Source organism: Tsuneonella sp. HG249, from assembly GCF_053819205.1.
On the sequence record NZ_JBSOQY010000001.1, the window covers coordinates 782,489 to 836,501 of the forward strand.

Annotated in this window: 66 protein-coding genes (2 of these 66 cut by a window edge); 51 read left to right on the top strand and 15 right to left on the bottom strand. The window is 65.2% G+C overall.

The features are described from left to right. On the bottom strand, positions 1–1,562 hold the 5' portion of the coding sequence (locus ACWPM1_RS03805) for an ABC transporter permease (RefSeq protein WP_455693510.1). It extends 949 nt beyond the left edge of the window; the window shows 1,562 of its 2,511 coding nt (coding positions 1–1,562); its start codon is at positions 1,560–1,562; its stop codon lies beyond the left edge, outside the window. Beyond that, positions 1,559–2,254 carry an ABC transporter ATP-binding protein gene (locus tag ACWPM1_RS03810; protein ID WP_455693511.1) on the bottom strand — a complete coding sequence of 232 codons (696 nt, stop codon included), beginning with the start codon at positions 2,252–2,254 and terminating at the stop codon, positions 1,559–1,561. The genes ACWPM1_RS03805 and ACWPM1_RS03810 overlap by 4 nt, the downstream gene beginning before the upstream one ends. Positions 2,255–2,285: 31 nt before the next feature. On the opposite strand from ACWPM1_RS03810, the gene ACWPM1_RS03815 reads away from it, so the two are divergent. The 5 genes from ACWPM1_RS03815 to ACWPM1_RS03835 all read left to right on the top strand — a co-directional run bounded on the left by ACWPM1_RS03815 (position 2,286) and on the right by ACWPM1_RS03835 (position 6,898). After that, a complete protein-coding gene (locus ACWPM1_RS03815; RefSeq protein ID WP_455693512.1) occupies positions 2,286–2,999 on the top strand; it encodes an arylesterase in 714 nt (237 codons plus the stop codon). Further along, positions 3,000–3,602, top strand: coding sequence for a DNA repair protein RecO (recO, locus tag ACWPM1_RS03820; RefSeq protein ID WP_455693513.1), 603 nt, complete (start codon positions 3,000–3,002; stop codon positions 3,600–3,602). Next, on the top strand, positions 3,599–4,657 hold the full coding sequence (gene leuB, locus ACWPM1_RS03825; RefSeq protein ID WP_455693514.1) for a 3-isopropylmalate dehydrogenase: 1,059 nt from the start codon (positions 3,599–3,601) through the stop codon (positions 4,655–4,657). Before recO ends, leuB begins: the two co-directional genes overlap by 4 nt. Before the next feature lie 101 nt (positions 4,658–4,758). Beyond that, positions 4,759–5,793: a hypothetical protein gene (locus ACWPM1_RS03830; RefSeq protein WP_455693515.1), complete on the top strand. Its 1,035-nt coding sequence runs from the start codon at positions 4,759–4,761 to the stop codon at positions 5,791–5,793. Further along, entirely contained in the window at positions 5,771–6,898 is a 1,128-nt protein-coding gene (locus tag ACWPM1_RS03835; RefSeq protein WP_455693516.1) for a glycosyltransferase family 2 protein, read from the top strand. Before ACWPM1_RS03830 ends, ACWPM1_RS03835 begins: the two co-directional genes overlap by 23 nt. Here ACWPM1_RS03835 and ACWPM1_RS03840 read toward each other — a convergent pair whose 3' ends face one another. After that, positions 6,899–8,173: a phospholipid carrier-dependent glycosyltransferase gene (locus tag ACWPM1_RS03840; protein WP_455693517.1), complete on the bottom strand. Its 1,275-nt coding sequence runs from the start codon at positions 8,171–8,173 to the stop codon at positions 6,899–6,901. A gap of 156 nt (positions 8,174–8,329) precedes the next feature. On the opposite strand from ACWPM1_RS03840, the gene ACWPM1_RS03845 reads away from it, so the two are divergent. The 6 genes from ACWPM1_RS03845 to ACWPM1_RS03870 all read left to right on the top strand — a co-directional run bounded on the left by ACWPM1_RS03845 (position 8,330) and on the right by ACWPM1_RS03870 (position 12,483). Then, positions 8,330–8,536, top strand: a complete 207-nt coding sequence (locus tag ACWPM1_RS03845; RefSeq protein WP_455693518.1) for a hypothetical protein — start codon at positions 8,330–8,332, stop codon at positions 8,534–8,536. Between the two features lie 128 nt (positions 8,537–8,664). Continuing rightward, entirely contained in the window at positions 8,665–9,876 is a 1,212-nt protein-coding gene (locus ACWPM1_RS03850) for a trans-sulfuration enzyme family protein (protein ID WP_455693519.1), read from the top strand. Then, entirely contained in the window at positions 9,873–10,601 is a 729-nt protein-coding gene (locus tag ACWPM1_RS03855; protein WP_455693520.1) for an SDR family NAD(P)-dependent oxidoreductase, read from the top strand. The genes ACWPM1_RS03850 and ACWPM1_RS03855 overlap by 4 nt, the downstream gene beginning before the upstream one ends. Continuing rightward, the gene (locus tag ACWPM1_RS03860) at positions 10,601–11,200 is read left to right on the top strand and encodes a DsbA family protein (RefSeq protein ID WP_455693521.1); all 600 of its coding nucleotides are present in this window, start codon (positions 10,601–10,603) and stop codon (positions 11,198–11,200) included. Before ACWPM1_RS03855 ends, ACWPM1_RS03860 begins: the two co-directional genes overlap by 1 nt. Before the next feature lie 42 nt (positions 11,201–11,242). Continuing rightward, complete coding sequence (apaG, locus tag ACWPM1_RS03865) at positions 11,243–11,641, top strand: Co2+/Mg2+ efflux protein ApaG (protein WP_455693522.1); 399 nt, start codon at positions 11,243–11,245, stop codon at positions 11,639–11,641. Between the two features lie 50 nt (positions 11,642–11,691). Then, positions 11,692–12,483, top strand: a complete 792-nt coding sequence (locus ACWPM1_RS03870; protein ID WP_455693523.1) for a LysR family transcriptional regulator — start codon at positions 11,692–11,694, stop codon at positions 12,481–12,483. Here ACWPM1_RS03870 and ACWPM1_RS03875 read toward each other — a convergent pair. Then, entirely contained in the window at positions 12,470–13,078 is a 609-nt protein-coding gene (locus tag ACWPM1_RS03875; RefSeq protein WP_455693524.1) for an N-acetyltransferase family protein, read from the bottom strand. The two genes, ACWPM1_RS03870 and ACWPM1_RS03875, sit on opposite strands and share 14 nt — an antisense overlap. Before the next feature lie 183 nt (positions 13,079–13,261). Here ACWPM1_RS03875 and ACWPM1_RS03880 point away from each other — a divergent pair, with 183 nt between their 5' ends. Both ACWPM1_RS03880 and ACWPM1_RS03885 read left to right on the top strand, forming a co-directional pair. After that, on the top strand, positions 13,262–13,702 hold the full coding sequence (locus ACWPM1_RS03880; protein ID WP_455693525.1) for a DUF6766 family protein: 441 nt from the start codon (positions 13,262–13,264) through the stop codon (positions 13,700–13,702). Further along, the gene (locus ACWPM1_RS03885; RefSeq protein ID WP_455693526.1) at positions 13,699–15,879 is read left to right on the top strand and encodes a hypothetical protein; all 2,181 of its coding nucleotides are present in this window, start codon (positions 13,699–13,701) and stop codon (positions 15,877–15,879) included. The genes ACWPM1_RS03880 and ACWPM1_RS03885 overlap by 4 nt, the downstream gene beginning before the upstream one ends. Positions 15,880–16,178: 299 nt before the next feature. On the opposite strand, the gene ACWPM1_RS03890 is transcribed toward ACWPM1_RS03885, so the two are convergent. Beyond that, entirely contained in the window at positions 16,179–16,715 is a 537-nt protein-coding gene (locus ACWPM1_RS03890) for a hypothetical protein (RefSeq protein ID WP_455693527.1), read from the bottom strand. 191 nt (positions 16,716–16,906) lie between these two features. On the opposite strand from ACWPM1_RS03890, the gene ACWPM1_RS03895 reads away from it, so the two are divergent. Beyond that, the gene (locus tag ACWPM1_RS03895; RefSeq protein ID WP_455693528.1) at positions 16,907–18,517 is read left to right on the top strand and encodes a putative bifunctional diguanylate cyclase/phosphodiesterase; all 1,611 of its coding nucleotides are present in this window, start codon (positions 16,907–16,909) and stop codon (positions 18,515–18,517) included. Positions 18,518–18,524: 7 nt separating this feature from the next. On the opposite strand, the gene ACWPM1_RS03900 is transcribed toward ACWPM1_RS03895, so the two are convergent. Further along, on the bottom strand, positions 18,525–19,025 hold the full coding sequence (locus tag ACWPM1_RS03900) for a hypothetical protein (protein ID WP_455693529.1): 501 nt from the start codon (positions 19,023–19,025) through the stop codon (positions 18,525–18,527). A 232-nt stretch (positions 19,026–19,257) separates the two neighbouring features. Between ACWPM1_RS03900 and ACWPM1_RS03905 the strand changes: the two genes are divergently transcribed. Further along, positions 19,258–19,497 (top strand): DUF6894 family protein, encoded by a 240-nt coding sequence (locus ACWPM1_RS03905; protein WP_455693530.1) that lies wholly within the window; start codon positions 19,258–19,260, stop codon positions 19,495–19,497. Here ACWPM1_RS03905 and lov read toward each other — a convergent pair. Beyond that, positions 19,494–20,534 carry a blue-light-activated histidine kinase gene (lov, locus tag ACWPM1_RS03910; RefSeq protein ID WP_455693531.1) on the bottom strand — a complete coding sequence of 347 codons (1,041 nt, stop codon included), beginning with the start codon at positions 20,532–20,534 and terminating at the stop codon, positions 19,494–19,496. The genes ACWPM1_RS03905 and lov overlap by 4 nt on opposite strands. A 304-nt stretch (positions 20,535–20,838) precedes the next feature. On the opposite strand from lov, the gene ACWPM1_RS03915 reads away from it, so the two are divergent. The 36 genes from ACWPM1_RS03915 to ACWPM1_RS04090 all read left to right on the top strand — a co-directional run bounded on the left by ACWPM1_RS03915 (position 20,839) and on the right by ACWPM1_RS04090 (position 44,603). Continuing rightward, positions 20,839–21,468: a Crp/Fnr family transcriptional regulator gene (locus ACWPM1_RS03915; RefSeq protein ID WP_455693532.1), complete on the top strand. Its 630-nt coding sequence runs from the start codon at positions 20,839–20,841 to the stop codon at positions 21,466–21,468. A gap of 94 nt (positions 21,469–21,562) precedes the next feature. Next, on the top strand, positions 21,563–22,285 hold the full coding sequence (locus tag ACWPM1_RS03920; protein WP_455693533.1) for a Crp/Fnr family transcriptional regulator: 723 nt from the start codon (positions 21,563–21,565) through the stop codon (positions 22,283–22,285). Between the two features lie 341 nt (positions 22,286–22,626). Continuing rightward, positions 22,627–22,998, top strand: a complete 372-nt coding sequence (gene rpsL / locus ACWPM1_RS03925) for a 30S ribosomal protein S12 (protein WP_126175288.1) — start codon at positions 22,627–22,629, stop codon at positions 22,996–22,998. Positions 22,999–23,068: 70 nt separating this feature from the next. Further along, entirely contained in the window at positions 23,069–23,539 is a 471-nt protein-coding gene (gene rpsG / locus ACWPM1_RS03930) for a 30S ribosomal protein S7 (protein ID WP_455693534.1), read from the top strand. A 61-nt stretch (positions 23,540–23,600) separates the two neighbouring features. Continuing rightward, positions 23,601–25,733 (top strand): elongation factor G, encoded by a 2,133-nt coding sequence (fusA, locus tag ACWPM1_RS03935; protein ID WP_455693535.1) that lies wholly within the window; start codon positions 23,601–23,603, stop codon positions 25,731–25,733. A gap of 91 nt (positions 25,734–25,824) precedes the next feature. Then, positions 25,825–27,015: an elongation factor Tu gene (gene tuf, locus ACWPM1_RS03940; RefSeq protein WP_455693536.1), complete on the top strand. Its 1,191-nt coding sequence runs from the start codon at positions 25,825–25,827 to the stop codon at positions 27,013–27,015. 270 nt (positions 27,016–27,285) lie between these two features. Continuing rightward, complete coding sequence (gene rpsJ, locus ACWPM1_RS03945) at positions 27,286–27,597, top strand: 30S ribosomal protein S10 (RefSeq protein ID WP_160610002.1); 312 nt, start codon at positions 27,286–27,288, stop codon at positions 27,595–27,597. Between the two features lie 177 nt (positions 27,598–27,774). Continuing rightward, positions 27,775–28,659: a 50S ribosomal protein L3 gene (gene rplC, locus ACWPM1_RS03950; protein ID WP_455693537.1), complete on the top strand. Its 885-nt coding sequence runs from the start codon at positions 27,775–27,777 to the stop codon at positions 28,657–28,659. Between the two features lie 4 nt (positions 28,660–28,663). Beyond that, positions 28,664–29,299 carry a 50S ribosomal protein L4 gene (rplD, locus tag ACWPM1_RS03955; RefSeq protein ID WP_455695120.1) on the top strand — a complete coding sequence of 212 codons (636 nt, stop codon included), beginning with the start codon at positions 28,664–28,666 and terminating at the stop codon, positions 29,297–29,299. Continuing rightward, the gene (locus ACWPM1_RS03960; RefSeq protein ID WP_455693538.1) at positions 29,292–29,609 is read left to right on the top strand and encodes a 50S ribosomal protein L23; all 318 of its coding nucleotides are present in this window, start codon (positions 29,292–29,294) and stop codon (positions 29,607–29,609) included. The genes rplD and ACWPM1_RS03960 overlap by 8 nt, the downstream gene beginning before the upstream one ends. A 4-nt stretch (positions 29,610–29,613) precedes the next feature. Then, on the top strand, positions 29,614–30,450 hold the full coding sequence (gene rplB, locus ACWPM1_RS03965; protein WP_455693539.1) for a 50S ribosomal protein L2: 837 nt from the start codon (positions 29,614–29,616) through the stop codon (positions 30,448–30,450). 5 nt (positions 30,451–30,455) lie between these two features. Further along, a complete protein-coding gene (gene rpsS / locus ACWPM1_RS03970; protein ID WP_131623534.1) occupies positions 30,456–30,731 on the top strand; it encodes a 30S ribosomal protein S19 in 276 nt (91 codons plus the stop codon). Continuing rightward, positions 30,731–31,108, top strand: a complete 378-nt coding sequence (gene rplV, locus ACWPM1_RS03975; RefSeq protein ID WP_455693540.1) for a 50S ribosomal protein L22 — start codon at positions 30,731–30,733, stop codon at positions 31,106–31,108. The genes rpsS and rplV overlap by 1 nt, the downstream gene beginning before the upstream one ends. A 3-nt stretch (positions 31,109–31,111) precedes the next feature. Beyond that, on the top strand, positions 31,112–31,816 hold the full coding sequence (gene rpsC / locus ACWPM1_RS03980) for a 30S ribosomal protein S3 (protein WP_455693541.1): 705 nt from the start codon (positions 31,112–31,114) through the stop codon (positions 31,814–31,816). Between the two features lie 15 nt (positions 31,817–31,831). Continuing rightward, on the top strand, positions 31,832–32,266 hold the full coding sequence (gene rplP / locus ACWPM1_RS03985; protein ID WP_455693542.1) for a 50S ribosomal protein L16: 435 nt from the start codon (positions 31,832–31,834) through the stop codon (positions 32,264–32,266). After that, on the top strand, positions 32,266–32,514 hold the full coding sequence (gene rpmC, locus ACWPM1_RS03990; RefSeq protein ID WP_455693543.1) for a 50S ribosomal protein L29: 249 nt from the start codon (positions 32,266–32,268) through the stop codon (positions 32,512–32,514). The genes rplP and rpmC overlap by 1 nt, the downstream gene beginning before the upstream one ends. Before the next feature lie 11 nt (positions 32,515–32,525). Continuing rightward, positions 32,526–32,816: a 30S ribosomal protein S17 gene (gene rpsQ / locus ACWPM1_RS03995; RefSeq protein WP_455693544.1), complete on the top strand. Its 291-nt coding sequence runs from the start codon at positions 32,526–32,528 to the stop codon at positions 32,814–32,816. 62 nt (positions 32,817–32,878) lie between these two features. Next, positions 32,879–33,247, top strand: coding sequence for a 50S ribosomal protein L14 (rplN, locus tag ACWPM1_RS04000; protein WP_126175303.1), 369 nt, complete (start codon positions 32,879–32,881; stop codon positions 33,245–33,247). Beyond that, a complete protein-coding gene (gene rplX, locus ACWPM1_RS04005) occupies positions 33,247–33,570 on the top strand; it encodes a 50S ribosomal protein L24 (protein ID WP_455693545.1) in 324 nt (107 codons plus the stop codon). The genes rplN and rplX overlap by 1 nt, the downstream gene beginning before the upstream one ends. Further along, on the top strand, positions 33,563–34,153 hold the full coding sequence (rplE, locus tag ACWPM1_RS04010) for a 50S ribosomal protein L5 (protein WP_455693546.1): 591 nt from the start codon (positions 33,563–33,565) through the stop codon (positions 34,151–34,153). Before rplX ends, rplE begins: the two co-directional genes overlap by 8 nt. Positions 34,154–34,182: 29 nt before the next feature. Further along, positions 34,183–34,488 (top strand): 30S ribosomal protein S14, encoded by a 306-nt coding sequence (gene rpsN, locus ACWPM1_RS04015; protein WP_455693547.1) that lies wholly within the window; start codon positions 34,183–34,185, stop codon positions 34,486–34,488. Between the two features lie 11 nt (positions 34,489–34,499). Continuing rightward, positions 34,500–34,895, top strand: coding sequence for a 30S ribosomal protein S8 (gene rpsH / locus ACWPM1_RS04020; protein ID WP_455693548.1), 396 nt, complete (start codon positions 34,500–34,502; stop codon positions 34,893–34,895). Beyond that, entirely contained in the window at positions 34,895–35,428 is a 534-nt protein-coding gene (rplF, locus tag ACWPM1_RS04025; RefSeq protein WP_455693549.1) for a 50S ribosomal protein L6, read from the top strand. The genes rpsH and rplF overlap by 1 nt, the downstream gene beginning before the upstream one ends. Before the next feature lies 1 nt (position 35,429). Further along, on the top strand, positions 35,430–35,774 hold the full coding sequence (rplR, locus tag ACWPM1_RS04030; protein WP_455693550.1) for a 50S ribosomal protein L18: 345 nt from the start codon (positions 35,430–35,432) through the stop codon (positions 35,772–35,774). A gap of 2 nt (positions 35,775–35,776) precedes the next feature. After that, positions 35,777–36,565, top strand: coding sequence for a 30S ribosomal protein S5 (rpsE, locus tag ACWPM1_RS04035; protein WP_455693551.1), 789 nt, complete (start codon positions 35,777–35,779; stop codon positions 36,563–36,565). A gap of 5 nt (positions 36,566–36,570) precedes the next feature. Continuing rightward, positions 36,571–36,750 (top strand): 50S ribosomal protein L30, encoded by a 180-nt coding sequence (gene rpmD, locus ACWPM1_RS04040; RefSeq protein ID WP_455693552.1) that lies wholly within the window; start codon positions 36,571–36,573, stop codon positions 36,748–36,750. Positions 36,751–36,819: 69 nt separating this feature from the next. Next, positions 36,820–37,344, top strand: coding sequence for a 50S ribosomal protein L15 (gene rplO, locus ACWPM1_RS04045; protein WP_455693553.1), 525 nt, complete (start codon positions 36,820–36,822; stop codon positions 37,342–37,344). 104 nt (positions 37,345–37,448) lie between these two features. Beyond that, on the top strand, positions 37,449–38,813 hold the full coding sequence (secY, locus tag ACWPM1_RS04050; RefSeq protein WP_455693554.1) for a preprotein translocase subunit SecY: 1,365 nt from the start codon (positions 37,449–37,451) through the stop codon (positions 38,811–38,813). A gap of 13 nt (positions 38,814–38,826) precedes the next feature. Further along, positions 38,827–39,474, top strand: coding sequence for an adenylate kinase (locus ACWPM1_RS04055; protein WP_455693555.1), 648 nt, complete (start codon positions 38,827–38,829; stop codon positions 39,472–39,474). A 104-nt stretch (positions 39,475–39,578) separates the two neighbouring features. After that, a complete protein-coding gene (locus ACWPM1_RS04060; RefSeq protein ID WP_455693556.1) occupies positions 39,579–40,232 on the top strand; it encodes an SRPBCC family protein in 654 nt (217 codons plus the stop codon). A gap of 291 nt (positions 40,233–40,523) precedes the next feature. Next, positions 40,524–40,892, top strand: coding sequence for a 30S ribosomal protein S13 (gene rpsM, locus ACWPM1_RS04065; RefSeq protein WP_455693557.1), 369 nt, complete (start codon positions 40,524–40,526; stop codon positions 40,890–40,892). A gap of 53 nt (positions 40,893–40,945) precedes the next feature. After that, positions 40,946–41,335, top strand: coding sequence for a 30S ribosomal protein S11 (rpsK, locus tag ACWPM1_RS04070; protein WP_057884041.1), 390 nt, complete (start codon positions 40,946–40,948; stop codon positions 41,333–41,335). A gap of 101 nt (positions 41,336–41,436) precedes the next feature. After that, on the top strand, positions 41,437–42,489 hold the full coding sequence (locus ACWPM1_RS04075; protein WP_455693558.1) for a DNA-directed RNA polymerase subunit alpha: 1,053 nt from the start codon (positions 41,437–41,439) through the stop codon (positions 42,487–42,489). 87 nt (positions 42,490–42,576) lie between these two features. Then, complete coding sequence (gene rplQ, locus ACWPM1_RS04080; protein WP_455693559.1) at positions 42,577–43,002, top strand: 50S ribosomal protein L17; 426 nt, start codon at positions 42,577–42,579, stop codon at positions 43,000–43,002. 205 nt (positions 43,003–43,207) lie between these two features. Then, positions 43,208–43,759 carry a hypothetical protein gene (locus ACWPM1_RS04085; protein ID WP_455693560.1) on the top strand — a complete coding sequence of 184 codons (552 nt, stop codon included), beginning with the start codon at positions 43,208–43,210 and terminating at the stop codon, positions 43,757–43,759. A gap of 226 nt (positions 43,760–43,985) precedes the next feature. Then, positions 43,986–44,603, top strand: a complete 618-nt coding sequence (locus tag ACWPM1_RS04090) for a hypothetical protein (protein WP_455693561.1) — start codon at positions 43,986–43,988, stop codon at positions 44,601–44,603. 2 nt (positions 44,604–44,605) lie between these two features. Here the strand turns inward: ACWPM1_RS04090 and ACWPM1_RS04095 are convergent, their stop codons facing one another. From ACWPM1_RS04095 to sucD, 8 genes are all read right to left on the bottom strand, one after another. Beyond that, positions 44,606–45,217, bottom strand: coding sequence for a trimeric intracellular cation channel family protein (locus ACWPM1_RS04095; protein WP_455693562.1), 612 nt, complete (start codon positions 45,215–45,217; stop codon positions 44,606–44,608). A 9-nt stretch (positions 45,218–45,226) separates the two neighbouring features. Beyond that, complete coding sequence (locus tag ACWPM1_RS04100) at positions 45,227–45,694, bottom strand: hypothetical protein (RefSeq protein ID WP_455693563.1); 468 nt, start codon at positions 45,692–45,694, stop codon at positions 45,227–45,229. Between the two features lie 3 nt (positions 45,695–45,697). Beyond that, positions 45,698–47,026, bottom strand: a complete 1,329-nt coding sequence (locus tag ACWPM1_RS04105) for an amidase family protein (protein ID WP_455693564.1) — start codon at positions 47,024–47,026, stop codon at positions 45,698–45,700. 45 nt (positions 47,027–47,071) lie between these two features. Further along, positions 47,072–48,475, bottom strand: a complete 1,404-nt coding sequence (lpdA, locus tag ACWPM1_RS04110; protein ID WP_455693565.1) for a dihydrolipoyl dehydrogenase — start codon at positions 48,473–48,475, stop codon at positions 47,072–47,074. A gap of 13 nt (positions 48,476–48,488) precedes the next feature. Next, positions 48,489–49,397 carry a methyltransferase domain-containing protein gene (locus tag ACWPM1_RS04115; RefSeq protein WP_455693566.1) on the bottom strand — a complete coding sequence of 303 codons (909 nt, stop codon included), beginning with the start codon at positions 49,395–49,397 and terminating at the stop codon, positions 48,489–48,491. A 17-nt stretch (positions 49,398–49,414) separates the two neighbouring features. Continuing rightward, the gene (odhB, locus tag ACWPM1_RS04120; protein WP_455693567.1) at positions 49,415–50,677 is read right to left on the bottom strand and encodes a 2-oxoglutarate dehydrogenase complex dihydrolipoyllysine-residue succinyltransferase; all 1,263 of its coding nucleotides are present in this window, start codon (positions 50,675–50,677) and stop codon (positions 49,415–49,417) included. Then, entirely contained in the window at positions 50,677–53,490 is a 2,814-nt protein-coding gene (locus tag ACWPM1_RS04125) for a 2-oxoglutarate dehydrogenase E1 component (RefSeq protein WP_455693568.1), read from the bottom strand. Before ACWPM1_RS04125 ends, odhB begins: the two co-directional genes overlap by 1 nt. Positions 53,491–53,566: 76 nt before the next feature. Continuing rightward, positions 53,567–54,013, bottom strand: the 3' portion of a protein-coding gene (gene sucD, locus ACWPM1_RS04130) for a succinate--CoA ligase subunit alpha (protein ID WP_455693569.1). It continues 444 nt past the right edge of the window; 447 of the gene's 891 nt are visible here — the last part of the coding sequence; its start codon lies off the right edge, out of view — the gene reads right to left on this strand; it ends in the stop codon at positions 53,567–53,569.

The window sequence follows — 54,013 nt, forward strand, 5'->3', positions numbered from 1 at the left end:
TCGCCGAATGCGGCGGCCTGCGTCTTGGGCAGATCAAGCACGAAGTAATCCGGCGCGCGTTCCGGAACGCGGCGCGAGATGGTGCCGTCTATGCTCGTCTGGACCGCGGCGAGCAGCACGAACGCGCCCAATCCGAAGCCGAGCGCTGTCACCAGGGTACCGGTCGCCGATCCGGGTCGGTGAAGATTGGCCAGTGCCGCGCGCCAGAGGGGATCGCGCGGGCGCGGTAGCCGTGCGGCGCCCTTGCGGATGCCCCAGCCCACGAGCGCCAGCAGCGCGAGGGCCCCCGCGGCGCCCGCGAGAAACCCGGCGGTCAGCAGCGGATCGCGGGCCGTTCCGAGAGATAGGGCGGCGATGGCTCCGAGGCCGGCGAGGACCGGGATCAGCGCGGCCGGGTCCCGGGCTAGCGGAGAAACCCGTTCGCGCATCAGTGCCATCGCCGGGAACTTGCGCGCTCGCATCAGCGGTGGGGCGGCAAACACCAGTGCGACGAGCAGCCCGTATGCCAGCGCGGTGAGCAGCGCTCCCGGGGCGAAAGCAATGCCGCGCCCCACCGGCAGCAACCCTTCGAGCGCGCTGGCCAGCAGCGGCGTCAGCGCCACACCCGCGGCGATGCCCGCCACGCTTCCTGCGAGGGCGGCGGCACCGATTTCCAGCGTGTAGATCTTGGCGATGTCCTTGCTGGTCGCCCCCAGCACCTTCAAAGTGGCGATACTTTGGCGCCGGGCATCGAGATAGGACGACACGCCACCGCCGATCCCGATCCCGGCAATGACGAGGGCCGCGAGCCCGACGAGGGTGAGGAATTCGCCCATCCGCCCGACGAAACGGTCGGCACCCGGCGCCCCGCGGTCGCGGGTCCGGATTTCGAAACCCGCGTTGGGGAACCGAACCTTGAGCGTATCCTCGGCCGCTTCGGCATCGCGCTCGGAGGTGAAAGCGACATTGGTCTTGCTGCGATACATCGCGCCGGGCGCGGCGAGCCCGGCGGCAGCGGGCACGTCGGCGCGCACCAGCACGGTCGGACCTAGCTGGAAGCCTTCGCCGAGCCTGTCCGGCTCCTGATCGAGGATCCCTCCGACGCGCAGTTCTTCGGTACCGACCGAGAACCGATCACCCGGCCGCACACCGAGCCGATCTGCGGCGCCCTGCGCCAGCCAGGCCTGTCCAGCTGGCGGGGCGCCGACGGTCTTGCCCCCGACCAGTGTTGCGCGCCCGTAAAGCGGCCACTTGTCATCGACGGCCTTGAGCTCCACCGGTGCGGCGGCGACTTCGGTGGTCGCCATGGCCTGCATCCGCAGACCCTGCGAGACGGTGCCAAGTTCGGCCAATGCCTTGAGTTCGTCAGGGTTAGGCTCGCGCTGCCAGAGAGAGACCTGGACGTCCGCGCCCAAAAACTCGCGGCCGCGTTCTGCCAGTTCGCGCTCGATCGTGCCGGTGAGCGTGCCGATGGCCGCCAGCGCCCCCGTGCCCAGGAACAGACAAACGAGCAGCAGCCGCAGCCCCTTAAAGCGCGCATTGAGATCGCGGCGCGCGATGTCCCAGGCTGCTCGCCAAGTCATGCGCGGACGTCGCTCGCGATGCGTCCGTCGGCCAGAGTGATGACCCGGCCGCAGCGTTGAGCGAGTTCCGGATCGTGAGTAATTACCAGCAGCGTCGCGCCCGTGTCGGCTGCTTGTTCGAACAGCAGGTCGACGATCGAGTGCCCGGTGGCGCCGTCGAGATTGCCGGTCGGCTCGTCGGCGAAGATTAGCGCCGGCCGCGCCGCGGTGGCGCGGGCGATCGCGACGCGCTGCTGCTCTCCGCCCGAGAGTTGCGCCGGATAATGGTCGAGCCGGTGGCCGAGCCCTACGGCTTCGAGCTCGGCTTTCGCCCGCTCACGCGCGCCGGCCATCCCTGCCAGTTCCATCGGAGTGGCGACGTTTTCGATCGCGGTCATCGTCGGCAGCAGATGGAAGGCCTGAAGGACGATACCGATCCGCCCGCGCCGCGCGTGCGCCAGCGCATCCTCGTCCATTCCGGCAAAGTCGGCGCCGGCCACGGCCAAGGACCCGCCGCTGGCCCGCTCCAGCCCGGTCAGAACCGCCATCAGGCTCGACTTGCCGGAACCCGAGGGGCCAAGCAGCGCGACGACTTCCCCCGGCCACACCTCCAGGTCGATCCCCTTGAGGATTTCGACGGGTGCCGCAGCGGTGCCGAGGGTCAGGGTGAGGTTGCGGGCGGAAATCGCCGAGATAGAGGTTGTCACGTCCATGCGATGGCATAGCTGGGGTGAGGCAGCAACAATGCGAAGGAACTGGTCGATGCGGGTAGGTGGCTTGTCGATAGCGTGGGTCTCGATGGCGCTGGCGGCGTGCCAGTCCGAGGTGCCCGTCCAGAAGGCTCCGGACGAGAGCGCGCCTACCAATGCGACGGCAGATGTTTCCGGCCCCGAAGTGCGCGTGCTCGCCTTCGGCGATTCCCTGTTTGCCGGATACGGCCTCGCCGACCCCGAGCTCTCCTATCCGTCGCGCTTGGAAGCCGCGCTGCGCGAAGACGGTCGCAACGTCCGCATCGCCAACGCAGGCGTATCGGGCGACACGACGGCCGCCGGGCGCCAGCGGCTGGCATTCACGCTCGACAGCCAGCCCGCCAAGCCCGATCTCGTCATCCTAGAACTCGGCGGAAACGACCTCCTTCGCGGGCTCCCGCCCGAGCAGACGCGCGCCAATCTCACCGCCATGCTCGATGAACTGAAGAAACGCGGAATTCCGGCCGTGCTGATGGGGCTGCGGGCGCCTCCCAACTATGGCGCGAAGTGGCAGGCCCAGTTCGACGCCATCTTCCCGGAACTGGGGGACCGGTACGGAGCCAAGCTGGTGCCGTTCGTCACAGAGGCGGTGTTTACCGACCCGAGCCTGCTGCAGGCGGATCGGGTCCACCCCACCGCGCAAGGCGTCGAGGTGCTGGTCGATGCGACCGCCGACAAAATCGCCCAGGCCCTGCCGGCGGCCGGTTGAGTGCATCTGACTTTCCCCGCGATCGTGGTTGCCGCTCGCCAGCACGGCGAGACGGCGGTCATCGCGCGGGTGCTGAGCGAGCAATTCGGGATGGTCGCGGGCTATGTCGCTGGCGGTCGCGGACGCCGGCTGCGGCCTGTGGTGATACCGGGCAACCGCGTCGCCGGCGAACTGTCGGCGAGGAACGACAGTCAGTTGCCGTTCCTCAAGCTCGAGCTGACCGAGAGCCGCGGCCCCTGGCTCGGCGAGCCGCTCGCGGCCTCTGCAATCGGCTGGGTGACCGCGCTGACCGCCCTCGCGCTGCCGGAGCGCAATCCTTACCCGGCTTTGTACCAAGCGCTCGGCGCCACGCTCGATGCGATCTGCCACGCCCCGTCGGCGCGGGGGTGGCTGCGCGCCCTCGTTGGCTACGAGGCCTTGTTGTTGCGCGAGCTCGGGTACGGCGGAGACCAACCCGCGACAGAAGCGGACCTTGAGGCGCTCCTGCAAATGTTTGCCCGGGGAGCAGCTCCGCTCGAGCGCTACCTGCTTGCTGACCGGAGGAGCGATGGTATGGCCGCCCGCGCCATCCTGGGCGAGCGACTGGAGAAATTGAGGGCATGAAGGTCGCAGTGTTCCCGGGTGATGGGATCGGCCCAGAAGTCACGCGGCAAGCCGTCCGGGTGCTCGAAACGCTGGACTTGCCCGCACTGACATTTTTCGAAGGCGATGTGGGCGGGATAGCCTACCATCGCCAAGGACACCCGCTGCCGGTCGAGACTCTTCAAATGGCACAAGCGGCCGATGCGATCTTGTTCGGGGCGGTTGGCGATCCGGCGTGTGACGGCCTAGAGCGGCCGCTCCGGCCGGAACAGGCAATCCTCGGCCTGCGAGCCGAACTCGGCCTGTTCGCCAATTTGCGTCCTGCGACCACTTTCGCGGGCCTCGAAGGCATGAGCGCACTGCGGCCCGAGATCGCCCGCAGCATTGACCTGCTGATCGTCCGCGAGCTCAACGGCGACGTTTACTTCGGCGATAAGGGCACCGATACGCTGCCGGATGGCCGGCGCCGCGGATGGGACCTCATGTCCTATGCCGAGGACGAAGTGCAACGCATCGCGCACGTTGCGTTCCGCGCGGCACAGGGCCGCAAGGGCAACTTGTGCTCGGTCGACAAGGCGAACGTACTCGAAACCAGCCAGCTCTGGCGGGACGTTGTAATCGAGGTCGCGCGTGAATATCCCGACGTCTCGCTCGCACACATGTACGTCGACAACGCGGCCATGCAACTCGTTCGCGAACCGGGCCGCTTCGACGTCATCGTGACCGGGAACCTGTTCGGCGACATCCTGTCCGACCAGGCCAGCATGTGCGTGGGCTCGATCGGCCTTCTGCCAAGCGCCGCGCTCGGAGAACGGCAGACCGAATTCGGCACGTTCGGCCTCTACGAGCCGATCCACGGCAGCGCCCCCGACATTGCCGGGCAAGGCAAGGCGAATCCGATGGCGACTATCCTCTCCGCGGCGATGATGCTGCGCCATTCTTTCGGGCGCAAGGCGGAGGCGGCACGGATCGAGGCCGCCGTGGCCCGGGCCTTGGCGGAAGGGGTGCGCGGGCCGGATCTCGGCGGGGATGCGAGCACGGAAGAGATTGGGGGCGCCGTGCTGGCGCGACTTTAGTCGCGCTGCTTTAGGCGGCTTTAACCAAGCCGGGCCCAAACGAGGCCATGCTCACGGCGCACAGGTTTTCCGATTGGAGCGCGGCATCGGCGCGGCTCGTCATGCTCGCGTTGCTGGCGTTGATCCTGTTGACCGCTATCCGTCCGACCGTGGATCCGGCCTCACCGACCGCCCCTTCGGCGAGATCGCCAGCCGAGGCGACCAATGCTCGCGATGCCGACCTGCGGTTGTATGATGCCATTGTCCGGCGCGTGGCCAGCGGCGAAAACTACTACGTCGCAGCGGTGGATGAACAGCGTGCGCGCTCGTTTCCGGTTCGGCCGGGATTCGCCCTTCGTTTGCCGACGCTGGCGGTCGTTCAGGCACGCCTTGGAATTCTCGGATCGATCGTGGCATCCTCGTTGTTATTTGCCGCGATCGGCATCGCCTGGTGGCGCCGTTGCACTGCCGAAGGCCTGGTCGGCACACAGCGCCGAGTCGCGGTTGCGCTGATCCTTGCCGGATCGTCGCTGCTGCTCAACCCCTACTACCACGTCCTCCACGAATTGTGGGCGGGCGGCTTGATCGCATTGTCGCTTGCGCTTCACCGGCCGGGACGGTGGCAGGCGGCGCTAGGGGTCGCGGCATTGGCCCTGGCGATCCGGGAACTCGCTCTTCCCTTTGTCCTCTTGATGGGCGCAATGGCATCGTGGCGCCGGGACTGGAAGGAAGCATCGGCATGGGCTGTGTTGGCCGCCATGTTCGTAGCGATGCTTGCGTATCATCATGCGCTCGCTGCCAGCCATACCACGACCGCTGACCTGGCGGGTCCGAGTTGGCTGACGCTTCGCGGCCTGGCGGGCTGGACCGCCAATGTCGTCATGTCGAGCCAATTGCATGCACTGCCGATAGCGATCGCGGGACCGATACCTATCCTCGCTTTGCTCGGCTGGACAGGGTGGCGCACAACGACCGGCGCCACTGTTACATTGCTATTGCTGGGTTATGCCGCCGCGTTCATGATCGCCGGGCGGGACGGCAATTTCTATTGGGGTTTGATTGTCACGCCCATTGTGTTCGCGGGGCTCGTCTTCCTTCCAATGTCGCTTCGAAGTCTCTGCCAGGCCGCCGTAGATGCCACCCACGCCAAGCGCTGAGTCCTCGCCCGGTACCGACCTCGGGTTATGCGTCGTGCTGCCGACGTTCAACGAACGCGACAACGTCGAGTTGATGATGACGCGGATCGAGCAGGCGCTCGGGCCTTGCGGTTGGGAGGTTGTCATCGTCGACGACGACAGCCCCGATGGTACTGCCGAGGCCGCGCGAGAGCTCGCTCGCGGCGACCCGCGCGTGCGGGTCATCCAGCGCTTCGGCCGGCGTGGGCTCGCCAGCGCCGCGATCGAGGGGATGTGCGCCACTGCCGCGCCGCTCGTGGCCGTGATGGATGCCGATCATCAGCACGATCCGGTGCTGCTGCCGGCCATGCGCTCTGCCGTCGAGAGCGGCGCGTGTGACATTGCCGTCGCCAGCCGCTTCGTGTCGGGCGGAAGCGCGGCAGGGCTCTCCAGCGAGACACGCGAGAAGGGAAGCCGTCTCGCCAATCGCCTCGCGCGCAAGGTGACAGGGATCGAACTGACCGATCCGATGAGCGGCTATTTTCTACTGCGGGCGGAGGCCCTGCGGGCCGTAGCGCCGCGGTTGTCCGGCATCGGCTTCAAGATCCTGCTCGATCTACTGGCGACTGCCGATCCGCCGCTCAAGGTAAAGGAGTTTCCTCTCGCTTTCGCGGAGAGGCAGGCCGGAGAGAGCAAGCTTGATGGCGCGGTGGCGTTCGAATTCCTCGTCGGTCTCTACGACCGCGCCTTCGGCCGCGTGATTCCCAGCCGCTTCGCACTGTTCGGTACGGTCGGGGCGATGGGTGTGGCGGTGCACATGGCTGTGCTGACGCTTTTCTATCGCCTCGCCGGAGAAGGGTTTGCGCTCGCGACCGTATGCGCGACGCTTGCGGCGATGACGTTCAACTTTTGGCTCAATAACCGGCTGACTTATCGCGACCAGCGGCTTCTTGCCCTCAATGCGTGGTTAAAGGGATGGTTGGGCTTCTGCGCCACTTGCGCAGTTGGTGCGCTGGCGAACGTGGCCACCGCCAGCCTGTTGCAGGGTCGCGGCATCCACTGGGTGCTCGCTGCACTGGCCGGGATAGTCATCGGCTCAGTGTGGAATTATGCCCTTTCCAGCCGTTTCGTCTGGGGCCGGTTCTAGTCAGCGCCAGCTGTCCACCCACATCCATTTTTCGAATGCCCGTCCGCCGTCCAGCGGGGCGCTTGAAAGGATGGGGTAGAACCAGGCGAACACCGCGAGCGAACCGGCAAGGATGCCCCATGCCGCGACGTGCCAACCATTGCGCCGCAACTGGTCGAGCGCGAGCGCGAGCGCCGCGAGCAACGCCATGCTCGGCACGTAATAGTGGTAATAGAACTGGATCGGCTTCCCGGCGATCATCCACAGCCCGAGACTGGCCACGTAGATCAGCGTGACGCCAAGCGCATCCCACCGGCGGCGCATGATCCCGGCCCAGGCGCACCAGAGAAGTGCGGGCAATCCGGCCAGCATTGTCAACGGATTGCCGATCAGAAGTACTCCCCGCTGCGCTCCGTCGACGGATTCGTAAAGGTACCAGATCGCCCGGCGGTCAATCACCCAATCCGGCCAGGTGCTTTGGTACGGGTGCGTCTTCACCACGCTTTCCTGCATCCGGAGCATCATCTCGTGAATGCCCATCAGCCCGCCCGTCGGCACTTGATCGGGCGCGACGAGATAGGCCGGCAGAAACGTGAGGGCATAGACCGCCAGCGGCACCACGCCGAGCCAGAGTGCGGCCTCGGCCAGCCGCATGCCTGGGATCGGTGGGGCGCGGCGGGTAGTCAGGCCGCGCCAGCCGACACTTCCCATGCGAGCCGCAAGGAACGCCAGGCCCGGGAGAGGAGCGAGGGGAATCACGTTCCACTTGGCACCCAGCGCGAGTCCGAGGGCTATCCCCGCGATCGCCAAGCTTCTCCGGCCGTGTTCGGGCTCGCGGACCGCCGCGGCGCTCTGCCAGAACGCGACCGCGAGGAAAGCGACCATGAACGCATCGAGCATGGCGATCCGGGCATGCACGAACAGGAAGAAGCCGCTCGCCAGCAGCACGCCGAAAGCGATCGTCGCAAAGGGTCTTTGCGAGGCATGCCACAAGGCGCGCATCGATGCGTAGAGCGCGACCACGCTGGCTAGCGCGCTCGGGAGACGCCAGCCCCAAGGATTGTCGCCCAGCAGTGCGATGCCGGCTGCGATCAACTCCTTGCCGACCATCGGGTGCTCCCGATTGAGCCAGGCACTGCCATCGAGCAGGCTGCGGGCAGCTGGAAGGTAGTGGACTTCGTCGAAGTACGGCTTGGTCGGAATTCCGAGCCGAAGGACCACTATTGCGAGGAAAGCGAGGGCGATGCCGGCGCCCCAGTGTACCGGATCGCGCGGGTGGTGCGGTGCCTCAGTCATCGGTGGGGCTGGTAGCTTTCGGGCACGAGCAGGAAAAGGTGCGCAGTGCCCAAGTTCATGGTTTTTTTGCGATTGTAAAATAACGGGAACGAACCTAGGATACTCACTCAGTCGGTTCAAAGCCAAAGTTGGCGTATTTTAATGAGGGATTTAGTTATGAGGAATGTTCTCGCGCCCGCAATGGCAGCGCTTGCGCTGGTTGCCGCACCGGTCGCCGCGCAGGCGGCTCCTGCTGAACGTAGCGCCGCTCCTGTGGCTCAGGAAAGCGAACTCGCCGGCAGCCTGCTGTGGATCGCCATCGCGATCGCGGTTGTGGTCGGCGCCATCCTGTTGCTCGACGACGACGATGCCGTCAGCCCGTAAGGCGAGCCTGCCTTTCTTGATACGAAGCGGGGCCCTGGCGGCCCCGCTTTTCGTTTGCGGGCCTTTCAGCATCGACAGGCCTTTTTGTTTGCGCTGGCTCTGACGTCGCCCCTAGAGCTGCGCCCGCGATGAAGAAGACCACCGGCATGGACCGCGCCGCCACGGCAAACTGGCGCCCCGCCACCCGCGCGATACGCGGCGGGACGTGGCGGTCGGCGCATGGCGAGACCAGCGAAGCCCTGTTTCTCACCTCCGGCTATACGTACGACGACGCGCAAACGGTAGCGGATCGCTTCGCCGGCGATGCGGAAGGAATGACGTATTCCCGCCTCCAGAACCCGACGGTGGCGATGCTGGAAGAACGCATCGCGCTCATGGAAGGCGCCGAGGCGTGCCGCACCCAGGCGAGCGGCATGGCGGCAATGACCACTGCGCTGCTCTGCCAGCTCTCGGCAGGCGACCACGTGGTCGCCGCCCGGGCCGCGTTCGGCTCGTGCCGATGGCTGATCGACCACCTTTGCCCGCGCTTCGGGATCGAAACGACCGTGATCGACAGTGGGGTCGACGCGGAGTGGGAGCAAGCGATCCGGCCGAACACCAAGGTGTTCTTCTACGAGACTCCTGCCAACCCCACACTCGACGTGGTCGACATCCGCTTCGTCAGCGACTTGGCTCGCGCGCACGGCATCGTGACCGTGGTCGACAACGCGTTCGCGTCTCCTGCCTTGCAGCGGCCGCTCGAGTTCGGGGCGGACGTGGTGGCCTATAGCGCGACCAAGCTGATGGATGGCCAGGGACGCGTCCTCGCCGGAGCGGTCTGCGGCAGCCGCGAGTTCATCGACGAGAAGCTCCTGCCGTTCCAGCGCAACACCGGGCCCAACCTCAGCCCGTTCAACGCCTGGGTGGTGCTCAAGGGTCTGGAGACCCTCGACTTGCGCGCTAGGGCACAGAGTGCCGCGGCGATCGAGGTCGGCAAGTTCATCGAGCCGCGCGTGCAGCGGATCCTTCACCCCGGGCTTCCCAGCCATCCGCGCCACGAGCTCGCGGTGCGCCAGATGCCCGCCGGTGTCGGCCCGATCTTCGCGTTCGAGGTCCCCGGTGGCCGCGCCCAGGCCTTCGCGCTGCTCGACGCGCTCGAGCTGATCGACATCTCCAACAACATCGGCGACCTGCGCAGCCTGGCCTGCCATCCCGCCAGCAGCACCCACGCCAACATGGGCGCGGAGGCGCGGGCCGAGATGGGCGTCACCGAAGGCCTGCTGCGGATCAACATCGGGCTGGAAGACCTCGACGACCTCAAGGAAGATCTCGATCGGGCGCTCGAGGCCGCCGGCCTGTGACGGGCGCCGCGCTGATCGTCGGCGCGGGAGATGGAAACGGGCGCAGCCTTGCCCATGCCTTTGCCGCCGAGGGGTTGACGGCTTGCGTCACCCGCCGCGCGCGGCACGCTGATCAGCTGGATGGCTTGGTCGCCGAGATCGAAGCCATCGGGGGAAAGGCGCGCGCCTTCCCTTGCGACGCGCGAGACGAGGCCGAGACCGTATCGCTGGTCGACACAATCGAGGCCGAGGTCGGGCCGCTCGAAGTCATGGTATTCAACATCGGTGCGAACGTGCGTTTCGGCATCCGTGAGACGACCGCGCAGGTCTACCGCAAGGTGTGGGAGATGGCGGCTTTCTCGGGATTTCTCGCGGGGCGCGAGGCGGCGCGCGTGATGGTTCCGCGCGGGAGGGGCACGATCCTGTTCACCGGCGCGACCGCATCGGTCCGCGGGAGCGCAGGCTATTCCGCCTTCGCCGGAGCCAAGGCGGCGCTGCGCGCACTGGCTCAGTCAATGGCGCGCGAGTTGGGGCCGCAGGGCATCCACGTCGCGCACGTGGTGCTCGATGGCCCAGTTGACGGCGCCTTTATCCGCGGTCTCTACCCCGACTGGGAGGCGCGGCTGGCCGAGGACGCGCTGCTCCAGCCCGAGCATATCGCCGCCGAGTACGTCCGCCTGTGGAAGCAGCCGCGTGACGTGTGGACCCACGAGCTCGATCTGCGGCCATGGAAAGAGACGTTCTGATGGCCGGAAAGACGCTGGAGTTCATCTTCGATGTGATCAGTCCGAACGCTTACCTCGCGTGGTGGCCGCTCAAGGAGGTTGTCGCGCGCACCGGCGCCACGCTCGAAATAACGCCTGTCCTGCTTGGCGGGATGCACAAGCTCACCGGCAACGCCCCGCCGATGGTCCGCGACGCCGACGTGAAGGGCAAGGTCGAGTATTCGATGCTCGAGATGCGGCGGTTCATCGAGAAGCACCGCCTATCGCGGTTCGCGATGAACCCCCGGTTCCCCTTCAGCACGGTGACGCCGCAGCGGATGTTGCTCGCTGTCGACGGGAAGGAGCGCGCGCGTCTTGCCGAGCACTTGCTGACGGCAATCTGGGAACGCGGGCTCGATGTGTCGGATGAAGCGGCGTTCGCGGCCGAGCTGGCAACCGGGGGTTTCGATGTCCCGGTACTCACCGCCGCGGCGCAGGACCCTCTGGTCAAGCAGCGGCTGATCGACAACTCGGCCGACGCTGTCGAGCGCGGCGCGTTCGGCATACCCACCTGGTTCATCGGCGGCGAAATGTTCTTCGGCAAGGAACGGCTCGCCCAAGTTGAGGAAGAACTGGCCTGAGGGCCTTGCACCGCGCCAGCGCCACGCTACTTTTGATCTACGATGAAACAGCTGTTCCAGCACGCCGCGATCACCGACGGGATCACCGTCCGGGTAGCGGTGAACTTCCTTCCCGAACAATCGCGTCCGCAGGACGGCAAGTGGTTTTGGGTTTACCACATCCGCATCGAGAACGGCTCGAACGAGCGCGTGCAGCTGGTCAGCCGGCATTGGCGCATCACCGATGGACGCGGCGGGGTCAGCATCATCGATGGCGAGGGGGTCGTCGGCGAACAGCCGGTGCTGGAGCCAGGGCATAGCCACGACTACGTTTCGGGGTGTCCGCTGACCACGCCGCACGGCACGATGGAGGGGTTTTACACTTTCCAGCGCGCGGGCAGGCAGCCGCTCGAAGTCCGCATCCCCTTCTTCCCGCTCGCGGCGCCGGCCGAGGCGGGGTGAAAGTAAACATACTACCGTTTCGTCAGCTTGGGCGCTAAAGGCGCGCGGCCATGAAGCGCACGCACTTGCCCCTTAACGCCCTGCGCGTCTTCGATGCCGCGGCGCGGCACCTGTCGTTCACGCGCGCGGCTGACGAGCTGGCGGTAACGCCGGCTGCGGTCGGCCAGCAGATCCGCGCGCTCGAAGATCATCTGGGCACTGTGCTCTTCCGCCGTACCAGCAAGGGCCTCGAACTCACCGACGAGGCGATCGCCGGGCTCGATGCGCTGCGCGAAGGGTTCCTCAAGTTCGAGGAATCGGTCCAGGCGATGCAGGCCTCGCAGGCAAGCGACCGCTACACCATTGCCGCCCCGCGCGAGTTCTACGCCCAGTGGCTCAGCCACCGGCTGGCGAAGTTCCTCGCGGCCAACCCGGGTGTTCGATACCAGCTGATCGCCGACGAGAACGCCGACTTCACCGAGACCAATCTCGACGTCGCCATTCGCCTGGTGGACGGGCCGGGCGACCTCGAAGGGGTCGAGCTCGCGCCGGCGCAACGGGTGATCGTCGCCGCGCCCGGGGCGCCCGACCAGTGGATCGCCTGGCCGGGCGCGCCGCTTCCCGATGGCGCCGAAGGCATGGTCCTCGTCGCCAACCCCGGCCAGGCGCTGTCGAGCGCTGTGGCGGGCCTCGGCAAGGCGATGCTGCCGGCCTTGCTGTGCGAGGAAGCGGTCGGCCGTGGCCTCCTCGAGATCCTCGAAGGACCCGACGAGGGCCGCCGCGCCTATTGGCTGGTCGCCCCGCTGCCGCAATGGCGGCAGAAGAAGGTCAAGGCGCTGGTCGCCTTTCTCACCCAGGCCTGAAGGCCGCGAACACTTCAGCCAGCCCCGGGGGATCGCAGTTCTCGCGCAGCGCGGCGATTGCCCCTTCGATCGGCAAGTTAAACTCGAGGACTTGGCTTTCGCGTCCGGTAAGCTGCGCACCGAGCGATTTGACGAAGGCGATTGCGCCGGCATTCTCGGCCAGGGTCCAGGCCTGGAACTCCTCATAGCCCGTCGCGGCTGCGTCGAGAAGGATCGTGGCCGTCAGCAACCGCCCCAATCCGCGCCCTTGGAACTTGTCGACGATTGCGACGGAGAACTCGGCGCAGTCCTGGTCCCGGCCCTCGTCCGCGGCGTAGGCATGCACCGCGCCGATAGCCGGTTCGCCGGGCAGGTCGCTGGCGATGGCGCCCCATGCGATATGGCGCTGCCCATCGGCGTCGAGCAGCCGGTCGATCACCCGGTCGGGCGGCACCTTCAGTGCGGTGAAAAACCGCAAGTAGCGCGAGCGCATCGACATCTGCGCGATGCCGGCGCGCATTCTTTCCTCGTCCCCGGGTCGGATGGTGCGGATGCACACCCGCGTCCCGTCGGTGAGATGGGTGTGAATTACTCGGCCGGAAGCTGGCGGCGGCATGACCGTCTCCTGCGCGGTGCGATCCCTCCGTGTTGCTGTCGCATCGCCGGCCGCGCCGGGCAATCTCGGCAAAGGCGGTCATGCAGCCACAGATAGCGCCCACAATCTAGCATAAGTTGGTCGCCGGAACCTGACGCCACTCCGCGTCTTGATGCACCATGCGGTCAATAAGGGGCAACAACCATGGCCAACACAGAGGACAAAGCCGCCAGCCTGGGGGTACTAGGCAAGTACGCCTATGCCTGGATCACCCTGGCGTTCTTCCTGATCTCGCTTCTGCTTCACTGGTACTTCGGCTGGAAAGCCTATGTCGACGAAGCGGTCGAGCACGGGTCCGATCCGCAAGTCGCCGAATATCTGACCGAAATGGGCCGCGACACGTTTGAAAACTGGCAGTCCGAATTCCTCCAGTTGCTGTGGCAGGTCGTCGGGCTGGCCTACTTCCTCTACCTCGGCTCGCCTTCGTCGAAAGAGAACGACGACCGGCTAGAGGCGAAGATCGACGCCCTCCTGCGGCTACGCGGTGACGAGGGCGAGGCGATCATCCGCGATCTCGACGAAAGGTTTCTTCGCCACGGCGGGCACGCCAAGCCGCACGGGCACGAGCAGGACTTCAACACATGAATGCCGAGACTTCCCTCGCAGTGCGCGAAGGCGAGCGCGCCCTCGATGCCGGGCGGCGCTTCGCAACGGTGCATCACAACGACCTGAAGCTGGAGGCGCGGGTGAGCGAGGGCGACTTCTGGGTCGTCTTCTACCGTGGCCGTGAAGGGGGAGGGGTCGCCTGGCGGACGCCGTTGTTCACTGAAGACGCCCGGATCGAGCGGGTCGACGGTTCGGGGCTGGCCCATTTCGTCGCCATCAGCCACCTCGGCCGTCACCGCATCGACATCGAAGCGTGCGAGGGCGAGGCGGCTTTCTTCACCCTGACCGTCCGCTTCCGGCCCGACCGAGCGCTTCACGTCCCGTTTATCCCTCGCGATCTTGTGGCGGTGGGGCCCGACGGGCGCGCCCACAAGCCCAAGGGCCGGATCGAGGCGCGTCAGCGGCGCCTCAACACCGGCTTGTGCTATTTCGAACTGCGCGAGCCCGATCTCGGCAAGGTCCTCTACGTGCAGGATCTCACCGCGTTGAACCCCTACTTCGAGGCCACCGGGACGAAGCCAGAGAACGCGGTCGGCGGCGAGTGGCCGGAAGTCGGCTACCTCGCGCCCACCCAGCCGCAGGATACCGGCAAGGCGTTGCCGGGAGGCCGCGAGATCGTGCTCAACCGCGCGTTCCTGATGGTCCGCCGGTTCCCGCAGGACGAGGAAGCCGCTTCGGCGTGGCAATTCCTCGATATGCTGGGGGCGATCTACCGCCGGATCAAGCGGCCAAACGCGGCCCACCGCGACTGGATCGAGCGCACTGGCCGCACGCTCGACGACTTGCGCTCGAGCCCCAAGGCGCGGACGAAGCATCTCGGCCACACGTACTTCCACCCCTATACGGTGAGCGAGAATCCGGACTCGATGGTGCAGCTCTCGCTGCTGTCGGCGATCCACGATTGGGGCCGGTGGAGCGGCAAGCGGGATCCACTCGAACGCGAGATCCGCAATGGGCTCGCCGGTTTCCACGACCGCGAACTGCAGACGCTGCGCCGCTACCTGCCCGATGTGAGTAAGGACAAGGATGCCGACGCCGTCGATAGCTGGTATCTCTACCACCCGATGGCGATGCTCGCGCACCTCGCGCTCGATGGGGAGGAGGATGCGCGCGAGCTTTTCTTCGCGACCGTCGACTACGGCATCAAGGCCGCGCGGCATTTCAAGTATCGCTGGCCCATCCAGTACAAGATCGACACCTTCGAAGTCATCACGGCCGTCGCGGCGGACGACCGCGGGCAGACCGACGTTGGCGGAATGTACGCCTGGGTAATGCTGCAGGCCTTCCAGCTATCGGGCGAAGGACGCTTTCTCGACGAAGCCAGGGCAGCGATCGACGCCGCCGAAGGCATGCGGTTCGATCTCAACTACCAGGCCAACCTCACGGCATGGGGTGCGGCGGCGTGCATCAAGCTGTGGCGGATCACTGGCGAGAAGCGCTACCTCACCCAGAGCTATGTCTATCTCGCGAGCTTCTTCCACAACTCGCAGATGTGGAACAGCGATATCGGGATCGCCAAGGAATACAGCAACTTCATGGCAGTTACCTGCTTGCAGGACGCCCCCTACATGGCGATCTACGAATGCTTCGACAGCTTCGCCGCGTTCGAGCAGTACCTCGACCTGGGCGGCCCCGATCTCATCCCGGCGGTCCGGCTGCTGGTGAACGAATACTGCCGCTACGCGCTTGACCGTGCGTGGTACTACTACCCCGATGCCTTGCCCGAGGACGGGGTCGCGAAGGACAACATCCGCAACGGGCACATCGACCGCGCGCTCTCGTTTCCGGTGGAGGACCTCTATCCCGACGGACAGCCGGCCGGGCAGGTGGGCCAGGAAATCTATGGCGCAGGTGCGGCGATGGTCTTCGCGACCCGTGCTTTCCACCGGATCGAGGGGGCGGGCTTTCTCCTTTACTGCGACCATTTCGTCCGCACGCTGACGCGGATCGACGAGAAGGCGGTCTCTTTCTCGCTCGACGGCCCGACGGGGTCGACTGCGCGGATATCGCTGGCGATGGAGGCCAGCTCGCGCAGAGCGCCGGGCGCTACGCTCCGGGGGCCTGACGGAAAGCCGGTTGCGCCTTCCACCGATTCCGCCGGGGTGCTGTGCCGCTTCGAGGTGCCGGCGCAGGGGGCCTACACGCTCAGCTGGTGATGGAGGCGGCGAGCGGCCTCAGATGCGCACCCAACCGAGGAGGATCAGCAGACCGAGCGTGATCGCCGCGGAGAGCAGCAGCGAACCGAGGCACCCGAGCTTGTTCGAAAAGAAGAAGAACATCGGTCCTTCGTCCTAGCGGGCGAGCATGCTCGGCCCCGCGGGGGTGGCGATCATGAGGTAGAGGATGAACAGTACCGCGGCGCCGACAAGCAGCCAGATCAAGCGCTTCATTGCCGACGCTTCCTCCAGTTGAAGCGCCCCGCCGCGTCCGGAAGGATGCGGCGGGGCGTTTCGGTTCAGGTCAGTTCGGGCTCGGCGATCCGGCTACGGGTCGAGCTGTGCCCACCGTAGCGGTAGAGGACGTCCTCAACCTGGCTGCGGTCCGCGCCGGCGCTGTCGTCGACGGAGACGAATACGCCGCCGCCCTTGATCCGCTCGCCGTAGTAGTCGGCGTCCTCGTCGCTGACGCCGTGCTTCTTGAGGCTTTCGTTGATCGTGCCGGTGAGCGCCCCCACCGCCGCGCCGACGCCAATCGCTTCGGGAACCGCACCAGCGGCGATCGCGCCGGCGGCGGCGAGCGGGCCCACGCCCGGGATCGCCAGAGCTGCGACGCCGAGCCCGGCGCCAAGCGCGCCGCCGCCGAGAATGCCGCGCAGCAGGTTGCGGTGGTCGTCGTCGGTGACTTCGCCGTCGCCCGAGGTGGTCGTGGTGCGGTTGCCGTGCTTCGCGATCACCGACATCGACGTATCGGCCACGCCGGCGTTGCGCAGCGCCGCGACGGCTCGCTGGGCTTCTTCCTGACTGTCAAAAACTGCAGAGGCGGTAAGTGCCATGAAATATCTCCGGTTGATCCCCGTCCGATGACTTAGGAATCCTCTCGCGCACTCGGCGTTCCCTCAAAAAATAGATACTTAACAATGATTAGAAGTGGCTCGGCGGCATGACGCAAGGAACCCGCATCATGATTAGGAATACCTAAACCAAACATACGTTATCTCACGAGTAACTCTAGCCCGAGGTCTTCATGAGCCGATCCCCGGACAGTCTCCATGCGAGGCTATCCTTCACCAGTTCGATCACGATCACCACGACCGTGGCGCTGGCGGCGATCGCGCTGTTCGCCGTGTCGGCCTGGCAGATCGTCCCCGCGCTGGTTGCCTCGGCTCGCAGCGGCCAGCCGGTTTCGCCGCCGCTGTTGACGGCGTTCCTGCTCAACATCGCGCTCGTTCTGCTGGCGTGGCGCCGTTCGGTGCAGTTGCGCGATACCTCGCAGGAGCTGGTCGCCGCCGAAACGCGCGCGGAAGACCTCGCCTACCGCGACGAGGTGACCGGGCTCGGCAATCGCAGGCGGCTCAACGAGGTGCTGAACGAGGTCTGCCGCGAGCAGCGCGGGCCCGCGGCGCTGCTGCTGATCGACCTCGACCACTTCAAGAACATCAACGACCTCTACGGCCACGGCGTGGGCGACGAATTGCTGACGACGATCGCCGGGCGCCTGGTCGCCGCGGCGCCGCCCGGCTCGCTGTGCTTCCGCCACGGCGGCGACGAGTTCGCGGTGCTGCTCACCGGCACGCCGGCGGCCGGCGAGGAACCCGAGGAATTCGCGCGCGATATCCAGTTCAAGCTGGCCAAGCCGGTCAAGATCGCTGGAACCTATGTCGCGGTGGGCACTTCGATCGGCGTCGCCGCGCGTTCGGCCAAGACCAAGGCGTCGGGCGACCTGATGCGCCGCGCCGACCTGGCGATGTACGAGGCCAAGCGCCGTGGCCGGAACCGCACGGTGGCCTTCTCCGAGCAGATGGAAGTCGAACTGCGCGAGCGTAACCAGCTCGAACTCGGCATCCGCGCCGGCATCGAGGCGGGCCATTTCGTGCCCTACTTCCAGCCGATCATCGACCTTCCGAGCGGCGATGTGCGCGGCTTCGAGGTGCTCGCGCGATGGAAACATCCCAAGCGCGGCTTGCTCGCGCCCGGCGAGTTCATCGCCCGCGCCGAGGCGACGGGGCTGATCTCGGACCTGTCGTTCTCGGTCATGCACCAGGCGCTGGTGATTGCGCGCAGCTGGCCCAGCCACTTCATCATCGCGGTCAACATCTCGCCGGTGCAGTTCAACGATTCCCTGCTCGCCCAGCGCGTTCTCAAGGTTCTTGCCGAGACCGGCTTTCCGGCCGCGCGGCTTGAAATCGAGGTCATGGAAAAGAGCCTGCTCAACGACCAGTCGCTGGCGATCGCGACGATCACGTCGCTGCGCAACAGCGGGATCCGCATTTCGATCGACGATTTCGGCACCGGCTACGCCCTGCTCACCGAGCTCAAGGACCTGCCGTTCGACCGCATCAAGATCGACCGCCGGTTCATGCAGTCGCTGATCGACGACCAGCAGTGCGATGCGCTGGTGCAGGCGGTGTCGTCGCTCGGCAAGGGACTGAAGCTGCCAATCACCGCCGAAGGGGTCGAGAGCGAAGCGGTCCACTCCAAGCTCGCCGGTCTTGGTTGCACCGATGCGCAAGGATGGCTTTTCGCCGAAGCGCTGACGGCCGAGGAAGTGGCGCTCGGGTTTCTCGACCGGGCAGCGCCTGCCGCGAAGACCGAGGCTGCGGTAACGCCGCGCGCCGCACGAGCGGCCAAGGGCTGAGCTGACGCTAGCCGCCGGGCGCCCCGCGCTCGGCAAGAACCTCGCCGCGAATGCGCTCATAGACCGGGTGGCCCGGCACGAGATCGCGCTCGTCGATCCGGAACCGGCTGCGCTGGCGCAGGACGAAGCACAGCATCGCATCCCCATCGCTGCCGTGCGCGCCCGCCAGCGCGCGCTCGAGCGCGCAGTCTTCCAGCCGCAGCATCCCCCACTTGAGCGCCTCGTCCCACGCGGCCGCGAACTCCTCAGCGCCCGCGCGGGCGCGCAGCTTATAGAGCGCCTCCAGGCTCTTGCCGATTACCCGCGCGGCCTGGTTGACGATGCCGGTCGCGGCGAGCGCGGCGACGAACCGCCGCTGCAACTCGGGCGTGATCGAATTGCGCCGCGGCTGCGGGTGCAGGAAGGGCGCGAAAGCGAGCAGCGGATCGTCACCCGGCAGCGGCGGGACAGGGGTGAAGGCCAGCGGGGAGGTTCCCTGCCTTGGCGTTGCGCGGGTCGATCGGGACATGGCGCGGCAGCAGATTGCACAAGGCCTGCTTGTAGGAAAACGTATTCGGACCGGCGTCCACGGCCAACGCGATCGACCACCAGAAACAGCTTCTCAATGAACAACATGGATTGGCTTATTTGCTATACAACCTAGATAGCGTTTTGTGTTATGAAGTTAAAATCGCGAGCAACGCAAATGGCGCTCGCGGCTGAGAGACCGCCCGCGCTCCCGCCGTAGCGGGAGTCGCGCAATGCCTCGATATTTCATGCACCTCAGGGACGGCCACGAAGAGGTACTCGACCCCGAAGGGGTCGAGGCGAGCAGCGCGACCGTCGCCGGGCTCGCCCTGGCCGCGGCGCGCGATTGCATGGCGCACGACGTCCAGAGCGGCCGGCTGAATTTCGCCTACCGCATCGATGTCCACGACGCGGCGGGCAAGCTGGTCCACTCGATCGCCTTCCGCGATGCGGTCGCGATCACCGAAAGCTAGACGGCCGAGACCACCTCTCCCGGGCGTGTCGGAACTTGTAGCCGGGCGTCGAACGTTTCGTTTTGCCAGGCAAGGTCGGCGTGACCGCCCAACTGGCGCTCGACGATCGCTTTTACGAGCGACAGCCCCAGCCCGGGCTTGGGTTCGGCTGCGATGCTGCCGATCTCCTCGTGCCAGCTGATCGTCAGGCCGTCCGGGACAGTCTCCCACCCGATGTCGATCGCTCCGTCGCGCCGCAGCAAGGCGCCGTGTTGCTTGGCGTTCGAGACGAGTTCGTGCATCACAAGGGCAATGGGCTGGGCGAGACGGGGCGAGACCTTCACCGGCGGCCCCGCGAGATTCATTCGGCGATCGGCCTCGCCCTCGACGATCAGTTCCACGAGCCGCGAACCCTTCCAGCTCGACCGGGCGAGTATCCGGTGCACCCGGGCGACCGCCTCGATCCGGCGGCGAATCGCCTCGGAATAGCTCGAGACGTCGGTCGCCTGGGTAAGGCTGAGGATGCTCTGGACGAGAGCCAGGGCGTTCATCGCCCGGTGATCGACCTCCATCAGAAGCAGGCGCTCGATCGCCTCGAGCTCCTCGGCCCGGCGCCGCGCGGTGACGTCCTTCTGCGATCCGAAATAGTAGATCGTCTTGCCATCGCCGTCGTGCACCGGGCTGATGGAAAGCTGGTTCCAGAAGGTGGTCCCATCCTTGCGATAGTTGAGCAGCTCCACCTCGATGAAGTGCCGGTCCTCGGCGAGACCTTGGCGGATGGCATCGATCGCTGCGGGCGCCGTGTCCGGCCCCTGAAGGAACCGGCAGTTGCGCCCGATCACCTCGGCGGCGGAATATCCGGTGAGATCGAGGAACGCCTGATTGGCCAGAACGATCGGCGCGTCCGGTTGGCCCGGATCGGAAACGACCATCGGCATTCGCGTTCGTTCGACGGCGACCAGGGCCAGTTCGCGTCGGTCGGCGATGACGCTGTCCTGAAATGCTGCGGGATCGTCACCTACGAACGATGTCGGCGCATCGAGTGTGCGGGTCATCATCGGATAACGCTATGGTAGCGCGGCAGTTTCTGCCGACTGCATCTTTTTTCTAATCTGGGACAATCTGTCCTTACATAATCTATGATTAGTTAATGCAGCGGTCCTATGTTATGGCTGCCTCATCGCCAACCGCATACAATTCGGGCGTCGGCGACTGAGAGATACGCGTGCTCCCGCCCTCTGCGGGAGACATTCGATGCCAATGCGGACAGGTTCACCCCTCGATCCCCTCATCCACCTCCTCAAGACATTCTATCCGATCACCGCGAGCGAGCAGGAAGCGTTGTTAGGCTTGCCGTTCAGGATGAAGGTCCGCGATCCGCAGTCCTATCTCGTGCGGGAAGGGGACAGGCCTGAAGTCTGCGACATGCTGGTGAGCGGCTTCGCCTTTCGTCACAAGGTCACCGGCACCGGCGACCGCCAGATCCTGGCGATCAATATTCCCGGCGAACCGCTCGACCTCCAGCACCTGTTTCTCGCCGAGGCCGATCATAACATCCAGATGCTGACCCGCGGCGAGGTGGCCGAGGTGCCGATGTCCGCGCTCGAGGACCTGGTGCTCACGGCGCCGGGCGTCGCGCGTGCCTTGCAGGTCTTCACCTTGGTCGAAGCGTCGATCTTCCGCGAATGGACCGTCAATGTCGGACGGCGCCACGCGCGCGAGCGGCTCGCGCATCTGCTATGCGAATTGGCGGTCCGGTTGCGGGCCCAGGGCATGCTGCACGACGGATCGTACCATCTGCCGATGACGCAGGAGCAATTGGCCGATGCCACCGGCCTGACCCCGGTTCATGTCAATCGAACCCTGAAAGGCCTCGAAGCGGAGGGCCTGATAGAGCGGACGCGGCGGTCGATTCACATTCCCGACTGGGAGCACCTGCGCGAAGCCGGGGATTTCAGCGAACGGTACCTGCATTTGCAGCGCGCCGCCTAGCCCGGGCACCGGCCAAGCACTAACCCGTTATAAGGAACTGTTGTCGTTCGAAAGTTAAGCCGCCCTTTCACGAAAAGGGGGCCGCGTTGGTTCTATGCCCACATCCGGTATCGATTTGCTCCTGCAGCGATGGGAAAGGAGCACCAGCCTCTCGGAGGCTGATCGAACCGCTGTGCGGCAGCTTCCCTTCGTCACCCGGTCGTTTCGCCGCGACGCCTACCTGGTGCGCGAAGGCGAACCGACCCACCACTGTCTGCTGCTTCTGAAGGGGCTCGCCTTCCGGCAGAAGATCCTCACCGACGGCAGCCGCCAGATCATCTCGTTTCACATCCCGGGCGAGTTCGTCGACCTGCAGCATACCCTGCTGTCGTTCGCCGATCACAACGTGCAAAGCCTCAGGAACGTCGAAGCGGGCCAGGTGCCGAAAGACGCGCTGATCGCGCTCATGCGCGAACGCCCGCAGGTCGCCCGGGCGGTCTGGCTCGATACGCTGATTGATTCCTCGATTTTTCGCGAGTGGGTGGTCAATGTCGGGCGCCGCGACGCGCGCTCGCGGATCGCCCACTTGCTCTGCGAACTGGCCCTGCGCCTGCGCGCCGCGGACCAGTCCGACGCGCAGACCTGCGACTTTCCGATGACCCAGGAACAGCTCGCCGACGCCACCGGGCTCACCAGCGTCCACACCAACCGGACCCTGCAGGAACTGCGGCGGAGCGGCCTGATCACCCTCAGCGAGCAGAAGTTGACGGTGCTCGACTGGGAAGGGCTGGCGGACGTGGGCGACTTCAACGAACGCTACCTGCACCACTCGGTGTAGCGCGCTCGCCTTGACCGCGGACCCGAATCCACCTAAGGGCCCGCCCATCCAAGGCCGGCTCTCGCCGGTTTCGGGCAGATAGAGCTGAACATTGGCGGTTGAGTTCCGGGGCCTGGCGCGGTTGCGCATTGGGCTCTTTTCTATTGGAGCGGTCTCGGCTGAGACGCTCTCGGGGCGGCCGTCAAAGTAACCCGGTGTCCGTGACACGGGTGGAGTGTTTCAGGCTCGTGCGATCGTTTCGCCTCGCGGCGCCCTCGGGCTTCCGCCGGCAGCGCGCATGATCCTTTCTCCTTCATCCCAGCGATGGCACCTCCATACGGTGAAGAGAGAGAACTCCTTTAATGCCGACGATCAACCAGCTGGTCCGCAAGGGCCGCGAACCGCAGAAGGCCAAGTCCAAGGTCCCTGCGATGGAAGCGAACCCGCAGAAGCGCGGCGTTTGCACCCGCGTCTACACGACGACCCCGAAGAAGCCGAACTCGGCGCTGCGCAAGGTCGCCAAGGTGCGCCTCACCAACCAGCGCGAGGTCATCACCTACATCCCGGGCGAAGGGCACAACCTGCAGGAGCACAGCGTGGTCCTCATCCGCGGCGGCCGCGTGCGCGACCTTCCGGGCGTGCGCTATCACGTGCTGCGCGGCGTGCTCGACACGCAAGGGGTCAAGGATCGCAAGCAGAGCCGTTCGAAGTACGGCGCCAAGCGTCCGAAGTAAGCGAACCGCTTTTTCGAGGTTTCCGGCCGCGCGCTTTCGTTCGCTGCGGCCCAGCACAAGGAATACGAGAATGTCTCGTCGTCGTCGTCCCGAGAAGCGGGAAATCCTGCCTGATCCCAAGTTCGGTGATCAGATCCTGTCTAAGTTCATGAACAACCTGATGCTCGACGGGAAGAAGTCCGTCGCCGAGAGCATCGTCTACGGTGCGCTGGATACGGTCGAAGGTCGTGCCAAGGCCAACCCGCTCGAGGTGTTCCACACCGCCCTGACCAATGTCGCCCCGCAGATTGAGGTGCGTTCGCGCCGCGTCGGCGGTGCCACGTACCAGGTGCCGGTCGAGGTCCGTCCGGAGCGCGCCCAGGCGCTGGCGATCCGCTGGCTCATCACGGCCGCTCGCGGCCGTGCCGAGACCACGATGTCGGCCCGCCTCTCGGGCGAGCTGATGGATGCCGCCAACAACCGCGGCAACGCGGTCAAGAAGCGCGAAGACACGCACCGCATGGCCGACGCCAACCGCGCCTTCTCGCACTACCGCTGGTAACACCCTATATGGGGGCCGGCTCTCGCTGAGGGCCGCCCCCAAGACCCCCGAGGAATTCACAATGGCCCGCGAATACCCGCTGGAGCGCTACCGCAATATCGGCATCATGGCGCACATCGATGCCGGCAAGACCACCACGACCGAGCGCATCCTTTACTACACCGGCAAGTCCTACAAGATCGGCGAAGTCCACGACGGCGCTGCCACCATGGATTGGATGGAGCAGGAGCAGGAGCGCGGGATCACCATCACCTCGGCTGCGACCACGACCTTCTGGACGCCCGAGGACCCGGCCATGGATCCGCGCTCGGACCCTGAGGCGCTGCGCGCGAACATGCCCAAGTACCGCGTCAACATCATCGACACCCCCGGCCACGTCGACTTCACCATCGAAGTCGAACGGTCCTTGCGCGTGCTCGACGGTGCGGTCGCGGTGTTCGATGGCGTAGCCGGCGTGGAACCGCAGTCCGAGACCGTATGGCGCCAGGCCGACAAGTACGGCGTGCCGCGGATGTGCTTCATCAACAAGCTCGATCGCACCGGCGCCGATTTCTACTACTGCGTTCAGTCGATCATCGATCGCCTCGGCGCCAAGCCGTTGGTGCTTTATCTCCCGATCGGTGCTGAGAGCCAGCTCAAGGGCGTGGTCGACCTCGTCAACAACCGCGGCATCGTGTGGCAGGCCGAAGACCTCGGCGCCAAGTACGAGTTCATCGACATTCCCGCCGACCTTGCCGACAAGGCCGCCGAATACCGCGAGCAGCTGATCGAGCTCGTCGTCGAGCAGGACGACGATGTGATGGAAGCGTATCTCGAAGGCAACGAGCCCGACGTCGCGACCATCAAGTCGCTCATCCGCAAAGGCACCATGGCGCGCGCGTTCGTGCCCGTGACCTGCGGCTCGGCGTTCAAGAACAAGGGCGTCCAGCCCCTGCTCGACGCGGTAGTCGACTACATGCCGAGCCCGCTCGACGTGCCGGCGATCAAGGGCGTTCTTCCCGACAGCGACGAAGAAGCCGAGCGTCCCTCGAGCGACGATGCGCCGTTCGCGGCGCTCGCGTTCAAGATCATGAACGACCCATTCGTCGGCAGCCTCACCTTTACCCGTATCTATTCGGGCAAGCTCACGAAGGGCCAGGTACTGAACAGCGTGAAGGACAAGAAGGAAAAGATCGGCCGCATGCTGCTGATGCATTCCAATAACCGCGAAGACATCGATGAGGCCTTTGCGGGCGACATCGTCGCGCTCGCGGGCATGAAGGACACGACCACGGGGGATACCCTGTGCGACGTCGCGCACCCGATCATCCTCGAGCGGATGGAATTCCCCGAGCCAGTGATAGAACTGTCGGTGGAGCCCAAGACCAAGGCCGACCAGGAGAAGATGGGCATTGCCCTTCATCGCCTCGCGCAGGAGGATCCGTCGTTCCGCGTGTCGACCGACCAGGAAAGCGGGCAGACGATCATCAAGGGGATGGGCGAGCTCCACCTCGACATCATCGTCGATCGCATGAAGCGGGAGTTCAAGGTCGAGGCCAACGTCGGTGCGCCGCAAGTGGCTTATCGCGAATACCTCGCGAAGCCGGTGGACGTCGATTACACCCACAAGAAGCAGTCGGGTGGCTCGGGCCAGTTCGGGCGCGTCAAGGTAAAGGTCGAGCCGGGCGAGCGCGGCCAGGGTTTCGTCTTCCAGGACGAGATCAAGGGCGGCAACATCCCGAAGGAGTACATCCCGGCGATCGAGAAGGGCTTCCGCGAGCAGGGCGAAAGCGGCTACCTCGTGGGCTTCCCGATCATCGACTTCACCGTCACGCTGTATGATGGTGCGTACCACGACGTCGACTCGAGCGCGATCGCGTTCGAAATCGCCGGTCGCGGCGCGATGCGCGAAGTCGCGCAGAAAGCGGGCATCAAGCTGCTCGAGCCGATCATGAAGGTCGAAGTGGTGACGCCCGAGGATTATCTCGGTGATGTCATCGGCGACTTGAACAGCCGGCGCGGCCAGATCCAGGGCACCGACACCAGGGGCAACGCCCAGGCGGTCGAGGCCATGGTGCCGCTCGCCAACATGTTCGGCTACGTGAACGAGCTACGTTCGTTCAGCCAGGGCCGCGCGAACTACTCGATGCAGTTCAGCCACTATGACGAGGTCCCGGCAAACGTCGCGGCCGAGGTCAAGGAGAAGCTTGCCTAAGGACAGGCAAGGTTCTAGGGGCGGCGCCTGATTCACCGGGTGCCGCCGCCGGCTTGGTGAAATTCAATCCCAGACAGAGGTTTTAGTCAAAATGGCCAAGGAAAAATTCCAGCGGAATAAGCCGCACTGCAACATCGGCACCATCGGTCACGTCGACCATGGCAAGACCACGCTGACTGCGGCGATCACGAAGGTCATGGCCGAAGTGTACGGCGGCACCGCCGTCGACTTCGCGAACATCGACAAGGCGCCCGAAGAGCGCGAGCGCGGCATCACCATCTCGACCGCACACGTCGAGTATGAGTCGGAAGCCCGCCACTACGCGCACGTCGATTGCCCGGGTCACGCCGACTACGTGAAGAACATGATCACCGGCGCTGCCCAGATGGACGGCGCGATCCTGGTCGTGAACGCTGCCGACGGCCCGATGCCGCAGACCCGCGAGCACATCCTGCTCGCCCGTCAGGTCGGCGTGCCGGCGCTGGTCGTGTACATGAACAAGGTCGATCAGGTCGACGACGAGGAAATTCTCGAGCTGGTCGAGCTGGAAGTGCGTGAGCTGCTGAGCTCTTACGACTTCGACGGCGATAACATTCCGATCATCAAGGGTTCGGCACTCGCCGCCCTCGAAGGTCGCGATGACCCCATCGGGAAGGATTCGGTCGTTGCGCTGATCAAGGCGGTTGACGAGTTCATCCCGCAGCCCGACCGTCCGGTCGACAAGCCGTTCCTGATGCCGATCGAGGACGTGTTCTCGATCTCGGGTCGCGGCACGGTCGTCACCGGCCGTATCGAGACCGGCATCGTCAATGTTGGCGAGGAAGTCGAAATCGTCGGCATCAAGGACACCAAGAAGACGACCGTCACCGGCGTCGAGATGTTCCGCAAGCTGCTCGATCGTGGTGAAGCGGGCGACAACGTGGGTGCTCTGATCCGCGGCGTGGCTCGCGAGGAAGTCGAGCGCGGCCAGGTTCTCTGCAAGCCGGGTTCGGTCAAGCCGCACACCGACTTCGAAGCCGAGGTCTATGTGCTGTCGAAGGACGAAGGCGGCCGTCACACGCCGTTCTTCGCCAACTACCGCCCGCAGTTCTACTTCCGCACCACCGACGTGACCGGCGAAGTTGTCCTCCCCGAGGGCACCGAGATGGTCATGCCGGGCGACAACGTGACGATCGGCGTCAAGCTGATCGCTCCGATCGCGATGGACGAAGGCCTTCGCTTCGCGATCCGCGAAGGCGGCCGCACCGTCGGCTCGGGCGTCGTGTCGAAGATCACCAAGTGAGCTTGGCGATCTGACCAGGTTCAGGGCCCGGTTCTCTTCGGAGAGCCGGGCCCTTTCCTTTTAGTGAGAGCACATGTGCTCTTGCGCCATTTCGGGGGTTGCCACTCAGGGGCCTCAACCGTATAGGCGCGCCACCGGACGGGGATTCGTCTCCATCCAAAGGAATTCAGGAAGGCCGCCCGTTGCCGGGAAACCGGAGCAAGCGGGGCGGGCTTTTCTTTTTTTGCGGGTTGGTGACAGCTCGCTTGGCTCTTTCGCATCGGTAGGGACATGGAAGCTCAGAATATCCGCATTCGCCTGAAGGCGTTCGATCACCGCGTGCTCGATCAGGCAACCGGCGAGATCGCGGATACCGCCCGTCGCACGGGCGCGCTTATTCGGGGCCCCATTCCCATGCCGACGCGCATCGAGAAGTTCACCGTGAACCGCGGCCCGCACGTCGACAAGAAGTCGCGCGAGCAGTTCGAGGTGCGCACCTACAAGCGGCTGCTCGATATCGTGCAGCCTAACGCCCAGACCGTGGACGCGCTGATGAAGCTCGACCTCGCCGCTGGCGTGAACGTCGAGATCAAGCTCGCTTGATTTGACGGCGGGCTGAAAGGTCCGCGGACAAAGGGATACCTCCGGCAAGTTGCCGGGCAGCGTCCCCCGTCTCGCTCCTCGCAAGGGAGCACTTTGGCCCGGACGGGGCGATGCATGAATTCTGGGCCGAGCACGCACCGGGGATGGTCTCCGGTGCCTCTGTAAGGAGAACGGATCATGCGCTCCGGCGTGATCGCTAAGAAAGTCGGGATGACCCGCCTCTTCCAGGAGGATGGCCGGCACGTGCCCGTTACCGTCCTGGCGCTCGAGGATTGCCAGGTCGTTTCGCATCGTACCGCTGACCGCGACGGGTATTTCGCCGTCCAGCTGGGCGCGGGCGAAGCCAAGCAGAAGAACGTCAACAAGCCGCAGCGCGAAGCATTCGCGAAGGCGGAAGTTGGCCTCAAGATGCGCGTCGCGGAGTTCCGCGTCGACGGTGAGGACGGACTCATCCCCGTCGGCTCCACCATCTCGGCCGAGCACTTCCTCGCGGGGCAGAAAGTCGACATCACCGGCTGCACGCAGGGAAAGGGTTTCCAGGGCGCGATGAAGCGCTGGGGTTTCGGCGGCATGCGCGCGACGCACGGTGTCTCGATCAGCCACCGCGCCCACGGTTCGACCGGTCAGCGCCAGGATCCGGGCAAGGTCTTCAAGAACAAGAAGATGGCCGGTCACATGGGTGACAAGCAGCGCACCCAGCAGAACCTCGAAGTCGTCCGCACGGACGCCGCTCGCGGTCTGATTTTCGTCAAGGGTTCGGTCCCCGGCTCGAAGAACGGTTGGCTGATGATCCGCGATGCGGTGAAGCTTCCGCTTCCCAATGGCGCGCCGTTCCCGGCCGCGATCCTCGAGAAGAAGAGCACTGCTCCCGAACATGAAGAAGCTCCGGCCGGCATGGTCGAGGCGGCTGCCGAGCACGAAGTGATCGAGCAGGTGACGCCCGAGATGCAGGAGCAACTCGCCGAGGAACAGCAGGCTGGCGCCGACACGGACGCCGAAGCTGGTCCCGACACCAACGCTGAGGGCGATGCGCCCGCCGGCGATGAAAACAAGGAGGGCTGATCCCGTGAAGGTGAAGGTCCAGAATCTCGACGGTAGTGAGATCAAGGGCGCCGCTGGCGACCTTGAACTTAGCGATGCCGTCTTCGGCGTCGAGCCGCGGCAGGACATCCTGCACCGCGTGGTGACCTGGCAGCTGTGGAATCGTCGTGCGACTGCGCGGCCGACCCGCGAGCGCAGCGAAGTATCACGCACCGGCAAGAAGTTCGGCCGCCAGAAGGGTGGCGGCACGGCTCGACATGGCGACCGCGCGGCCCCGATCTTTGTCGGCGGCGGCAAGGCGCATGGCGCCAAGCTGCGCGACTTCAATATCTCGCTGAACAAGAAGGTTCGCGCACTCGGTCTGCGGATGGCGCTGTCGAGCAAGGCGAACGGTGGTCTCGTGATCGTCGATAGCCTCGAAGTGAAGGACGCCAAGACCAAGGCGCTGAAGGGCCAATTCGATAAGAATGGCTGGGGCAACAAGGTGCTCGTGATCGATGGCGACGCGGTGGAAACATCGTTCGCCCGCGCTGCCGGCAACCTGCCGGGTGTCAACGTGATGCCGGCCGCCGGTGCCAACGTCTATGACATCCTGAAGCACGACACGCTGGTCCTCACACGGTCGGCGGTCGAGAAGCTGGAGGCGCGCTTCAATGGCTAAACAGCAGTCAAAACAGGTCGATGCGCGTCACTACGACGTGATTGTCGCGCCGCACATTACGGAGAAGTCGACCCTGGCTTCGGAATTCAACGCGATCGTCTTCAAGGTCGCGGGCGATGCCACGAAGAGCCAGATCAAGGAGGCTGTCGAGGCCATCTACGATCGCAAGGTGGCGAAGGTGAACACCATCGTCGTCAAGGGCAAGACCAAGCGCTGGAAGGGCAAGCCCTACACGCGCACCGACATGAAGAAGGCGATCGTGACTCTGGCCGAAGGCCAGGACTCGATCGACGTCACGAGCGGGATCTGAGGCAATGGCACTCAAGAACTACAAGCCGACCAGCCCGGCCCGCCGCGGCCTGATCTTGGTCGACAAGTCGGGCCTGTTCAAAGGCAAGCCGATCAAGGCGCTTACCGAAGGCAAGCGTAAGACCGGTGGCCGCAACAACAAGGGCCACGTCACCTCGCGTGGGATCGCCGGGGGCCACAAGCAAAAGTACCGCTACGTCGACTTCAAGCGTCGCAAGTGGGACATGCCGGCTACCGTCGAGCGTCTGGAATACGACCCTAACCGCACCGCTTTCATCGCGCTGGTAAAGTACGAGGACGGCGAGCTCGCCTACATCCTCGCGCCGCAGCGTCTCGCGGTGGGCGACAGCGTGGTCGCGGGTGAGAAGGTCGACACCAAGCCCGGCAACGCCATGCTGCTCGGCACGATGCCGGTCGGCACGATCTGTCACAACGTCGAGATGAAGCCAGGCAAAGGCGGCCAGATCGCCCGTTCTGCGGGGACCTACGTCCAGGTCGTCGGTCGTGACCGCGGGATGGTGATCGTGCGCCTCAATAGCGGCGAGCAGCGTTACCTGCGCGCTGACTGCATGGGCACTGTTGGTGCGGTGTCGAACCCCGACAACCAGAACCAGAACTTCGCCAAAGCCGGCCGCAGCCGCTGGATGGGCCGCCGTCCGCTGACCCGCGGCGTCGCGAAGAACCCGGTCGATCACCCGCACGGCGGCGGCGAAGGCCGTACCTCGGGCGGCCGTCACCCGGTTACTCCGTGGGGCAAGCCGACCAAGGGTGCCCGCACCCGTCACAACAAGGCGACGGACAAGATGATCATCCGTTCGCGTCACGCCAAGAAGAAGAGGTAATCGAGATGGCTCGTTCCGTCTGGAAAGGTCCGTTCGTCGACCTCCACCTGCTGAAGAAGGCCGAGGACGCGCAGGAGAAGAACGCGCGCGGTGCGATCAAGACCTGGTCGCGTCGTTCGACGATCCTGCCGCAGTTCGTTGGTCTGACGTTCAGTGTCTACAACGGCCAGAAGTTCATTCCGGTCTCCGTCAACGAAGACATGGTCGGCCACAAGCTCGGGGAATTCTCGCCAACGCGCAGCTTCCCCGGCCACGCCGCCGACAAGAAGGGCAAGCGCTGATGGGCAAGCAGAAAGCTCCCCGCCGCGTCGGCGATAACGAGGCGCTCGCTGTCGGGACCACGATCCGTGGCTCCGCGCAGAAGCTCAACCTCGTTGCCGGCCTGATCCGCGGTCGCAAGGCCGAGGACGCGATGAACATCCTCGCGTTCTCGAAGAAAGCGATGGCCCGCGACGCATCGAAGGTGCTCGCGAGTGCGATCGCCAATGCCGAGAACAACCACAACCTCGACGTCGACGCGCTCGTCGTCGCCGAGGCGTCGGTCGGCAAGTCCGTCACCATGAAGCGCTTCCACACGCGTGGTCGCGGAAAATCGACCCGCATCCTCAAGCCGTTCAGCCGGCTGCGGATCGTGGTTCGCGAAAGCGAGGAGGCTTAAGTCATGGGTCATAAATCGAACCCCATCGGCCTGCGCCTGCAGATCAACCGCACTTGGGACAGTCGCTGGTACGCCGAAGGGCGCGACTACGCCAAGCTGCTCAGCGAGGACATCGAGATCCGCAAGTACATCGTCGAGAGCCTGCCCCAGGCGGCGATCTCGAAGGTGGTCATCGAGCGTCCGGCCAAGCTGTGCCGCGTGTCGATCTACGCGGCGCGTCCGGGCGTGATCATCGGCAAGAAGGGCGCGGACATCGAGAAGCTTCGCTCGAAGCTGGCAACGATGACCGCGAGCGAAGTGAAGCTCAACATCGTCGAGATCCGCAAGCCGGAGATCGACAGCAAGCTCGTCGCGCAAGGGATTGCGGACCAGCTGGTTCGACGCGTGGCGTTCCGCCGGGCGATGAAACGCGCGATGCAGTCGGCCATGCGCCTAGGTGCCGAAGGCATCAAGGTGATGTGCGGTGGTCGTCTCGGCGGTGCGGAGATCGCCCGCGTCGAGCAGTATCGCGAGGGCCGAGTGCCGCTCCACACGCTGCGCGCCAACGTCGACTATGCCGAAGCCGAAGCACTCACCGCCTACGGCGTGATCGGCATCAAGGTGTGGATCTTCAAGGGCGAGATCCTCGGCCACGATCCGACCGCGACCGACCGGCTGATGATGGAGGCCCAGACTTCTGGCGTCCGTCCGGCTTCCGACCGGCGCTAAGGTAGAGCAAGAACAATGCTGCAACCGAAGAAAACCAAGTTCCGCAAGGCCTTCAAGGGCCGGATCAAGGGCGACGCCAAGGGCGGCACGACGCTGAACTTCGGCTCGTACGGCCTCAAGGCGCTCGAGCCGGAGCGGGTCACCGCCCGCCAGATCGAGGCCGCCCGCCGCGCGATCACGCGCCACATCAAGCGCCAGGGGCGCCTGTGGATCCGCGTGTTCCCCGACGTGCCGGTGTCGAAGAAGCCGGCTGAAGTCCGTCAGGGGAAGGGCAAGGGCTCGGTCGAATACTGGGCCGCGCGCGTCAAGCCGGGCCGGATCATGTTCGAGCTCGACGGCGTTCCAGGTCCGCTGGCGGCGGAAGCATTCAGCCGCGCGGCCATGAAGCTGCCGATCAAGACCAAGGTCGTCGCTCGCCTCGGCGACACCAGCCACTTGGGAGCCGAGTGATGGCGAAGAAGCCCACCAAGGACGCGAAGGCGACAGGCGGCAACGCGAAGGTCGCCGACCTGCGCACCAAGACCGACGACCAGCTGGGTGACCAGCTCGTCGAGCTGAAGCGCGAGGCTTTCAACCTGCGTTTTCAGGCCGCGACCAACCAGCTGGAGCGCCCCGCGCGCATCCGCGAGGTTCGCCGCGACATCGCGCGCATCAAGACGCTGCAGACCGAGCGCACGCGCTCGGTCGAAGCGAAGTAAGGACCAGGCAGATGCCCAAGCGTATCCTCACCGGGACTGTCGTTTCCGACAAGACCGACAAGACCGTGACCGTTCTGGTCGAGCGCAAGGTGAAGCACCCGCTCTACGGCAAGATCATCCGTCGCTCGAAGAAGTACCATGCTCACGACGAGAGCAACGAGTACCACCCGGGCGATGTCGTGCGGATTGAAGAGACCCGCCCGATTTCTAAGACCAAGACCTGGGCCGTGAAGGACCGGGTCGTCGCGGGTGGTGTGCAGGCGGTGGAAGCCGACCTCGACGTCGCCGAAGCCGGCAACTGAGCCGGAATTTTTAGGAACTGCCGGACTGGTTCCGGCAAGCCGAACGAGAAGGAACCGGATCGATGATCCAGATGCAATCCACGCTCGATGTCGCTGACAACAGCGGCGCGAAGCGCGTCCAGTGCATCAAGGTGCTGGGCGGATCGAAGCGTCGGACCGCCGGCGTGGGCGACGTAATCGTCGTCTCTGTGAAGGAGGCGCAGCCGCGCACGCGCGTCAAGAAGGGCGACGTACACCGTGCGGTGATCGTGCGCACTCGCAAGGACGTGCGCCGCGCCGACGGCAGCGTGATCCGCTTCGATAGCAACGCCGCGGTGCTCGTGAACAAGAACGAGGAGCCGATCGGCACCCGTATCTTCGGCCCCGTGGTGCGCGAGCTCCGCGGCCGCGGTTTCATGAAGATCATCAGCCTCGCTCCGGAGGTGCTGTAATGGCCGGCGCTAAGATCAAGAAGGGCGACAGCATCGTCGTGCTCTCGGGTAAGGACAAGGGCCGCACCGGCACCGTCCAGTCAGTGATGCCGAAGGATGGCAAGGTCGTCATCGACGGCGTGAATATGATCGCACGTCATCGCAAGCCGAGCCAAGAGAACCCGCAAGGTGGCATCGACCGCAAGCCGGCTCCGATGCACATCTCGAAGGTGGCGCTGGCCGATCCCAAGGACGGCAAGCCAACCCGCGTGCGGTTCGAGACGAACAAGGACGGCCGCAAGGTCCGCGTCGCCGTCAAGTCCGGGGAGACCATCGATGGTTGACCAGAAGTATACCCCGCGCCTCAAGGCCAAGTACGAAGCCGACATCGCCAAGGCGATGACGGAGAAGTTCGGCTACAAGAACGCGATGGAAGTGCCCAAGATTGAGAAGATCACGCTCAACATGGGCGTGGGCGAGGCGAGCCAGGACAAGAAGAAGGTCCAGACCGCCGCCGAGGAAATGGCACTAATCGCCGGCCAGAAGCCGGTTATCACCAAGGCCAAGAAGTCGATCGCGCAGTTCAAGCTGCGCGAAGGCATGCCGATCGGCGCGAAGGTGACCCTTCGGCGCGAGCGGATGTACGAATTCCTCGACCGCCTGGTGACCGTGGCCATGCCGCGCATCCGCGACTTCCGCGGGCTGAACCCGAAGAGCTTCGACGGGCGCGGCAACTACGCGATGGGCCTCAAGGAGCAGATCATCTTCCCGGAAATCTCGTACGATCGTATCGAGAAGGTCCGGGGGATGGACATCATCGTCACCACCACCGCGAAGACCGACGACGAGGCGCGCGAGCTGCTGCGCCTGTTCGGTTTCCCGTTCCCCCGCGAGGAAGCTGCCGAAGAGCAGCAGGCCGCCGCGTGATCAAGATTTGAAGAAGAGAGCTTAAGTCCATGGCGAAACTGAGTTCCATCAACAAGAACGAGCGGCGCAAGGCGCTCGTGAAGAAGTACGCGGGCAAGTATGCCAAGCTGAAGGCCATCGCTGACGACGAGTCGCGCGACGATGGCGAGCGCCTGATTGCGCGCCTGAAGCTGGCCGAGATCCCCCGCAACGCGAACCCGACGCGGGTGCGCAACCGCTGTGCCACCACTGGTCGGCCCCGCGGCGTCTACCGCAAGTTCGGCCTCAACCGGATCGAGATCAGGAACCTTGGCAACAAGGGCATGATCCCCGGTCTGACCAAGTCGAGCTGGTGAGGATTCGATAGATGGCTATGACCGATCCCCTGGGTGATATGCTCACCCGCATCCGCAACGGCCAGCAGGCGAAGAAGGACTCCGTCCTGACCCCCGCCAGCAAGCTGCGCGCGAACGTGCTCGAAGTGCTCCAGCGCGAAGGCTACATCCGTGGCTACAGCGAAGACGCTTCCGGCAAGCACCCTGCGCTGCGGATCGAACTGAAGTATTTCGAAGGCGAGCCCGCGATCAAGCACGTGGCCCGCGTTTCCAAGCCGGGCCGGCGCGTCTACTCGGGGTCGAAAGAACTCCCGACGATCCGCAACGGCCTGGGCATCACCATCGTCTCGACGCCGCGCGGCGTGCTTTCCGACGCGGAAGCCCGGGTGCAGAACGTCGGCGGCGAAGTGCTGGCGGAGGTGTTCTGATGAGCCGCATCGGCAAAGTTCCGGTCCCCGTGCCGTCCGGCGTATCCGCGGATGCCGCGGATGGCGTACTCACGGTCAAGGGTCCGAAGGGAACGCTTACGCTGAGCATGCGTGAGGAAATCAGCTATACGGTCGAGGACGGCCGGATTCTGGTGCGCCCCGCCAACGATACCAAGCAAGCGAAGGCTTTCTGGGGCATGCAGCGCACGCTGGTGTCGAACCTGGTCGAAGGCGTGACCAACGGCTTCACCAAGACGCTCGACATCAAGGGCGTCGGGTATCGTGCCGCCGCGCAGGGCAAGAAGCTGAAGCTTCAGCTTGGCTTTTCGCACGACGTCGATCTCGATGTGCCTGAAGGCCTCGAAGTGAAAACGCCTGACCAGACCACGGTCGAGGTTTCGGGCATCGACAAGCAGGCTGTCGGCCAGTTTGCCGCCGAGGTTCGCCGCTGGCGCAAGCCCGAGCCTTACAAGGGCAAGGGTATCGCCTATCGCGGCGAGTACATCTTCCGCAAGGAAGGGAAGAAGAAGTAAGATGGCCAAGCTTTCCCTTTTCGAGCGCCGCCGCCGCCGCGTGCGCACCGCGATCAAGACCCGCGCCGGAACTCGGCCGCGTCTGTCGGTGCACCGCACCGGCCGCCACATCTACGCTCAGATTATCGACGACGCCCAAGGCAAGACAGTTGCCGCGGCGAGCACCCTGGGCGCGAAGTCCAGTGGCGCAAACGTCGATGCCGCTGTGCAGGTGGGCAAGGAAATTGCCGAAGCCGCCAAGAAGGCCGGCGTCTCGACCGTCGTATTCGATCGCGGCGGGTTCCTGTTTCATGGCCGCGTGAAAGCGCTGGCCGACGCCGCCCGCGAAGGCGGGTTGGAGTTCTGATTATGGCTGAAAACGAAAACAAAAACGAAGCGACCGCTGAGACCGAGAACGCGGTCGTTCTGGAGCAGCCGGCGATTGCCGACACGCCTTCGGTCGCGGCCGACACGCAGAGCGTCGAGCAGGGTGTGGATCAGCCCCGCGGTCGCGGTGCACGTGGCGGCGGTGACCGTGGCGGCAATCGCGGCGGCCAGGGCGGCCGTGGCGGGCAGCGTGGCGGGCGTCGTGACGATCGTCGCGGCGGACGCGAGGAAGAAGACGACGGCATCATCGAGAAGCTGGTTCACATCAACCGCGTCTCGAAGACGGTGAAGGGCGGCAAGCGCTTCGGCTTCGCGGCGCTGGTCGTCGTGGGCGACGGCGCCGGCCGCGTGGGCTTCGGCCACGGCAAGGCGCGCGAAGTGCCGGAAGCCATCACCAAGGCGACCTCGGCGGCTAAGAAGAAGATGATCCGCGTGCCGCTCAAGGAAGGCCGCACGCTGCACCACGACGGCAAGGGACGTTTCGGTGCCGGCAAGGTCAACGTGCGCAGCGCTCCCGCAGGTACCGGCATCATCGCCGGTGGCCCGATGCGGGCCGTGTTCGAGAGCCTGGGCGTGGCCGACGTGGTGACCAAGTCGGTCGGCACCAGCAACCCCTACAACATGATCCGCGCCACTTTCGACGCGCTGCAGGACCAGACTTCCCCGAAGTCCGTCGCCCAGCGCCGCGGCAAGAAGATCGCCGACCTTCTCGGTCGTGGCGGGGCGAACGCAGCCGAGGCGGAAGCCGACGCCGCCGCGATTGTGGAGTAAGCCAGATGGCCAAAATCAAGCTCAAGCAGATCGGCAGCCCGATCCGCCGTCCGGAAAGCCAGAAGAAGATTCTGGTTGGCCTCGGCCTCGGCAAGATGCACCGCGTGGTGGAGATCGAAGACTCCGCTGAAGTCCGCGGGGCGATCGCCAAGCTGCCGCACATGGTGGAAGTCGTCGAGGGCTAAGGCTCCCGACTCAATAACGGGGTGGCTCGTCCACCTCAGCGCGACCAAAGCGAAAGCGAGTGCACTGACATGAAACTGAACGATCTCCGCGACAACGAAGGCGCCCGCCACCGCAAGATGCGGGTCGGCAGGGGCATCGGTTCGGGCAAGGGCAAGACTGCGGGACGCGGGCAGAAGGGCCAGAAGGCGCGCTCCGGCGTCGCCGTGAAGGGCTTCGAAGGCGGCCAGATGCCGCTTCACATGCGTCTGCCGAAGCGCGGCTTCAACAACCCGAACGGCAAGGACTACGCCGAGGTGAACCTGGGCATGATCCAGAAGTTCATCGACGCCGGTAAGCTGGACGCCAAGAACGTGCTTGACCACGACGCGCTCAAGGCCGCCGGTGTCGCGCGCGGCGCCAAGCACGGCGTGCGCCTGCTCGGCAAGGGCGCGCTGACCAGTAAGGTCAGCTTCCGTGTCGCGGGCGCGAGCAAGGGTGCGATCGAGGCAGTCGAAAAGGCGGGCGGTGCGGTCGAAGTGATCGAGACCGGCAAGCCCGAGGCCGAGAAGAAGGCCGAGCGGGCCGCGGCCAACAAGGCCGCCAAGGCGAAGTAAGCGAAAAACGGGTGGCCGGGGGTTCGACATCCGAACCCCCGCTACCTATGTAGCCTCCCTGTGCCGGGAGGGACCGGCGCCAAAACAGGATTTCGAGCAATCCCATGGCATCACGCGCCGACAACATCGCGAGCTCGCTGAGCCTCGCGAACTTTTCCAAGGCTACCGAACTCAAGAACCGCATCTGGTTCTCGATCGGTGCGCTGATCGTCTTCCGCTTCCTGAGCTTCGTGCCGCTACCGGGAGTCAACCCGCTCATCCTGGAGTCGCTTTACGAGCAGACTCGTGGCGGCATCCTCGATCTCTTCAACACTTTCTCGGGCGGCAGCCTCGAGCGCATGAGCCTCATTGCGCTCGGCGTGATGCCCTACATCACGGCGTCGATCGTGATTCAGCTCGCCGCCGCCCTCCACCCCGCGCTGGCCGCTCTCAAGAAGGAGGGCGCCACCGGCCGGCAAAAGCTCAATCAATATACCCGCTACGGCACGGTTTTCCTGTGTGCGATCCAGGGCTGGTTCCTCGCCTCGGGCCTTGAGGCCTATGGCGCGTCCAGCGGATTGCAGGCCGTCGTTATGCCTGGGCTCATGTTCCGCATCACTGCGGTGATCAGCCTTGTCGGCGGGACGATGTTCCTGCTGTGGCTCGGCGAACAGATCACCAGCCGCGGAATCGGCAACGGCGTGTCCCTGATCATCATGGCCGGTATCGTCGCCCAGTTCCCGAGTTTCGGCGCGAATTTGTTCGAGGGCGCCCGCTCAGGCTCGATCAGCGGCTTCGCGATCGTCGGCATGATCCTCATGATTATCGGGGTTGTGCTGTTCATCTGCTTCATGGAGCGGGCTCAGCGCCGCCTGCTGATCCAGTATCCCAAGCGCGCAAGCGCAAAGGGCATGATGCAGGCCGACCGCAGCCACCTTCCGCTGAAGCTGAATACGTCGGGCGTGATCCCGCCGATCTTCGCGAGTTCGTTGTTGCTGCTCCCGCTGACGATCAGTCAGTTCGCCGGCCAGTCGATCGACCCCGAAAGCACCGCCGGCAGTGTGATCAACACGCTGAACTTCTATCTGCAGCACGGGCAGCCGCTCTATCTCGCGCTCTACGCGATCGGGATCATCTTCTTCTGCTTCTTCTACACGGCCGTGGTGTTCAACCCGGAAGAGACCGCGGAGAACCTGAAGAAGAACGGCGGGTTCATCCCAGGCATTCGTCCGGGCAAGCGGACGCAAGACTATCTCGATTACGTCCTCACCCGCATCACCGTGATCGGTGCGATTTACCTGACGCTGGTCTGCGTGATCCCCGAATTCACTTTCACCCAGACGGGTGTGGCGATGGTCATGGGCGGCACGAGCCTGTTGATCGTCGTGAACGTGACGGTGGACACCATCAGCCAGATGCAGTCGCACCTGTTGGCGCACCAGTATGGCGACCTTATCAAGAAGGCCAAGTTGAAGGGCCGCTTGCGCTAGGGGGAGCGCCGCCGTGAACATCATTCTTCTTGGCCCTCCCGGTGCGGGCAAGGGCACCCAAGCGCAGCGGCTCGTCGAGCATCATGGCATGCGCCAGCTCTCGACCGGCGACATGCTGCGCGCCGCCGTCAAGGCCGGAACTCCGGTCGGGCTGGAGGCGAAGGCGGTCATGGAACGGGGCGAGTTGGTGTCCGACGCGATCGTCAGCGGGCTGATCGACGAGGAGCTTACCGCAATGGGGCCTTCGGTCGGCGCCATCTTCGACGGCTATCCGCGAACCGAGGCCCAGGCTCATGCGCTGGACGCGCTACTCGCGAGCCACGGCCGGCAACTCGACCGGGTAATCGAACTCGAAGTCGACGAGGACGCGCTGGTGGAGCGGATCACTGGCCGCTTTACCTGTGCGAACTGCGGCGAAGGATATCACGACGTTTTCAAGCAGCCGCGCGTCGAAGCGACCTGCGACCGGTGCGGCGCGCGCGAATTCAAGCGGCGGCCCGACGATAACGAAGATACCGTCCGCACCCGCATGGCCGAGTATCGCGCCAAGACCGCGCCGATCCTGCCGATCTACGAAGCGCGCGGCATCGTTCACCGGGTCGATGGCATGGCGGATATCGGCGCCGTATCCCAAGCTATCGAGAGCATTCTCGAGGACTGAGCGCGCTTTCCCGCCGCCCCACGTTCTGGGCGGATATCTTATGCTGCAGTTCGAGCTTTGCGAGATATAACGCTCATTGAATGAGAGCGGTGGGGGGGGTGAGCATGGATAGAGTTTGGGTATTGGGTCTGGCGACGCTGGCCTTGGCGCAGCCGGCTTGCGCCGAGGTGGTGGAATCCTCCGCGGACCATTTCGTGACCCGGGATAGCGCGACAGTGAAGTCAGCGCCGCGCGCCACATGGCTCGCCCTCATCGAGCCGGCCCAATGGTGGAACAAGGCCCATAGCTGGTCCGGCGACGCCGCGAACCTGACGATCACGCCCCAGGCCGGCGGCTGCTTTTGCGAGCGCATTCCCGAGAAGGACGGCGCGGCCGAAGTCGGCCTGGCGGGAAGTGCCCAGCACATGACGGTGGTGATGGCCGAGCCCATGAAGGTGCTGCGGATGCGCGGTGGGCTGGGGCCGTTGCAGAGTGAGCCTGTCGACGGGGTCCTCACCATCACGATGCAACCGGACAAGGCGTCGGGCGGCACGAAATTGACCTGGGAATACATCGTCGCGGGACACATGCGGTTCGAAGTCGCGAAAATATCCAAGGCAGTAGATGGCGTGATGAGCGAGCAACTGGGCCGCTTGGCGGACAAGCTCGGCACCGTATCCGCGGCCGCCACTGCTCCGGCGGCCAAGCCGGCCGACCGGCCCACTGACGAACCCGCTGGAGACGACGTGGGTGCGGCTCTCGACAAGATGGACGACTAGGACGCCCGACGCCGGCGATCGGCTTTGACCCCAAGGCCGATCGGGTGTAGATAATGCCTCTCAGCGGGAAGCGGGGCCGTTTGGGGCCCGCTCGTTTTCGCGCGCTCGGCCATTGACGAGGCGGCCGAATCGCCGTAAGCGCGCCCCTCATTCGACACCGCGGGATGAGTCCGGCGGCGCGCTCGCGCCACCCGGGCTTTTTGCCGTCAGGCCGATCGGCCGCCGTCGAATGCAAAGCGATGAGATAGGGGCTGCCGTTGGGCTTCGTCCCTGTGGAGCATGGAGAATTAAGTGGCACGTATTGCCGGGGTCAACCTCCCCACCAACAAGCGCGTAATCATCGCGCTCACCTACATCCACGGGATCGGCCGCACGACCGCGGTCAAGATTGCCGACAAGCTGGGTATCGATCACAGCCGCCGCGTGCAGGACCTGTCCGACGCGGAAGTGCTGCAGATCCGCGAGACGATCGACGCCGATCACTCGGTCGAGGGCGACCTCCGCCGCGAGACGGCGATGAACATCAAGCGCCTGATGGATCTGGCCAGCTATCGTGGCCTGCGCCACCGCAAGGGCCTGCCGGTCCGCGGCCAGCGCACCCACACCAACGCCCGCACCCGCAAGGGCAAGGCCAAGCCGATCGCCGGCAAGAAGAAGTAAGCCGCGCCGCCAGGCTGCAGCTGCTCTCTTGGATCTAGGACAGGAATTCCCACATGGCACGCGAACCCCAGCGCATTAAGCGCCGCGAACGCAAGAACATCTCCAGCGGCGTCGCGCACGTGAACGCCAGCTTCAACAACACCATGATCACCATAACCGACGCGCAGGGCAATGCGATCAGCTGGTCTTCGGCGGGCATGATGGGCTTCAAGGGCAGCCGCAAGTCGACTCCCTACGCCGCCCAGGTCGCCGCTGACGACGCCGGCAAGAAGGCTGCCGAACACGGTGTCCGGACGCTCGAGGTCGAGGTCAAGGGCCCCGGCTCGGGCCGCGAGAGCGCGCTGCGGGCGCTGCAGGCGGTCGGCTTCACGATCACCTCGATCCGCGACGTGACCCCGATCCCGCACAACGGCGTGCGGCCCAGCAAGCGCCGCCGCGTCTGATACCTGCCGGCGGCAGGGTCGCTCCCCGCCGCCGATTTTTCGCAGGATCGGACGCTCCGCCGCGCCGGTCCCGCACCCGATTTGAACCCCAGGGGATATCCATGGCCGTCAACACCAAGAACTGGCAGGAACTCAAGAAGCCCAACAGCCTCGAGGTCAAGGACGCCGCGAAGGGCCGCAAGGCCACTTTCGTCGCCGAGCCGCTGGAGCGCGGCTTCGGCCTGACGCTCGGCAACGCGCTGCGCCGCGTTCTTCTCTCGAGCCTCCAGGGCGCTGCGATCACTTCGATCAAGATCGAGAACGTGCTGCACGAGTTCTCGTCGCTCGCCGGCGTTCGCGAGGACGTGACCGACATCGTGCTCAACGTGAAGCAGATTGCGCTCAAGATGGAAGGCGAGGGGCCGAAGCGGCTCCAGCTCGCCGCCACCGGCCCGGGCGAAGTCACCGCCGGTGACATCGCCGTGTCGGGCGACATCGAGGTCATGAACAAGGATCTCGTGATCTGCCATCTCGACGAGGGCGCCAACCTCAACATGGAGCTCACCGCAGACACCGGTAAGGGCTATGTCCCCGCCGTCGGCAATCGTCCGGTGGATGCGCCGATCGGCCTGATCCCGGTCGACTCGCTCTACTCGCCGGTTCGCCAGGTCAGCTACAAGGTCGAGAACGCCCGCGTGGGCCAGGAACTCGACTTCGACAAGCTGAGCCTGACCGTAGAGACCGATGGCACCGTTACTCCGGAAGATGCCGTGGCCTATGCCGCCCGCATCCTGCAGGATCAGCTCGCGCTGTTCGTCCACTTCGAGGACGGCGTGCCGGTTTCCTCGAGCCCGATGATCGGCATGGCCGCACCGGCCGAGGAAAACGACGCCAACCAGCTCAACCGCTACCTTCTCAAGAAGGTCGACGAGCTCGAGCTGTCGGTGCGCAGTGCCAACTGCCTCAAGAACGACAACATCATCTACATCGGCGACCTGGTGCAGAAGACCGAGGCCGAGATGCTCCGCACGCCGAACTTCGGCCGCAAGAGCCTCAACGAGATCAAGGAAGTCCTGAGCTCGATGGGCCTGCGCCTCGGCATGGACATTCCCGGCTGGCCGCCGGAGAACATCGAGGAAATGGCCAAGAAGCTCGAGCAGGAACTGCTCGGCTGATCAAGCCAACGGGGCATGGGCCGGACCCAATCTTCCGGCCTGCATCGGGCTACCTGACACGGGCCCCCTACGAACGGAGTACAAGATATGCGCCACGGACATTCGGGCCGTAAGCTGCAGCGCAAGAGCGGCCACCGCGCCGCGCTGCTGCGCAACCTGGCTGCCGCGCTGATCAAGCACGAGCAGATCATGACCACCACGCCGAAGGCGAAGGAGCTGCGGCCTTACGTCGAGAAGCTGGTCACTCTCGCCAAGCGCGGGGGGCTGAGCAACCGCCGCCTGGCGCAGAGCCGCCTTGGCGACGACGCGCAGCTCAAGAAGCTGTTCGACGTCCTGGCCGAACGTTATGCCGGCCGCGAAGGTGGCTACATCCGCATCATCAAGGCAGGCTTCCGCCAGAGCGATGCCGCCCCGATTGCGATTATCGAGTTCGTCGACCGTGACGTCACCGCAAAGGGCCAGGATTCGGGCCCTGTCATGAACGCCGACGAAGATGAGTTCGAAGACGCCTGATCACTTCGGAACTCCCGCGACATATCAAAAGGGCCGGATCATCTCCGGCCCTTTTCGTTCGTGACCAGCAGTTTGCATATTCATCAGAACGGTATTTTACCTGAATGGGAGCTAACGCTGCAATTCAGGCTCGCCTCACGCCGACTCACGTAGACAGGCACCACAAGGCGGCAGAATCGTTCTTTCGCCAACTGTGAGGTGAGCCATGAAGACCATTTCGAAAGCCCTCGTCGGAACCGTCGCGGCTGGCGCGATGGCTCTGACTGCAGCAACCCCCGCGATGGCGCAGAGCCGCCACCGCGACAATGACGGCATTGATGCAGGCGACATCATCGCCGGCGCATTGGTCATCGGCGGCATCGCCGCCGTCGCGGGCGCGATCGGCAAGAACGATCGCTACCGCGGCACTTACGGCGAGCCTTACTACGGCGACCGCTATGACAACGGTTACGGTTACAATGGCGGCAGTTCGCGCCAAGCGGTCGAGCAGTGCGTCAGCGCCGCTCAGCGCGGGGCGTACGGTGCCCGCGTTACCGACATCCGCGACATCGATCGCAACCGCTACGGCTACCGCGTGAAGGGCACGGTCATCGTGAACGAACGTGGCAGCGGCTGGGGCCGCGACTATAACTACCGCTACAGCGGTCGCAACTATGACCAGGGCAGGTTCACTTGCGACGTCCAGTACGGCCGGGTCGTGGATCTCGATTACAGCGGTCTGCGCAACCAACGCTATCGCGGCGCCTACGGCTGGTAAGCCGAGCGTCACCTGACTGATATGATGGGCGGTTCAGGCTGTTGCAAGCCTGAGCCGCCTATTCGTTCGGCACCATGCGGCATTTTGCCGCACGATCTGGATTGAGGGGTCACAGATCATGTTCTTTAGAATCGCTTCCGCTGCCGCTCTCTTGGCTTCCGCATCGATGGTTGTAGCTCCATTGGCTGCCGCCGAGTTACCCCGAATTTCACCGCAAGGTGCCGGCGTGTTCGACCCGGACGCGGCCGACGTGCAGAACCATCGCCGTTGGCGTAGGGACCGCGTGGATGCGGGGGACGTGATCGGCGGGTTGCTGGTGATTGGTACGATAGCTGCGGTTGCCAGCGCGGCGAGCAAGGCCAGCCGGAACGACCCCTACCGCGATCGCGATTACCGCTATCCCGGCGGGGACTACCGCTCCGACTATCGCACCCGCCGTTACAACTCCGGCTGGGGTGACAATCACGGCCTCGATCGTGCGGTCGACCTGTGCGTTCGCGAGGTCGAGCGTAACGCCAGGCTCGAAACAGTCGATAGCGTAAACCGCACCGGCGCCGGGTGGGACGTATCCGGCCGCCTGCGCACAGGGGGCACTTTCCGCTGCACCATCGGCGACGACGGCCGTATTGACGACGTCGATTACGGACAGGGAAGCGCTTATCGCGGAGTCGCCGAGGACCAGCAGTGGGACGACGACCGCTATAGTGCCGCGCGCTCGGCGCAGGACGCGGCCGGAGAGCAGATTTCTGTTTATCCCGGCGGTCCGATCGAAAGCGAAGCCTTGCCGGAATCTAGCGAGGATGATCGCTACGAGACCGCGCAGGCGCCGGACTTTCCCGGCTGAAGTCAGCCTTTGCGATAGGCCGGCAGCGCCAGTCGCCAACGGATGGCCGCCCCGCGCAGTCCGAACCCCGCTAGCCAGGCGAGCCCCCACGCGGCTTCGTCGCGAATGCCCGCGGCGACGCCGATCATCGTCACGACCGCGGCCAGCGCGGCTGCCGTCACATAGAGCTCCGGCCGCATGATGATCGAGGGCACACCGGCGATCACGTCGCGCGCCACACCGCCCGCACAGCCCGTGACTACCCCCAGCACTGCCGCCGGCACCGGAGCGACACCGTAGGCGAGCGCCTTGGCTGTTCCCAGCACGGCGAATGCGGCCAGCCCCGCCGCGTCGGCCCATTCCAGGAGCTCGTTCTCCCACCAGCGTCGCGGCGTGAACCAGGCGATGAGCGCGGTGGCGAAGATGACCGGCGCCACCCAGGGGTCGTGAAGCCAGAACGCCGGCGCGCCCAGCAGCATGTCGCGCAGGGACCCGCCGCCCACCCCGGTCACCAGCGCGAAAAAGGCCATCGTGACGAAGGTCTGCTTCAGACGCGCAGCCAGCAACGCGCCGGTGAGGGCGAACACCGCGGTGCCGATGAGGTCGAGAGCCGGCGGGAGGACTTCGGGGGTCACGACCGCCTTCTACAGTGCCTCGCCGCTCTGTGCGAGGAGCGGCCAGGGGAATGGCGCAATGTCCGGTCCGACCCAGCGCCGCCGTGCTTCGGCCGACATCAGCCGGGCCTCGCTCCAATAGCTAAGCGGCCAGCGCTTGTCCCCGAGCGGCCCCGCCATCAGACGCTCCAGCACCGCCGCGAGCGGGTCGGTCTCTCCCTCGGCCAAGTACACGGCCGCCCCGCTTAGAGAGGCCTGTGTGATAGTCTCGTGGTAGCCACTGGTATCGGTGTTCGCTACGCCGGTCGCCTCGTTGTACCGGCGGATGATCGGCGCCATGCCCCCTTCGCGCGCCAAGACCGCCGGATGCGCCAGAAGCCAGAGGGCCGCGGCGAAGTGGGCGCGGTGAGTCCATTCGGGTTTGGGCAAGCTGAGGTCCAGCAGACCCCGCGCGATGCGTCTGATGTCCGCTTCACCGCTCTTCTCGCTGTTTTCCAAGGGTTAGCGGTCCATCAACGTGCCGATGGCGCCGGCCACGGCGATGCAGTCGAGGTCGTTCCATGCGGCGCCGATCACCTGCATTCCGCATGGCAGTCCGCCGCTCTCTCCGACCGGCACGACGGTCGAGGGCAGGTTGGGGAAGGTGGCCAGGCCAGCCCAGGCGAGCGCGTCGCCGAAAGCGGTGTCCTTGCCGTTGATCGCGATGCGGCGCTGCGGCAGCGGCGTGTCGTCATGGGGATAAGCGACGAAGGGAAGGGGCGGGGCGAGCACGAAATCGTACTCGGCGAACAGGTCCGCCCATGCATACTCGTTGCGCGCTTGGGTATCGAGCAAGAGGTAATAGTCCGCGAGGCTGATGGTCTGCCCGTTTGGCCCCGGCCGCCCGCGCGCCATCGCTGCGTTGAGGAGACGCATGTAGTTGGCGTGCTGTTCGGCGAGATCAGGGAGAAGGTCGCTCGAGCGGTCGACTTGCGCGCCGGCTCGCTCGATCTCGTTTAGTGTGGCCTCGATTGGTCCGCGGACCGCTCCGTCGACCTCGCTCGACGGATGGTCGATCACGGCGAGGAAGCGCATCTCCCGCAAGGCCTTCTCGCGGCGCGGCAGCGGCCGTTCCGCCGTTACCTCGAGCAAGAGCGCGAGGTCCTCAGCCGAACGAGCCAACGGCCCGGTGACCGAAAGCGGTCCATCGTGCATGTCGCGGCCGCCGGCCATGGGATGCCCATGACCCCGACGGCTGACGAGGCCAAAGGTGGTCTTGTGCCCGTAAATGCCGTTGAAATGCGCGGGATTGCGGATCGAGCTGCCGATATCGCTGCCGTACTCGGCCGGCACCATCCCGCTGGCGACCGCCACCGCTGAGCCGCCCGAGGAACCGCCGGACACCCGCGAGCGGTCGAACGGGTTGTTGGTGCGCCCATATACCGGGTTGTTGCTCTGCAGGTCGGCAAGATCGGGCGGCACGTTGGTCTTGCCGAGAATGATCGCGCCCGCTTCCTTGAGCAGGGCGACCACTCGCGCGTCGCGCCGGGCGCGCTGGTCCTTGAATTGCACATGGCCCCAGGTGGTCGGCAGCCCGGCGATGTCGAAACTTTCCTTGACCGTCATTGGCACGCCGAACAACGGTCGGTCGTCGCGCGATGCATCTTTCAGCGCATTGGCAGTGGCTCTTGCACGTTCGAAATCACGCACAACGACAGCATTTAGCGGCGGATCAAGCGCTTCAATGCGCGCAATCGCGGCGTCCACCGCCTCCAGCGGCGATAGCGCGCCTGAGCGAATTTGCGCCGCGACCTCGATCGCGCCGGGTTCGCTGGTCAGCTTCGGAATCATAGATCGCCCTCCCGTGTCGCGGGATGGGCCAGCCGTGCGGCCGCGTCAAATGTGGATCGGCTTCCCCTGCACCGCCATCGCCGCTTCCTTGATCGCCTCGCTGTGCGTCGGGTGGGCGTGGCAGGTGTAGGCGATGTCCTCGCTTGTCGCGCCGAACTCCATCGCCTGCGCGGCTTGGGCGATCATCGTGCCAGCGACGCTGGCGATGCACCAGACACCCAGCACGCGGTCGGTCTCGGCATCGGCGATGATCTTCACGAAGCCGTCCGGCTCGTGATTAGTCTTGGCGCGGCTGTTGGCCATCATCGGGAACTTGCCGACCTTGACCGCGCCCTTCGCCTTGGCGTCTTCCTCGGTGAGCCCGACCCCCGCGATCTCCGGCCACGTATAAACGACGCCAGGGATCACCGCATGGTTCACGATACCGGTCTGCCCGGAGATGTTCTCAGCGCAAGCGATGCCCTCGTCCTCGGCCTTGTGCGCGAGCATCGGACCGGGGATGACGTCGCCGATCGCCCATACGCCCTCGACCTTGGTGCGGAAGTCGTGATCGGTCTCGATTTGACCGCGCTGGTTGAGCTCCAGCCCGATCTTGTCGAGGCCGAGGCCGTCGACGTTGGGCCGGCGGCCGATCGAAACCAGCACGCAGTCCGCCTCGAGTGTCGTGGCTTCGCCGCCCTTGGCAGGCTCGAGCGTGAGCGTTGCGGCATTGCCCTTGACCGCGCAGCCGGTGACCTTGGTCCCGAGCATGAGGGTCATGCCCTGCTTCTTGAAAATCTTGGCCGCTTCCTTGCGGATGTCCATGTCCATTCCGGGAAGCAACTGGTCGAGGAATTCAACGACGATCACTTCGGCCCCAAGGCGCCGCCAGACCGAGCCGAGTTCAAGGCCGATTACGCCGCCGCCGATGACCACCAACTTTTTCGGCACCTTGCGCAGCTCGAGCGCGCCGGTGCTGTCGACCACGATCTGCTTCTCGTTGTCCACTTCGACGCCGGGCAGGGGGGTGACTGAGGACCCGGTAGCAATGACCACGTTCTTCGCCGTCACCTTCTCGCCGCCCACATCGACGGTCTGCGCATCGACAAAGGTCGCGTGACCCTTCTTCCAGTCGATCTTGTTCTTCTTGAACAGGAACTCGATGCCCTTGGTCAGCCCGCCGACCGCGTCAAGCCGCTGGGCGTGCATCTTGTCGAGGTTGAGCTTTGGGCTGACCTCGATGCCCATCTCGGCCATTGCGCCATTCTTCGCCGCATCGAAATACTCGCTCGCGTGGAGCATCGCCTTCGAGGGAATACAGCCCACGTTGAGGCACGTGCCACCCAGCGTCGCCCGGCTTTCGGCGCAGGCCGTCTTGAGACCCAGCTGCGCCGCGCGGATCGCGGCCACATAGCCGCCTGGGCCGGCGCCGATGACTAGCACGTCATAGTCGTAAGTCTGTTCGGGCACGTCGGGTCTTCCTTCAGGTCTGGACGAGCAACCGCGTAAAACACGCATCGAGATCGGTCTTGTCGTAGTGGCGCCAGCGTGGGGCGATGGCTAGGGGAGCGGTATCGGCGCTGGTCACGATTTCCTGTGCCAGCACCGTGAAGCCGTGATCGCGAAACAGGCGGACATAATCGCTGAGCTGCCATCGATTGATGTGCTGGACGCCATTATCGAACCAGCGCTGCCACTGATTGTCGGTATAGCCGAGGTAGGCTTTCCGGTGCGCTGCGGGATCGTATAGGCACAGGTGGTCGGCCACCACGATGTGCTGCGCAACGAGCCCCCCGGAACGGAGAATGCGCCGAAAATCCTCGACCAGCTCAGGCAGCCGTTCTGCCGGCACGTGTTCTAGTGCGTCGCTGCCGAAAACGAGGTCCACGGAGCCGTCCGTCACGGCGTCCAGGCGCCCTCCTGCATCGACGAGGTAGCGCCAGCCAAGCAGTCGATAGACTTCCGAGAAGTCTGCGCAGTCAATCACTCGGCTGAGCAGGGCAACAGCCTCCTCGCGGGCCTCTGGCCGGCGGGTTGTCAAGGATGGGATCGCATCACGCAACGCCGCGGCATGGTGGCGGAAACCAGCGAATTGGCGGTTGTCCCACATGTCGAACAGGATGATCTCAACGTCGTAGAAACACCGCGCGAACAGAGCTTCCCAGTGCACCCACCCCGAGCCGAGTTCGAGCAGGCGCATGCGATCACGGATGGCGCCATGGCTTTCCATGAAGCGCAAGCTGCGATCCGCCTTGCCGACCGCGTTGGCCTTGATTTTGCGCGAGCGGGCCTGTCCGCCAATCGCGTTGCCCAGCCGGCGATAGGCGCGGCGCGTGGTGTCGTTCAGCGAGAACGCCTTCAGGGCGCCGGCCGCCAGCCTGTATCGGAGCATTGCGGCGGGTTCCGGGGTCACAGGTCGATCAGCATCCGCATGGGATCCTCGATCGCCTCCTTTATAGTCTTCAGTGCGGTCACCGCCTCGCGCCCGTCGATCAGGCGGTGGTCGTACGATAGCGCGATGTACATCATCGGCCGGATCACGACCTGCCCGTCGCGGACAACCGGCCTGTCCTCGATCCGGTGAAGCCCCAGCACCGCGCTCTGCGGCGGATTGATGATCGGGGTCGACATCAGGCCGCCGAACACCCCGCCGTTGGAGATCGTGAAGGTGCCGCCCTTCATGTCTTCCATCGTCAGCGTGCCGTCCTTGGCGCGCTTGCCGAAGTCGGCGATGTCCTTCTCGATCTGGGCGAAGCTCTTGCTGTCCGCGTCGCGCACGACCGGCACGACAAGCCCGTTCGGAGCGCTGACCGCCACCGAGATATCGACGTAGTCGAAGTACACGATCTCTTCGCCGTCGATCTGGGCGTTGACCGATGGGATGTCCTTCAGAGCCAAGCACGCGGCTTTGGCAAAGAAACTCATGAAGCCCAATTTGATGTCGTGCTTCTTGGCGAAAGCGTCCTTGAACTTCTCGCGCGCTTCCATGACCGCGGTCATGTCCACATCATTGAAGGTCGTGAGCAGCGCGGCAGTTTCCTGCGCGCTCTTCAGGCGCTTGGCGATCGTCTGGCGCATACGAGTCATCTTGACCCGTTCCTCGCGGCGTTCGCCATCGGAAGCAGCCGAGGTCGGCGCCGAAGCTGCCGCCGGAGCCGGGGCCGGCGCGGGTGCCGTGGTCTTGGCCTGTGCTGCTGCCAGCACATCTTCCTTGGTCAGCCGCCCGTCGCGCCCGCTGCCTTTGATGCTCGAAGGGTCCACGCCGTGTTCGAGTACCGCGCGGCGCACGGCGGGGCTGAGTGTCTGCGTCGCGTCGCCGGTGGCCTCCTTGGCGACCGCCGGAGCGGGGGTGGGGGCCTGTGCCGGCGCCGAGGTCGCTTCGGCGGGCGGAGCTTCCTCGCGCCGCTCAACCTGCGTGTGCTCTCCGGGGGCGACGTCGTCCTCGATGGTCGCGATCACCGCACCTACGAGAACGTTGTCCCCGACCGCGACCGAGTACTGTCCCATCACTCCCGCAACGGGAGCCGGAACCTCGACCGCAACTTTGTCCGTCTCGAGGCTGGCGACCGGCTCGTCCAGTGCGACGGCCTCGCCCGGCTTCTTCAACCACTCGCCGATTGTCGCTTCCGCAACCGATTCACCCAGAGTGGGCACTTTGATTTCCGTGGACATCAGGCTTTCTTCCTACGGCGAATTTCGGAGCGGACCGACAGACCCAGCGCGTTGCCGATTAAAGCGCCCTGTTCGGCTTCGTGCCGCTTGGCGATTCCGGTCGCCGGCGAAGCGCTTGCTAGGCGACCGGCGAAGCGCGGCCGGGTGACGCCGCGCTTGGCGGCGATTAGCGATTCTTCGATCAGGCTCTCGACGAAGAACCACGCACCGTTGTTGCGGGGCTCTTCCTGGCACCAGACGACGTCTTCGAGCAAGGGCATCTTCGCCAACCGTTTCGCGAGAGGATCGCCGGGAAACGGATAAAGCTGCTCGATCCGGATTATCTGGGTGTCGGTGACGTCGGCCGCGTCGCGCGCCTCCATCAGGTCGTAGGCGACCTTGCCGGAGCACAGGATCGCCCGTTTGGTCGCCTCGTCGGGCGGCCCATTGCGGTCGGACAGGATGCGCTTGAAATGCGCTTCGCCCATGAACTCGCCCGCCTCGCTCTTGGCCATCGGGTGGCGCAGCAGCGACTTGGGGGTCATGATGACGAGTGGTTTGCGAAACGGCCGGTGCATCTGGCGGCGCAGCACGTGATAGTAGTTCGCCGGCGAGGTGATGTTGCACACCTGGATATTGTCCTGCGCGCAGAGCTGCAGGAACCGCTCCAGCCGCGCGGACGAGTGCTCCGGCCCCTGACCTTCGTAGCCGTGTGGCAGCAGCATCACCAGACCGTTCGCGCGCAGCCACTTGGCTTCCGAAGCGGCAATGTACTGGTCGATGACGATCTGCGCGCCGTTGGCAAAGTCGCCGAACTGCGCTTCCCACAACACCAGCGTCTTGGGATCGGCACTGGCGTAGCCGTACTCGAAACCTAGCACGCCGTATTCGCTCAAGGGGCTGTCATGCACTTCGAACTTGCCGTGGGGCACAGTCGCCAGCGGGACGTACTTGCGCTCGTCCGTCTGGTCGACCCACACGGCATGCCGCTGGCTGAAAGTGCCGCGACCGGAATCCTGGCCCGACAAGCGAACGTTGTAGCCTTCCGACGCGAGACTGCCGAAGGCCAGCGCCTCCGCCGTGGCCCAGTCGAAGCCTTGGCCGCTTGCGAACATCTCACGCTTGGCGTCGAGCACCCGCGCGAGCGTCTTGTGGATCGTCAGACCGTCGGGGACCGTGGTCAGCGTTCTGCCGAGGCTGTCGAAAAGCTTGCGGTCGATGCCGGTCTCGATGTTCCGGCGCGCACCCTCCGGATCGGCCGGCTTGCTGAGGCCAGTCCAACGGCCGGCGAACCAGTCCGCCTCATTGGCCTTATAGCTCTTCGAGCCTTCGAACTCCTGCTCCAGCACCTGCGTGAACCGCATCTCCGTCTCACCGGCCCAGCTCGGGTCAATCACGCCCTGTCCGACCAGCCCCTCCGCGTAGAGTTTGCTGACCGCCGGATGCGCGCGGATGCGCTGGTACATCAGCGGCTGGGTGAAGCTCGGCTCGTCGCCCTCGTTGTGACCGAAGCGGCGATAGCACCACATGTCGACCACCACGTCGCGCCCGAAGGTCTGGCGATAATCGGTCGCCAGCTTGCAGGCGAAAGTCACCGCTTCCGGATCGTCGCCGTTGACGTGAAGAATCGGCGCCTGGACGCCTTTGGCGACGTCCGACGGGTACGGTGACGAGCGCGCGAACTGCGGACTCGTCGTGAAGCCGATCTGGTTGTTGATGATGAAGTGGATGCAGCCGCCGGTGTTATAGCCTTTGACGCCCGACAGCCCGAAGCACTCCCACACGACGCCTTGGCCCGCGAAGGCCGCGTCGCCGTGGATGAGCACCGGGAGCACCTGCTTGTGCTTGCCGGCGCCAATGTCGTCGCGGAATGCCTGCTGCGCGCGCACCTTGCCGAGCACGATCGGATCGACCGTCTCGAGATGGCTGGGGTTGGGCACCAGGCTCATGTGCACCTTGGTGCCGTCGAAATCGCGATCGGTGCTGGTGCCGAGGTGATATTTGACGTCGCCCGAGCCCCCGACATCTTCCGGGTTAGCGGTGCCGCCGGAGAATTCGTGAAAAATCACCCGGTAAGGCTTGGCCATCACGTTCGCGAGCACGTTCAGCCGGCCGCGGTGGGCCATGCCGTAGACGATCTCCTTCACGCCGCGGCTGCCGCCGTACTTGATGACCGCTTCAAGGGCGGGGATCATCGCCTCGCCGCCGTCAAGCCCGAAGCGCTTCGTGCCGACGTATTTCTTGCCGAGAAACCTTTCGTACTGCTCGCCGCGGATCACCGCCGCGAGGATCGCCTTCTTGCCCTCGGGGGTGAAGTCGATCGACTTGTCGCCGCCTTCGATCCGATCCTGGATGAAGCGCCGCTCCTCGACGTCGGCGATGTGCATGTACTCGTAGCCGACCTTGCCGCAGTAGTTGCGCTTGAGCACATCGACGAGCTCACGCACCGTGGTCCACTCAAGCCCGAGGGTCCCGCCCACATAAACCTTGCGGTCGAGCGCTGCGCCGGTGAGCCCGTGGTAGGCTGGATCGAGGTCGGCCGGCAGATCCTGCTTGGAAAGTCCAAGCGGATCGAGGTCCGCGCCGAGGTGACCGCGCACGCGATAGGTGCGCACCAGCAGCATGGCACGGATCGAGTCCGCCGCCGCTTGCTCGATCGCCGCCGGGTCGATTCCCACGCCGCCTTTCGCCACAGCGGCCTTAATGGCGAGCTGCATCGCGGTCGGGTCGAGCGCCTGGGTGAGGTCGTCCTCCTCACTCCGCCAAGGCTTGCGCGCCCACGACGGGCCCGGTTGCGGGTCGTCGGGGAGGAAATCGTGTGCTTCGTTACCCATCGGGGTGCCTACCTTTGATGAGGTAATGGCCGAACCGTGCGGACGCTCCCGGGGAGGAGATGCGCCGGCCTCTCGGTCAGGCGAGTTCCTTGAGGAGCGCGTCGAGCGTGGTGCCGAGCTCGGCGGGCGAAGGGCTGACGCGAATGCCGGCGGCTTCCATCGCGGCGATCTTGTCGTCGGCGCCGCCCTGGCCGCCGCTGACGATCGCACCGGCGTGGCCCATCCGCCGACCCGGCGGCGCGGTACGCCCGGCAATGAAGCCGACCACCGGCTTGGACCAGCCACGCTTAGCCTCGTCGGCGATGAACTGCGCGGCTTCCTCCTCGGCGCTGCCGCCGATCTCGCCGATCATGATGATCGACTTGGTCGCGTCGTCCTTGAGGAACAGCTCGAGCACGTCGATGAAGTTGGTGCCGTTGACCGGGTCGCCGCCGATGCCCACCGCGGTGGTCTGGCCGAGCCCGACCTGGGTGGTCTGGTGCACCGCCTCATAAGTGAGCGTGCCCGAGCGGCTGACCACGCC

Bases quoted from the DNA above. Each gene is read 5' to 3' on its own strand.
- secY (WP_455693554.1), top strand. From the start codon at position 37,449: ATGGCATCACGCGCCGACAACATCGCGAGCTCGCTGAGCCTCGCGAAC.
- ACWPM1_RS03895 (WP_455693528.1), top strand. From the start codon at position 16,907: ATGAGCCGATCCCCGGACAGTCTCCATGCGAGGCTATCCTTCACCAGT.
- rpsL (WP_126175288.1), top strand. From the start codon at position 22,627: ATGCCGACGATCAACCAGCTGGTCCGCAAGGGCCGCGAACCGCAGAAG.
- rpsN (WP_455693547.1), top strand. From the start codon at position 34,183: ATGGCGAAACTGAGTTCCATCAACAAGAACGAGCGGCGCAAGGCGCTC.
- ACWPM1_RS04125 (WP_455693568.1), bottom strand. From the start codon at position 53,490: ATGGGTAACGAAGCACACGATTTCCTCCCCGACGACCCGCAACCGGGC.
- rplX (WP_455693545.1), top strand. From the start codon at position 33,247: ATGGCCGGCGCTAAGATCAAGAAGGGCGACAGCATCGTCGTGCTCTCG.
- rpsQ (WP_455693544.1), top strand. From the start codon at position 32,526: ATGCCCAAGCGTATCCTCACCGGGACTGTCGTTTCCGACAAGACCGAC.
- ACWPM1_RS03840 (WP_455693517.1), bottom strand. From the start codon at position 8,173: ATGACTGAGGCACCGCACCACCCGCGCGATCCGGTACACTGGGGCGCC.
- rplP (WP_455693542.1), top strand. From the start codon at position 31,832: ATGCTGCAACCGAAGAAAACCAAGTTCCGCAAGGCCTTCAAGGGCCGG.
- rpsS (WP_131623534.1), top strand. From the start codon at position 30,456: ATGGCTCGTTCCGTCTGGAAAGGTCCGTTCGTCGACCTCCACCTGCTG.
- rpmC (WP_455693543.1), top strand. From the start codon at position 32,266: ATGGCGAAGAAGCCCACCAAGGACGCGAAGGCGACAGGCGGCAACGCG.
- ACWPM1_RS03835 (WP_455693516.1), top strand. From the start codon at position 5,771: ATGCCACCCACGCCAAGCGCTGAGTCCTCGCCCGGTACCGACCTCGGG.
- ACWPM1_RS03905 (WP_455693530.1), top strand. From the start codon at position 19,258: ATGCCTCGATATTTCATGCACCTCAGGGACGGCCACGAAGAGGTACTC.
- odhB (WP_455693567.1), bottom strand. From the start codon at position 50,677: ATGTCCACGGAAATCAAAGTGCCCACTCTGGGTGAATCGGTTGCGGAA.
- rplE (WP_455693546.1), top strand. From the start codon at position 33,563: ATGGTTGACCAGAAGTATACCCCGCGCCTCAAGGCCAAGTACGAAGCC.
- rpsG (WP_455693534.1), top strand. From the start codon at position 23,069: ATGTCTCGTCGTCGTCGTCCCGAGAAGCGGGAAATCCTGCCTGATCCC.
- ACWPM1_RS03850 (WP_455693519.1), top strand. From the start codon at position 8,665: ATGAAGAAGACCACCGGCATGGACCGCGCCGCCACGGCAAACTGGCGC.
- leuB (WP_455693514.1), top strand. From the start codon at position 3,599: ATGAAGGTCGCAGTGTTCCCGGGTGATGGGATCGGCCCAGAAGTCACG.
- ACWPM1_RS03860 (WP_455693521.1), top strand. From the start codon at position 10,601: ATGGCCGGAAAGACGCTGGAGTTCATCTTCGATGTGATCAGTCCGAAC.
- ACWPM1_RS03900 (WP_455693529.1), bottom strand. From the start codon at position 19,025: ATGTCCCGATCGACCCGCGCAACGCCAAGGCAGGGAACCTCCCCGCTG.
- ACWPM1_RS03875 (WP_455693524.1), bottom strand. From the start codon at position 13,078: ATGCCGCCGCCAGCTTCCGGCCGAGTAATTCACACCCATCTCACCGAC.
- ACWPM1_RS03880 (WP_455693525.1), top strand. From the start codon at position 13,262: ATGGCCAACACAGAGGACAAAGCCGCCAGCCTGGGGGTACTAGGCAAG.
- ACWPM1_RS04085 (WP_455693560.1), top strand. From the start codon at position 43,208: ATGAAGACCATTTCGAAAGCCCTCGTCGGAACCGTCGCGGCTGGCGCG.
- rplR (WP_455693550.1), top strand. From the start codon at position 35,430: ATGGCCAAGCTTTCCCTTTTCGAGCGCCGCCGCCGCCGCGTGCGCACC.
- ACWPM1_RS03915 (WP_455693532.1), top strand. From the start codon at position 20,839: ATGAAGGTCCGCGATCCGCAGTCCTATCTCGTGCGGGAAGGGGACAGG.
- apaG (WP_455693522.1), top strand. From the start codon at position 11,243: ATGAAACAGCTGTTCCAGCACGCCGCGATCACCGACGGGATCACCGTC.
- ACWPM1_RS03920 (WP_455693533.1), top strand. From the start codon at position 21,563: ATGCCCACATCCGGTATCGATTTGCTCCTGCAGCGATGGGAAAGGAGC.
- ACWPM1_RS04115 (WP_455693566.1), bottom strand. From the start codon at position 49,397: ATGCTCCGATACAGGCTGGCGGCCGGCGCCCTGAAGGCGTTCTCGCTG.
- rpsJ (WP_160610002.1), top strand. From the start codon at position 27,286: ATGGAAGCTCAGAATATCCGCATTCGCCTGAAGGCGTTCGATCACCGC.
- rpsC (WP_455693541.1), top strand. From the start codon at position 31,112: ATGGGTCATAAATCGAACCCCATCGGCCTGCGCCTGCAGATCAACCGC.
- rplO (WP_455693553.1), top strand. From the start codon at position 36,820: ATGAAACTGAACGATCTCCGCGACAACGAAGGCGCCCGCCACCGCAAG.
- rpsH (WP_455693548.1), top strand. From the start codon at position 34,500: ATGGCTATGACCGATCCCCTGGGTGATATGCTCACCCGCATCCGCAAC.
- ACWPM1_RS04105 (WP_455693564.1), bottom strand. From the start codon at position 47,026: ATGATTCCGAAGCTGACCAGCGAACCCGGCGCGATCGAGGTCGCGGCG.
- ACWPM1_RS03870 (WP_455693523.1), top strand. From the start codon at position 11,692: ATGAAGCGCACGCACTTGCCCCTTAACGCCCTGCGCGTCTTCGATGCC.
- lov (WP_455693531.1), bottom strand. From the start codon at position 20,534: ATGATGACCCGCACACTCGATGCGCCGACATCGTTCGTAGGTGACGAT.
- ACWPM1_RS04060 (WP_455693556.1), top strand. From the start codon at position 39,579: ATGGATAGAGTTTGGGTATTGGGTCTGGCGACGCTGGCCTTGGCGCAG.
- ACWPM1_RS03810 (WP_455693511.1), bottom strand. From the start codon at position 2,254: ATGGACGTGACAACCTCTATCTCGGCGATTTCCGCCCGCAACCTCACC.
- ACWPM1_RS03960 (WP_455693538.1), top strand. From the start codon at position 29,292: ATGGCTAAACAGCAGTCAAAACAGGTCGATGCGCGTCACTACGACGTG.
- rpsE (WP_455693551.1), top strand. From the start codon at position 35,777: ATGGCTGAAAACGAAAACAAAAACGAAGCGACCGCTGAGACCGAGAAC.
- ACWPM1_RS04075 (WP_455693558.1), top strand. From the start codon at position 41,437: ATGGCCGTCAACACCAAGAACTGGCAGGAACTCAAGAAGCCCAACAGC.
- fusA (WP_455693535.1), top strand. From the start codon at position 23,601: ATGGCCCGCGAATACCCGCTGGAGCGCTACCGCAATATCGGCATCATG.
- rplN (WP_126175303.1), top strand. From the start codon at position 32,879: ATGATCCAGATGCAATCCACGCTCGATGTCGCTGACAACAGCGGCGCG.
- ACWPM1_RS03890 (WP_455693527.1), bottom strand. From the start codon at position 16,715: ATGGCACTTACCGCCTCTGCAGTTTTTGACAGTCAGGAAGAAGCCCAG.
- ACWPM1_RS03885 (WP_455693526.1), top strand. From the start codon at position 13,699: ATGAATGCCGAGACTTCCCTCGCAGTGCGCGAAGGCGAGCGCGCCCTC.
- rplV (WP_455693540.1), top strand. From the start codon at position 30,731: ATGGGCAAGCAGAAAGCTCCCCGCCGCGTCGGCGATAACGAGGCGCTC.
- rplF (WP_455693549.1), top strand. From the start codon at position 34,895: ATGAGCCGCATCGGCAAAGTTCCGGTCCCCGTGCCGTCCGGCGTATCC.
- ACWPM1_RS03815 (WP_455693512.1), top strand. From the start codon at position 2,286: ATGCGAAGGAACTGGTCGATGCGGGTAGGTGGCTTGTCGATAGCGTGG.
- rpmD (WP_455693552.1), top strand. From the start codon at position 36,571: ATGGCCAAAATCAAGCTCAAGCAGATCGGCAGCCCGATCCGCCGTCCG.
- rpsK (WP_057884041.1), top strand. From the start codon at position 40,946: ATGGCACGCGAACCCCAGCGCATTAAGCGCCGCGAACGCAAGAACATC.
- rplQ (WP_455693559.1), top strand. From the start codon at position 42,577: ATGCGCCACGGACATTCGGGCCGTAAGCTGCAGCGCAAGAGCGGCCAC.
- rplC (WP_455693537.1), top strand. From the start codon at position 27,775: ATGCGCTCCGGCGTGATCGCTAAGAAAGTCGGGATGACCCGCCTCTTC.
- ACWPM1_RS03845 (WP_455693518.1), top strand. From the start codon at position 8,330: ATGAGGAATGTTCTCGCGCCCGCAATGGCAGCGCTTGCGCTGGTTGCC.
- rplB (WP_455693539.1), top strand. From the start codon at position 29,614: ATGGCACTCAAGAACTACAAGCCGACCAGCCCGGCCCGCCGCGGCCTG.
- tuf (WP_455693536.1), top strand. From the start codon at position 25,825: ATGGCCAAGGAAAAATTCCAGCGGAATAAGCCGCACTGCAACATCGGC.
- ACWPM1_RS03830 (WP_455693515.1), top strand. From the start codon at position 4,759: ATGCTCGCGTTGCTGGCGTTGATCCTGTTGACCGCTATCCGTCCGACC.